General features: G+C 72.2%; 47 protein-coding genes and 1 pseudogene (2 of these 48 only partly in view). 21 read left to right on the plus strand and 27 right to left on the minus strand.

Features of this window, described 5'->3' with window-relative positions:
* Both WMF17_RS24720 and WMF17_RS24725 read left to right on the plus strand, forming a co-directional pair.
* A protein-coding gene (locus WMF17_RS24720) for an RNA polymerase sigma factor (RefSeq protein WP_437643570.1) crosses the window boundary here: on the plus strand, window positions 1-535 show its 3' portion. It extends 53 nt beyond the left edge of the window; the window shows 535 of its 588 coding nt (coding positions 54-588); its start codon lies beyond the left edge, outside the window; it ends in the stop codon at window positions 533-535.
* A complete protein-coding gene (locus tag WMF17_RS24725; RefSeq protein WP_437643572.1) occupies window positions 532-1,140 on the plus strand; it encodes a hypothetical protein in 609 nt (202 codons plus the stop codon). Before WMF17_RS24720 ends, WMF17_RS24725 begins: the two co-directional genes overlap by 4 nt.
* 67 nt (window positions 1,141-1,207) lie before the next feature.
* Here the strand turns inward: WMF17_RS24725 and mazG are convergent, their stop codons facing one another.
* Window positions 1,208-2,062: a nucleoside triphosphate pyrophosphohydrolase gene (gene mazG, locus WMF17_RS24730; RefSeq protein WP_437595588.1), complete on the minus strand. Its 855-nt coding sequence runs from the start codon at window positions 2,060-2,062 to the stop codon at window positions 1,208-1,210.
* 137 nt (window positions 2,063-2,199) lie between these two features.
* On the opposite strand from mazG, the gene WMF17_RS24735 reads away from it, so the two are divergent.
* Window positions 2,200-3,474: a hypothetical protein gene (locus tag WMF17_RS24735; protein WP_437643574.1), complete on the plus strand. Its 1,275-nt coding sequence runs from the start codon at window positions 2,200-2,202 to the stop codon at window positions 3,472-3,474.
* Between the two features lie 471 nt (window positions 3,475-3,945).
* Here the strand turns inward: WMF17_RS24735 and WMF17_RS24740 are convergent, their stop codons facing one another.
* Together WMF17_RS24740 and WMF17_RS24745 are read right to left on the minus strand one after the other, a co-directional pair.
* Window positions 3,946-4,866 carry a transposase gene (locus WMF17_RS24740; RefSeq protein WP_437595590.1) on the minus strand — a complete coding sequence of 307 codons (921 nt, stop codon included), beginning with the start codon at window positions 4,864-4,866 and terminating at the stop codon, window positions 3,946-3,948.
* Window positions 4,867-5,152: 286 nt separating this feature from the next.
* Window positions 5,153-6,331: a cytochrome P450 gene (locus WMF17_RS24745; RefSeq protein WP_437595591.1), complete on the minus strand. Its 1,179-nt coding sequence runs from the start codon at window positions 6,329-6,331 to the stop codon at window positions 5,153-5,155.
* Between the two features lie 450 nt (window positions 6,332-6,781).
* Between WMF17_RS24745 and WMF17_RS24750 the strand changes: the two genes are divergently transcribed.
* Window positions 6,782-8,341 carry a ferritin-like domain-containing protein gene (locus tag WMF17_RS24750; RefSeq protein ID WP_437643576.1) on the plus strand — a complete coding sequence of 520 codons (1,560 nt, stop codon included), beginning with the start codon at window positions 6,782-6,784 and terminating at the stop codon, window positions 8,339-8,341.
* Here the strand turns inward: WMF17_RS24750 and WMF17_RS24755 are convergent.
* On the minus strand, window positions 8,302-9,777 hold the full coding sequence (locus WMF17_RS24755) for a hypothetical protein (protein WP_437643578.1): 1,476 nt from the start codon (window positions 9,775-9,777) through the stop codon (window positions 8,302-8,304). The two genes, WMF17_RS24750 and WMF17_RS24755, sit on opposite strands and share 40 nt — an antisense overlap.
* Window positions 9,777-10,844 (minus strand): hypothetical protein, encoded by a 1,068-nt coding sequence (locus tag WMF17_RS24760; protein WP_437643580.1) that lies wholly within the window; start codon window positions 10,842-10,844, stop codon window positions 9,777-9,779. The genes WMF17_RS24755 and WMF17_RS24760 overlap by 1 nt, the downstream gene beginning before the upstream one ends.
* 351 nt (window positions 10,845-11,195) lie before the next feature.
* Here WMF17_RS24760 and WMF17_RS24765 point away from each other — a divergent pair, with 351 nt between their 5' ends.
* Window positions 11,196-12,236, plus strand: coding sequence for a hypothetical protein (locus tag WMF17_RS24765; protein WP_437595595.1), 1,041 nt, complete (start codon window positions 11,196-11,198; stop codon window positions 12,234-12,236).
* 87 nt (window positions 12,237-12,323) lie between these two features.
* Here the strand turns inward: WMF17_RS24765 and WMF17_RS24770 are convergent, their stop codons facing one another.
* Window positions 12,324-12,860, minus strand: coding sequence for an FHA domain-containing protein (locus WMF17_RS24770; protein WP_437595596.1), 537 nt, complete (start codon window positions 12,858-12,860; stop codon window positions 12,324-12,326).
* A 367-nt stretch (window positions 12,861-13,227) separates the two neighbouring features.
* On the opposite strand from WMF17_RS24770, the gene WMF17_RS24775 reads away from it, so the two are divergent.
* Both WMF17_RS24775 and WMF17_RS24780 read left to right on the plus strand, forming a co-directional pair.
* The gene (locus tag WMF17_RS24775; RefSeq protein WP_437643582.1) at window positions 13,228-15,351 is read left to right on the plus strand and encodes a glycoside hydrolase family 52 protein; all 2,124 of its coding nucleotides are present in this window, start codon (window positions 13,228-13,230) and stop codon (window positions 15,349-15,351) included.
* Window positions 15,352-15,467: 116 nt separating this feature from the next.
* Entirely contained in the window at window positions 15,468-16,505 is a 1,038-nt protein-coding gene (locus WMF17_RS24780; protein ID WP_437595598.1) for an NAD-dependent epimerase/dehydratase family protein, read from the plus strand.
* A gap of 137 nt (window positions 16,506-16,642) precedes the next feature.
* Here WMF17_RS24780 and WMF17_RS24785 read toward each other — a convergent pair whose 3' ends face one another.
* The 3 genes from WMF17_RS24785 to WMF17_RS24795 all read right to left on the minus strand — a co-directional run bounded on the left by WMF17_RS24785 (window position 16,643) and on the right by WMF17_RS24795 (window position 19,791).
* Entirely contained in the window at window positions 16,643-17,905 is a 1,263-nt protein-coding gene (locus WMF17_RS24785) for a pectate lyase family protein (RefSeq protein WP_437643583.1), read from the minus strand.
* Window positions 17,906-18,256: 351 nt separating this feature from the next.
* The gene (locus WMF17_RS24790; RefSeq protein WP_437643585.1) at window positions 18,257-18,982 is read right to left on the minus strand and encodes a hypothetical protein; all 726 of its coding nucleotides are present in this window, start codon (window positions 18,980-18,982) and stop codon (window positions 18,257-18,259) included.
* 101 nt (window positions 18,983-19,083) lie between these two features.
* Window positions 19,084-19,791 carry an SDR family NAD(P)-dependent oxidoreductase gene (locus tag WMF17_RS24795; protein WP_437475935.1) on the minus strand — a complete coding sequence of 236 codons (708 nt, stop codon included), beginning with the start codon at window positions 19,789-19,791 and terminating at the stop codon, window positions 19,084-19,086.
* A gap of 412 nt (window positions 19,792-20,203) precedes the next feature.
* Between WMF17_RS24795 and WMF17_RS24800 the strand changes: the two genes are divergently transcribed.
* The 3 genes from WMF17_RS24800 to WMF17_RS24810 are packed head-to-tail and all read left to right on the plus strand — an operon-like array spanning window position 20,204 to window position 22,879.
* Window positions 20,204-21,244, plus strand: coding sequence for a sulfonate ABC transporter substrate-binding protein (locus WMF17_RS24800; RefSeq protein ID WP_437643587.1), 1,041 nt, complete (start codon window positions 20,204-20,206; stop codon window positions 21,242-21,244).
* Window positions 21,241-22,050: an ABC transporter permease subunit gene (locus WMF17_RS24805; RefSeq protein ID WP_437573324.1), complete on the plus strand. Its 810-nt coding sequence runs from the start codon at window positions 21,241-21,243 to the stop codon at window positions 22,048-22,050. Before WMF17_RS24800 ends, WMF17_RS24805 begins: the two co-directional genes overlap by 4 nt.
* A gap of 4 nt (window positions 22,051-22,054) precedes the next feature.
* A complete protein-coding gene (locus tag WMF17_RS24810; RefSeq protein ID WP_437573325.1) occupies window positions 22,055-22,879 on the plus strand; it encodes an ABC transporter ATP-binding protein in 825 nt (274 codons plus the stop codon).
* A gap of 38 nt (window positions 22,880-22,917) precedes the next feature.
* On the opposite strand, the gene WMF17_RS24815 is transcribed toward WMF17_RS24810, so the two are convergent.
* From WMF17_RS24815 to WMF17_RS24855, 9 genes and pseudogenes are all read right to left on the minus strand, one after another.
* Window positions 22,918-23,967 carry an iron-containing alcohol dehydrogenase family protein gene (locus WMF17_RS24815; protein ID WP_437595605.1) on the minus strand — a complete coding sequence of 350 codons (1,050 nt, stop codon included), beginning with the start codon at window positions 23,965-23,967 and terminating at the stop codon, window positions 22,918-22,920.
* A 185-nt stretch (window positions 23,968-24,152) separates the two neighbouring features.
* Window positions 24,153-24,590: pseudogene (locus tag WMF17_RS24820) on the minus strand (hypothetical protein); the annotation flags it as partial.
* Window positions 24,587-24,733 carry a hypothetical protein gene (locus WMF17_RS24825; protein ID WP_437643588.1) on the minus strand — a complete coding sequence of 49 codons (147 nt, stop codon included), beginning with the start codon at window positions 24,731-24,733 and terminating at the stop codon, window positions 24,587-24,589. The gene WMF17_RS24825 and the pseudogene WMF17_RS24820, both read right to left, overlap by 4 nt.
* 536 nt (window positions 24,734-25,269) lie before the next feature.
* Window positions 25,270-25,980: a zf-TFIIB domain-containing protein gene (locus WMF17_RS24830; RefSeq protein ID WP_437595607.1), complete on the minus strand. Its 711-nt coding sequence runs from the start codon at window positions 25,978-25,980 to the stop codon at window positions 25,270-25,272.
* Window positions 25,981-26,107: 127 nt separating this feature from the next.
* Window positions 26,108-26,590: a hypothetical protein gene (locus WMF17_RS24835; protein WP_437595608.1), complete on the minus strand. Its 483-nt coding sequence runs from the start codon at window positions 26,588-26,590 to the stop codon at window positions 26,108-26,110.
* A 242-nt stretch (window positions 26,591-26,832) separates the two neighbouring features.
* Window positions 26,833-28,044, minus strand: a complete 1,212-nt coding sequence (locus tag WMF17_RS24840; protein ID WP_437643590.1) for an ABC transporter permease — start codon at window positions 28,042-28,044, stop codon at window positions 26,833-26,835.
* Window positions 28,038-28,769 carry an ABC transporter ATP-binding protein gene (locus WMF17_RS24845; RefSeq protein WP_437643592.1) on the minus strand — a complete coding sequence of 244 codons (732 nt, stop codon included), beginning with the start codon at window positions 28,767-28,769 and terminating at the stop codon, window positions 28,038-28,040. Before WMF17_RS24845 ends, WMF17_RS24840 begins: the two co-directional genes overlap by 7 nt.
* A gap of 1 nt (window position 28,770) precedes the next feature.
* Window positions 28,771-30,015: an efflux RND transporter periplasmic adaptor subunit gene (locus tag WMF17_RS24850; RefSeq protein ID WP_437643594.1), complete on the minus strand. Its 1,245-nt coding sequence runs from the start codon at window positions 30,013-30,015 to the stop codon at window positions 28,771-28,773.
* The gene (locus tag WMF17_RS24855; protein WP_437595612.1) at window positions 30,012-31,499 is read right to left on the minus strand and encodes a TolC family protein; all 1,488 of its coding nucleotides are present in this window, start codon (window positions 31,497-31,499) and stop codon (window positions 30,012-30,014) included. Before WMF17_RS24855 ends, WMF17_RS24850 begins: the two co-directional genes overlap by 4 nt.
* Window positions 31,500-31,615: 116 nt before the next feature.
* On the opposite strand from WMF17_RS24855, the gene WMF17_RS24860 reads away from it, so the two are divergent.
* Together WMF17_RS24860 and WMF17_RS24865 are read left to right on the plus strand one after the other, a co-directional pair.
* A complete protein-coding gene (locus WMF17_RS24860; RefSeq protein ID WP_437643596.1) occupies window positions 31,616-32,341 on the plus strand; it encodes a response regulator transcription factor in 726 nt (241 codons plus the stop codon).
* Window positions 32,342-32,420: 79 nt separating this feature from the next.
* Window positions 32,421-33,773, plus strand: coding sequence for a sensor histidine kinase (locus tag WMF17_RS24865; protein WP_437595614.1), 1,353 nt, complete (start codon window positions 32,421-32,423; stop codon window positions 33,771-33,773).
* An 84-nt stretch (window positions 33,774-33,857) separates the two neighbouring features.
* Here WMF17_RS24865 and WMF17_RS24870 read toward each other — a convergent pair whose 3' ends face one another.
* The 3 genes from WMF17_RS24870 to WMF17_RS24880 are packed head-to-tail and all read right to left on the minus strand — an operon-like array spanning window position 33,858 to window position 34,851.
* Window positions 33,858-34,091 (minus strand): hypothetical protein, encoded by a 234-nt coding sequence (locus WMF17_RS24870; RefSeq protein WP_437643597.1) that lies wholly within the window; start codon window positions 34,089-34,091, stop codon window positions 33,858-33,860.
* Window positions 34,088-34,468, minus strand: coding sequence for an SRPBCC family protein (locus WMF17_RS24875; protein ID WP_437595618.1), 381 nt, complete (start codon window positions 34,466-34,468; stop codon window positions 34,088-34,090). The genes WMF17_RS24870 and WMF17_RS24875 overlap by 4 nt, the downstream gene beginning before the upstream one ends.
* 56 nt (window positions 34,469-34,524) lie before the next feature.
* Window positions 34,525-34,851 carry an ArsR/SmtB family transcription factor gene (locus WMF17_RS24880; RefSeq protein ID WP_437643599.1) on the minus strand — a complete coding sequence of 109 codons (327 nt, stop codon included), beginning with the start codon at window positions 34,849-34,851 and terminating at the stop codon, window positions 34,525-34,527.
* Between the two features lie 219 nt (window positions 34,852-35,070).
* On the opposite strand from WMF17_RS24880, the gene WMF17_RS24885 reads away from it, so the two are divergent.
* On the plus strand, window positions 35,071-35,352 hold the full coding sequence (locus WMF17_RS24885) for a pyrimidine/purine nucleoside phosphorylase (RefSeq protein WP_437595621.1): 282 nt from the start codon (window positions 35,071-35,073) through the stop codon (window positions 35,350-35,352).
* A gap of 17 nt (window positions 35,353-35,369) precedes the next feature.
* Here the strand turns inward: WMF17_RS24885 and WMF17_RS24890 are convergent, their stop codons facing one another.
* Window positions 35,370-39,233 carry a serine/threonine-protein kinase gene (locus WMF17_RS24890; protein WP_437595622.1) on the minus strand — a complete coding sequence of 1,288 codons (3,864 nt, stop codon included), beginning with the start codon at window positions 39,231-39,233 and terminating at the stop codon, window positions 35,370-35,372.
* 654 nt (window positions 39,234-39,887) lie between these two features.
* On the opposite strand from WMF17_RS24890, the gene WMF17_RS24895 reads away from it, so the two are divergent.
* From WMF17_RS24895 to WMF17_RS24915, 5 genes are all read left to right on the plus strand, one after another.
* Window positions 39,888-40,778 (plus strand): serine/threonine-protein kinase, encoded by an 891-nt coding sequence (locus tag WMF17_RS24895; protein WP_437604303.1) that lies wholly within the window; start codon window positions 39,888-39,890, stop codon window positions 40,776-40,778.
* A gap of 739 nt (window positions 40,779-41,517) precedes the next feature.
* Complete coding sequence (locus WMF17_RS24900) at window positions 41,518-42,669, plus strand: CgeB family protein (protein ID WP_437595623.1); 1,152 nt, start codon at window positions 41,518-41,520, stop codon at window positions 42,667-42,669.
* A gap of 73 nt (window positions 42,670-42,742) precedes the next feature.
* Window positions 42,743-43,906, plus strand: a complete 1,164-nt coding sequence (rlmN, locus tag WMF17_RS24905; protein ID WP_437595625.1) for a 23S rRNA (adenine(2503)-C(2))-methyltransferase RlmN — start codon at window positions 42,743-42,745, stop codon at window positions 43,904-43,906.
* Window positions 43,907-44,063: 157 nt separating this feature from the next.
* Window positions 44,064-45,464 (plus strand): acetyl-CoA carboxylase biotin carboxylase subunit, encoded by a 1,401-nt coding sequence (locus WMF17_RS24910; protein ID WP_437595626.1) that lies wholly within the window; start codon window positions 44,064-44,066, stop codon window positions 45,462-45,464.
* Between the two features lie 104 nt (window positions 45,465-45,568).
* Window positions 45,569-47,347: a phospho-sugar mutase gene (locus WMF17_RS24915; RefSeq protein WP_437643601.1), complete on the plus strand. Its 1,779-nt coding sequence runs from the start codon at window positions 45,569-45,571 to the stop codon at window positions 47,345-47,347.
* A 9-nt stretch (window positions 47,348-47,356) separates the two neighbouring features.
* Here WMF17_RS24915 and WMF17_RS24920 read toward each other — a convergent pair whose 3' ends face one another.
* Window positions 47,357-48,133 carry a chlorite dismutase family protein gene (locus WMF17_RS24920; protein ID WP_437595628.1) on the minus strand — a complete coding sequence of 259 codons (777 nt, stop codon included), beginning with the start codon at window positions 48,131-48,133 and terminating at the stop codon, window positions 47,357-47,359.
* A gap of 505 nt (window positions 48,134-48,638) precedes the next feature.
* Here WMF17_RS24920 and WMF17_RS24925 point away from each other — a divergent pair.
* The 3 genes from WMF17_RS24925 to WMF17_RS24935 all read left to right on the plus strand — a co-directional run bounded on the left by WMF17_RS24925 (window position 48,639) and on the right by WMF17_RS24935 (window position 52,179).
* Entirely contained in the window at window positions 48,639-49,244 is a 606-nt protein-coding gene (locus tag WMF17_RS24925; protein WP_437595629.1) for a hypothetical protein, read from the plus strand.
* A gap of 299 nt (window positions 49,245-49,543) precedes the next feature.
* Entirely contained in the window at window positions 49,544-50,290 is a 747-nt protein-coding gene (locus WMF17_RS24930) for a TenA family transcriptional regulator (protein ID WP_437595630.1), read from the plus strand.
* A 503-nt stretch (window positions 50,291-50,793) separates the two neighbouring features.
* Window positions 50,794-52,179 (plus strand): IS4 family transposase, encoded by a 1,386-nt coding sequence (locus WMF17_RS24935; protein ID WP_437643603.1) that lies wholly within the window; start codon window positions 50,794-50,796, stop codon window positions 52,177-52,179.
* A gap of 76 nt (window positions 52,180-52,255) precedes the next feature.
* Here WMF17_RS24935 and WMF17_RS24940 read toward each other — a convergent pair whose 3' ends face one another.
* The 4 genes from WMF17_RS24940 to murI form a co-directional block, all read right to left on the minus strand.
* Entirely contained in the window at window positions 52,256-52,609 is a 354-nt protein-coding gene (locus WMF17_RS24940) for a response regulator transcription factor (RefSeq protein WP_437595633.1), read from the minus strand.
* A gap of 444 nt (window positions 52,610-53,053) precedes the next feature.
* Window positions 53,054-54,664, minus strand: coding sequence for a 3-dehydroquinate synthase (gene aroB, locus WMF17_RS24945; protein WP_437595634.1), 1,611 nt, complete (start codon window positions 54,662-54,664; stop codon window positions 53,054-53,056).
* Between the two features lie 5 nt (window positions 54,665-54,669).
* Window positions 54,670-55,854 (minus strand): chorismate synthase, encoded by a 1,185-nt coding sequence (gene aroC / locus WMF17_RS24950; RefSeq protein ID WP_437595635.1) that lies wholly within the window; start codon window positions 55,852-55,854, stop codon window positions 54,670-54,672.
* 52 nt (window positions 55,855-55,906) lie between these two features.
* On the minus strand, window positions 55,907-56,586 hold the 3' portion of the coding sequence (gene murI / locus WMF17_RS24955; protein WP_437595636.1) for a glutamate racemase. 250 nt of this gene lie beyond the right edge of the window; the window shows 680 of its 930 coding nt (coding positions 251-930); its start codon lies off the right edge, out of view; the stop codon is at window positions 55,907-55,909.

Here is a 56,586-nt window from a genome sequence, read left to right on the forward strand (position 1 = left end):
GATACGCCCGATGCTCCCGCGCCTCTATCGGTTCTGCATTTCCCTCTGCGGTGCTCGGGATCAGGCGGACGATCTGTTCCAGAACGCGCTGCTCAAGGCGTACCTGCACGCGGCGTCCTTCGAGGGGCGCTCGGACCTCGGGGTCTGGCTCTGCGGGATCGCTCGGCACGAGTACCTGGAGGCGTACCGGACCGAGGCGCGGCGCCGCGGCCTGCTCGATCGGCTCGTCGACGTGTGCACCGAGGCGCTCGGCATCCTGCCTCGCGCCGATGTCCCGAGCCCGGAGGCGGCCGTGATCCTGAGCCAGGACACGGGGGTGCTCCTCGCGTGTCTCCAGGAGCTGCCGGAGGAGTTTCGCACCGTGGTGGTGCTATGCGACATCGAGGAGCTCGGTTACGATAGCGTGGTCGAGCTCCTCGGCATCCCCAAGGGGACGGTGAAGAGCCGCCACGCCCGCGGGCGCGCGCGGCTGCGCGATGCATACGAGCGTGTGGCGGCGCAACTCGTCGTCGCGGCGCGAGAGGGATCGACGTGAGCGGGCAGGACCACGATGTGCCTCCGATTCCGCAGGATCTCGCGGCGAGCGTGCGGGCGCTGCGCGCGAGGAGCCCCTCCGAAGCGCTCGTCGAGCGCGCGCTGAGCAAGCTCCCGGAGCGGCCCGAGCGGCCTGCGGTGCAGGGCGGCAAGAGGTCGCAGCGGGCGCGCAGCCCCTGGAGGTGGAGGGCGATCATCGCGGCGCCGGCGGTCGCCGCGCTGGCGCTCGCCGTCTTCCTGGCGGGCGGCGGGGGCGCGCGCTCTCCCGCGATCGAGCGCTCCGAGGAGCGCGCCGTCGCGTTGCCTGGCGACGGACACGCGTGGACGCAGCTCGATCTGTGGACCCACCGCCACGCCGACGAGCCGGCGGTGGTTCACCTCGACGTCCCCGAGCACGTGCGCGTGCGGCTCCCCGACGGCGAAGGCGGGGCGCTGGAGGAGCACTGCCAGCGGGAGCGCTGCTCGCATCGGCTGACGCGCTACCACGGCGAGGCGCCGCTCAGCGTGGCCGTCACCCAGCCGGGCCGCTACGAGATCCACGTCCGTCACGAGTCGAACGAGGCGCGCGTGCGGGAGCGCTTCGTGCTGACCGCGGAACGTGACTGAGCCCGCGCGCGCCAGGGAGCCCGTTCGCACAGCGTGCGCGCGTGCGGCGTCGAGCTCGCCGCCGCGGTCAGGTCCGCGGCTCGCCGCGCTTGGCCTCGTCCCAGTAGCCGTCGAGCTCTTCGAGCGTGAGGGTGTCGTCCGACGCCCTTGCGGGCCAGCCGCCGTGCCGCTCGATGACCCGGCGCTCGACGTGCTCGAAGCGCCGGGTGAACTTGTCGATCGTCCGGCGCAGCGCCCCCTCCGCGTCCACGCCGGCGTGGCGCGCCAGGTTCCCGAGCGCGAAGAGCACGTCGCCGAGCTCCTCCTCGATCGCGGTGGGATCGCCGCTCTCGAAGGCCCGATCGAGCTCTCCGAGCTCCTCCTCGACCTTCGCGCGCGAGCCCCGCGCGTCCGGCCAGTCGAAGCCCACGCGCGCGACCTTCTCGCCGACGCGCTGCGCCCGGGTCAGCGCCGGCAGGCTGCGGGGAACGCCGCCGAGCACCCCGCGGTCCTTGCCCTGCCGGGCCCGCTCCGCCGCCTTGATGCGCTCCCAGTTCTGGAGCACCTCGTCGGCGTTCTCGGCGCTCTCGTCCGCGAACACGTGGGGGTGGCGCCGCACGAGCTTCTCGCAGATCGCGGCGACCACGTCGTCCGGGCCGAACGCCCCCTCGGCCCGGGCGAGCTCGGCCTGGAACACGACCTGGAGCAGGAGGTCCCCGAGCTCGGTGCACAGCTCCTTGCGGTCGCCGCCGTCGATGGCGTCGATGACCTCGCAGGCCTCCTCGAGCACGTAGCGCCGCAGCGTCGCGAAGTTCTGCTCGCGATCCCACGGGCATCCATCGGGCGCAAGGAGCCGCTGCATCAGCTCGACCAGACGCGGGAACGTGCGACCGGCCTGCTCCGGGAGCGGCGGCGCCTCCACGGGTTCGAAGGGGCGAGGCATGCAGTGCTACTAGCGCAAACCGCCCCCGCTACGGAAGAGAAGGCGACGTCTTACAACGCAACGCGTCATCCTGGATTCGCGGACTGTGGCGTGAGAAAAGTGAAGATGTCGTCGAGGTTGCGGCGGCGAGGACGACCATGAAGAGCGCAGGCTATGTGGTGTTGTTCACGATCGCCGGGTGCTCGCAGGGGGTGTGTCGGAGCGTCGGGAGCGCGCTGGGCACGGCGCCGAGCCCGGCGGGTTCCGCGGTGCTGACCGTCGCGGTGCCGACCGGGGTTGCGACCGCGGAGCCGACCGGGGTTGAGGCCCAGGCGGCCGACAGCGGCGAGCAGCAGGCGCTGGACGAGCAGATTGCCCCGCTGCGCAAGGGCGGACGCCACCTCATCGCGGAGCCGCCAGACGACGCGGAGGAGGAGGCGTACGTCGCGTGGGTCGCGGCGGCGGGCCTCGCCGCCCAGAACCGGCAGCCGCCGCCGGCTGCCCCACCCGGGTTCGCGCTGCGGGTGGTCCCCGGACGCGCTCTCTGGGTGCTGTCCGAGGACGGCTCGCGCCGTCAGGGTGCGGCCGCGGTCGTGCTGCGCGCAGGGGCGGCAGTGCCGCTCATCGTGGAAGCGCCGCACACGTTCTTCGACCGGGGGACGCTGCCCGTCGCGCTGGCCGTCTTCGAGGCGCAGCGGGCGCGGGCGTTGGTCGTCAACACGTCGCACCGGTACGGCGGGGGCCCCAAGCCGAGCGACGCCGCCGGGGACGACGAAGGCGCCGAAGGAGCGGGTGGAAAGGGCGGCGCCGACGCGGACGGCGGGGCTGCAAAGGCGGAGGCCACGGGGGGCGGCGCTCGGGCGATAGGCGGCGAGCGCGCGGGGGCCGAGGGCGCCACAGGCGCTGGCGGCAACCACGGTGCGCGTGGCGGCGCCCGGGACGCAGGCGGCGGCGCTCGGGGAGACATCCGTGCCGCCCGCGAGCGGTTGGCTGCATCCCTCGCCTTCGCGGACGTGGCGCACGCGGAGCGCTCGTTCTTCCTGTCGGCCCACCGGGCGCTGCTCCAGAGTTTTCCCGGCATACCGGCGGTGCAGCTGCACGGTTTTCAGGACAGCTCGGCGCCGGACGCCGCCGCCATCGCCAGCGCCGTGGGGCACGACGCCGACCTGGAGCGGCTGCTCGCCCCGCTGCGGTCGGTCGTCAGCGACGGGAAGGTCCTCGCCTACCCCGCCGAGATCAACAAGCTCGGCGGCGCCACCAACGTGCAGGCGCGCTGGTCGCGCCAGATGGGCGCACCGTTCTACCACCTCGAGCTGTCGCGAGCGCTGCGCGACAAACTGATGGAGGATGAGGATTTCCGGCGCCGCTTCGCGGCAGCGTTCGCGGGGCTCGTGGCCGGAAAAGGCCAGACCCGACCCGGGTTGACGCCCTAGACTTCCCCCCCCACCCGACCCAGGTTGCCCCCGTAGCTCGGGTTCGCAGATAGGTGCGGGCGAACGTAGACCGGGGCTGGGTCATGGCCGACTCCGGTCGGAAGAGCGGATGGACGCCACGGGGCGTGGACCTGACCCGGGTTGCCCTATAGACAGTTCATGGATCGGGACGGACGAGCGCAGCTCAAGAGCTGGTTCATGGCCAAATCTGCGCGGAAGCGTGGATGATGGCACAGGACACGACAAGGACTGAGCTGGAATTGCCAATCTGAATCGCGCCCCCGCCCAACCTGGGTCGGGTCGAGCAGCAGGGCGCCGCTTCGTGCGCGCTCGGTGCGGCACAACCTATGCACATCCATTCGCGCAGCGCCGTGTCAACGATCCGCCGCCCGCTCCGTCTTCTCCACACGGACGTTCCTCGCGATGCGACGTTGGAACCGTCGTCCGCCTCGCCCTGCACGGTCGTAATAGTCATATAGCGGCTACGGCGTCCGTCACGCTGGCGCCGTGAAACGTACGCATCCACCACGTCCCCGCCGGGAACACGACACTGCGCACACCGGTGCGCCACCGCTCCAGCGCGGCGCGGTATAACGCGCGAAACGCCCGCACAGCGGCGCCGGCAATTCGCCATGCGTCACCCTGGTCACGGCCGACCGCAAACGTAGGATTGCATTCGCGCAGCGCCTCGAAGCTCGTCGCGCGCGCGTAGGGGGAGATCTTGCTGGCTCGCTCGGCGCCCAAGAAGTGACGCCCATGCTGGTGCATTTCCGCATGAATTTGCGCTTCTTGTCGCTCGAGCTCGGCGGCGACCTCTTGACGAAAGCCCTCAGCGCTGTCCAGCGCTATAGCCGGCGGTAGTGAGAGCGAGAGCGTCATTTCCTCGGGCCACTGAGGATTTTCCGGGTCGAGATACGCAGACGGACGCGCCGCACGCAGCACGCCGCGACCGAGCTCACCCACATTCACCTTGGCGCCCGGCCATTCATGCGCATGTCGGACGAGGCCAGCAGCCACGGGATTCGCGAGGACGTAGGCGATCTTCTCCACCACCGCCGCGCGCGTCAGCAGGCGCACGACGCTCGGGGCCTCGTGATCCCACACCGGTCCTTCCCATGTGCGGAGCACCTTGGTGCCCAGCGCGACGATGCGATGGAAAAACTGCAGGAAGCGCGGCAGGACGCCCGTCACGTCCGTTACAATCAGGTGCAGATGCGTTGACATCGCGCAGAGGGCATGAACCTGGAGACCGTAGCGACGCGCGGAGACCGCGAGGGCGTAAATCAGGAGCTGGGTGATGGCTGCGTCGGGGCGGAGGAGCAGGTGCCGACGCAGGACGCGCCGGGTAATCATGTACGTGGCGCCGGGAGCGATCTCGCGGGGCTGGCTCATGACCGGCACACACCAACAAACACCGTGCCAGTATTGTGGTGAATCATTTCGAGGAGTTTCCCCCCTCGCTGGGGCGGCGGCCGCGTTCCATGGGTGGCGACCGCCAGGACACCCGCCCGGCGGTCACCCCGGTCACCCCAACCTGGGTCACCCCAACCTGGGTCGGGTCACCCCCTGCCCGGGTCAGTCACCCCAACCTGGGTCGGGTCACCCCCCGGGTTGCCAACCTGGGTCCGAACCTCAACCTGGGTCGGGTCGCGGGTTGAACCGGGTCGGGCGGGGGGCGTCAAACGAGCAGCGCCGGGATCCGATCGGGCCCGAAGGCGGCTGCGCCGCGCGGCGCCGTCGAGAACATCGGCCGCTGGGTCGGATCGCGCCGCAACGCCGGGAAGCGCTCGAGCAGGAGCGACACCCCGATCCGCGCCTCCATCCGCGCGAGCGGCGCCCCGACGCAGTAGTGCGGACCCACGCCGAAGCTCAGGAGCCCTGTGGGCCGCCGCTGGATGTCGAAGACCTCCGGGCGCGGGTAGGCCTCCTCGTCGTAGTGGAGCGCGGTGAGCGACACGTAGAGGAGCGTCCCCGCGGGCACCGTCTCGCCGCCGATCGTCGCCTCGCGCTCCACGAACCGCACGATCCCCGCCGCGCTGCTGCACCAGCGCATCGCCTCGTCGATGGCCTGCGGCAGGAGCGAAGGCTGCTGGCGCAGCTGGCCCATCGCGTCAGGGTGCGCGAGCAGCGCCACGAGCAGATTGGCGAGCATCCAGCTGGTCGTCTCGTAGCTGCCCAGGATCAAGCTGAGCACGACCCCCTCGCACGCCTCCACGCCGCCCAGCCCCTCCGCGGCGAGCGTCCGCGCGATCTCGCCGAGCAGCGTGTCGCCCGGGCTCGCCACCTCGCGCTCCGCGATCTCCCGCAGCTGCGCGCCCATCGCGGCGTGGGCCCGCCGCCCCTCGGCCACCAGGACGGGATCCTGCGGCGCCATGGCGCTGCGGATCATCTTGCGAATCAGCACGTCATTCTCGGCGATCCGCTCCTCCTGCATCCCGAACAGGGCGCTCGTCACGCCCATGGGCATCGAGATCGCGAAATCGTCGACCAGGTCCGCCTGCTGCTTCCGCGCGAGCCTGTCCATGATCCTGCGCGCCACAGGGGTCACGATCGTCTCCTCGTAGCGGTTGACCACGCGCGGAGAGAGGACCGCGTTGAAGACCCTCCGCATGCGCGTGTGCGACGCGCCGTCGAGCGCCACGAGCGCCCCCTTCATGATCCCGATGTCGTAAGCGCGATTACTGAACGTCTCGCTGTCGCGCAGCACGGCGGTCACCTCGGCGCCGCGGAGCACGACGGTCACGCCGAGCCCCTCATCGAAGTAGATGGGGTGCTCCTTCGCCGCCGCGGCGAGATAGACCCCGAACGCGGAAGGATCCTCCGTGGTGAAGGAGAAAAGGCTCGTGCGAGGTAGCATAGTTAAATTTTGGTATTCGATTTCGAAGTATCAATCAAGCCGCATTACCGCTCGCCTCGACGCAAGCTCGCTGCGACGAGCGCGTCGTGTGCCGGGCTGTCCGACGTCCGTCCGGCGTGCGCATACCTGTGGGTGGCGCCCCTGCCCTGCCACAGCCACACCGCGCGTGTGGTTATCGACTCCGCTCTCGACGAGCTATCGAGGAGCACCCCGCGGCGAAGTGAGGCAGCACGTCCTCCAGGCGACCTTGCCGATTCCAGCGCCCAGCCGCGCCCGTCGCCCCCTCGTGCAGGCGCGCCTCCGCAACCCCGGTGGGATCGCGACCCGCCCGCGGCGCTCCCCGCCGCGGGCGATACGACGCGCCGGCAGCGGCGAGCTCGCTCGCAGCGTCCGCGACGTCCGCGACGTCCGCGACAAACGCGGTTAAGATCCTCGAACGAGGTTCAATTCATGAGATTGCTTGTCTCGATCGACTCTTGGGGTGCGCGGTTGCTCTCGGTGCTGGCGCTCGCGCCCGCCCTGGGGTGCGGCAGCGACGTCGTGATCGAGGAAGGCTCGGGCGGAGGCGGGGGCGCAGAATCGCACGGGAGCACGGCGGAAGGCCCGGCCGCGAGCTCGGGCGAAGGCCCCTCCGGGACGACGGGGACCGCGCCACCGGAAGGCTTCCCGTTCGCGTGCGACGATCCCGAGCCCATCGTCGTCGCCGGCCAGAACACCGGGTACGTGCGCTGCGCCGGCGGCTGGCTGCACCGCGCGGAGATCGTCACCTGCCCGAGCCCGCTCCCGCGCGCCGAGGCGTGCCCGGAGCCGAGCGACGACCCCGGCGCCTGCTCTTCCGACGCCGACTGCACCGAGCAGTCCCACGGCTACTGCGACACCCCGTCCGACGGCAACGCGCCCCCAGGGTGCTTCTGCCGCTACGGATGCACGATCGATGCCGACTGCACCGAGGGACAGATCTGCCTGTGCGGCAATCCGGTCGGGCGCTGCGTGCCAGCGCTGTGCACCAGCGACCAGGACTGCGGCAGGCTGCTCTGCTCGAGCTACGTCCTCAACCCGGGTTGCGGCGGGACCGGCTTCGCATGCCAGACGCCCACCGACGAGTGCGCCGGCGACGACGATTGCTCAGAGGGGCAGGAGTGCTCCCTCGCGGCGCTGCGCCACGCCTGCACGCCGTCGACCTGCGCGATCGGCCGGCCGTTCCTGGTGGACGGGGTCGAGCGCACCGCCGAGCCCGCCGCGCGCGACGACTGGCGGGCCGCCGCGCCAGACGCGCCGCCCCGCCGCGACGGGCTCTCGGCCGAGCAGCAGACGGCGCTCGCCGAACACTGGACCCGCGCCGCCCTCCTCGAGCACGCGTCGATCGCCGCGTTCGCCCGCTTCGCGCTCCAGCTCCTGTCGCTCGGCGCGCCGCCGGAGCTCGTCGGCGCGGCGCAAGCGGCCATGGGCGACGAGGCCGAGCACGCGCGCATCTGCTTCGAGCTGGCCAGCGCGTTCGCCGGCCGCGGCATCGGCCCGGGGCCCCTCGCCATCGACGGCGCCCTCGGCGGCGAAGGCGCCCGCGCGATCCTCGTGACGACCCTCCGCGAAGGGTGCATCGGCGAGACCGTCGCCGCGATCGAGGCGGCAGAAGCCGCCCTCCACGCGACCGATCCCGCGATCCGGCGCGCCCTCGAGCAGATCGCCGAGGACGAGACGCGGCACGCCGAGCTCGCCTTCCGGTTCGCCGCCTGGGCCATCGAGCGCGACCCCTCCCTGGCGAGCGCCGTCGTCGACGAGCTCGCCGCCGCCTCGGAGCCCGCCGCCCCGGGCGAGGCCGACCTCGGCCGCCTGCTCGGCTTCGGCGTGCTCTCGCCGCAGCACCGGCGGGAGATCCGGGAGCGCGCGCTCGCGCAGGTCATCGCGCCCTGCGCGCGGGCGCTGCTCGCGCGCGGCGGCGAGCGCAGCGGCCCGCGCCCCGCGGCCGGCCCTCAGCGCGAGGCGACCGAGAGCTTGGCGACGAACAGCTGACCGCCCGCGGCGTCGACCTGACAGTTCAGGAGCGCGAAGTCGGCGCCCGACGTCCCCGCCAGGAAGACGTCCGTCCCGGAGATCGCCAGCGCCTGGATCTGCTGGAGCTCCGGGCCGCCGAGCGCGTCGAGCCACTCGACCTCGCCGCCCGAGGCCCTGAGCCGCGCGAGGAAGATGTCCCCCTGGTCGGCCTCGCCGCTCACCTCGGCGTCGTCGATCGTCATCTGCCGCTGAAAATGCCCGGCCACGATGATCCGCCCGAGCGCGTCGACCCCGACGGCCTGCGCCGACTGAGCCCCGCTGCCCCCGAGGTGCTTGGCCCACGTGGCGACACCGCGCCGGTCGAGGTGCGCCGCAAAGCCGTCCTCCTCCGTGGCGACGAGCTCGCCCGCGAGATCGATCTGCCCCTCGAACGAGCCGGCCAGGACGACGCCGGCCTCGTGCACCGCGACGGCGCTGGCGCGCTGATCGCCGCGGAGGGGGGAGTAGTGTCGATACCAGAGGCCCGCGCCATCGGCGCTCGATCCGTCGCAGATCCAGGACGCCGGGAACGAGGCGAGGAGGAAATCGGTCCCCTCCGCGGCCGCGTCGCCGGGCGGAAGCCCGCGCTCGAAGCCGGGGAATCCGACGTTCACGCGGCCCTCGAAATCGGCGACGACGAAGGCCTCTCCGGAGGAGACGCGGAGCGCGCGGGGCCGGTAGCGCGCCCCCTCGCGGCCCGAGAAGACACGGCTGCAGGGCGTCAAGAGGGTCTGTCCATCGTAGCTGGAGAACCCCATGTCCGCCCCGCCCTGGAGCGACGTCAGGACGAAGACGCGGTCGCCCTCCGCGGCCACCGCCTTCGCCTCGTCGAGACCGGGCGACCCGTGCGTCACGCACGCCGCGACCCCGCCCGGATCGTTCTTGTCGAGCCGCGCCACGAACGAGTCGCCGGCCCCGGCGCCCTCGGGCGACCCGCAGTCCGCGCCGAACGACAGGCTGCCCGTGAAGTCGCCCGCGACATAGACGCTGCTCTCGCCCAACGCGATCGACGTCGCCTGATGGGTGCGCGTCGCGGTGTCGTTCTCCGCGTTCCCGAAGCGCTCGCTCCACACGTGGTTCCCGTCGCGCGCGAGGTGCACAACGAAGACGTCCTCGCCAGCGCCTCCCGCCGTGAGCGGCGCGCCGCCGGCGACGGTGAGGTCCCCCTTGAAGCCGCCTGCCAGCCACAAGGTACCGTCGCCGTCGGCCGCGATCCCGCCGAGCGTTGTGTCGGCGTCGCCGAACGACATCGCCCACTGGCACGTATAGCCGGGCTCGCTGACCGTCCCGCCCCCGACGCCCAGCTCGTCGACCGGCTGGATGCCGGCGATCTCGGCGCAACTTGCGCCGCCCGCCGCGACGAGGGCGGTCGCCAGCCAGAGCCGAGCACGCCGATCGAGCCTCATCGTCATCATCAGAACACCCCGACGACAGAACCGCCGAGGACGCCCGGCGCGATCTGCACGCGGGCGCTCGCGCGCGGGCCGTCCGGGGGCAGCGTCAGCCAGAGGACGGCCGTGCCGGCGAGCGCCGCGCCCGCGGCAATGAAGGAGAAATCGGAGACAGTCGCGTACGACATCGCCCTTCTGGCCAGATCGGGCACCGGCTGCGCACAGTCCAGGTAACGCCCCGGTTCCCTGCACGTCGTCCTGGCTTTGTCCTCGACCTTGTCCCACGTGGAGATCGCCAGGCCCCCGAACGTGCTCCCGAGCGCGATGCCCGCCAGCGTGAGCCCGCCGGTCACCCACATCAGGTCCCGGTGGATCGAATCCGGCCTCTGGCCGTACGGCATCGGTCCGCGGCGCTCCAGGTCGCCGGCAGGAGGCGCCGGCGCCGCCGCGTGGGGCTGGAGCACCCTCACGTGGACCTCGACGAGCTCTCCCGGCTGCCTCGCCTCGACCTCGCGCGAGAACGCCTGCCTGCCGGGCGCGCTCGCGGTGACCCGGTGCTTCCCCGGCTCGACAGGGCGCGCCGCCCCGAGCTCCCGCTCCGCCACCCCGTCGAGCGTCACCGCGAGCCCCGGCAGCGCCTTCACCTCGTCGGACACGACGATCGCGAGCGTCGGGAGCTCCTGCGCGATCGCCGCCGCGCGCTCGCGCGCCTCGGCGCCCCGCTTCGCGTCGCCGCCCGCCGCCTCCGTCGAGTCGATCTCGGTGTAGAGCGCCCACGCGCTCGCGAGGCGCCCGGCGCGCTCGTGGCACCTGGCGAGCTCGAGCTTCGTCTCCGTCGACGGGCGCAGCCGCTCGCTCTCCTCGAGCTTCGGACAGGCCACGTCCGGCCGATCGCTCGCCAGGAGCGCCTGCGCTTCCCGGCGCGGCGCGTCGGCCCGCGCGCGCTCCGCGATGGTCGGCTCGGCCCAGGCTGGGGTCGCCGGCGCCGAGGCGGCCAGCGCCAGGAGGAGCCCGAGCGGAGCGCGGCCGAGGGCGCCCCGCGCCGCGCGCCCCGCGGAGCGGCGGGGTCCTCTGCAGATCTCTTCAGGCATCGAGTCCCCTGGGCGGCCGGCGCGCAGCGCCTGCGTCAGGTCCGTGCGCTGGACCGCGACGACCGATAACAGGGCACCGCGAGGAGCGCCAGGCCGAAAGGCCCCGTGGGCTGACCCCGCGCCGGTGCACGAGGAGGGCGCGCGGCGCGGCGCAGACGGGCGCGCAGCGTGGCGTGGAAGGGCCCGCGCCCGCCTGAGAGGCGCCCCCCGCGCGGCGCGACCGCACGCCCCGCGTTCCGCTTCGACCCCTGCGGCCTTTGCGCTAGCTTTCCGCCCTCGATTCCGGTCTCGTCCCTGGCTCCCGCGTCATCGAGCGTGCCGGCTGGAGCGCTCCCGCGAACAGGTGTCCTGATGTCCTCCGTGCCCGCCCCCAAGAAGAAGCGGTCCAAGAAGAGCGCGCCCTCCCTGCCTCGCCGGGACGAAGAGTGGATCGGCGGCTTCTTCTCCCTGCGCGCGTTCGTGCACGAGGGCGACGAGGCGTACCGTCCCGAGGCGGTCGTCTGGATGACCGAGCGCGGCTTCGTGCTGAGCTGCGCCGCGCTGCGCCCCGGCGACGTCGTCGCGGGCGCGGTCGACAGCTTCGAGGCCGCCGCCAGGGGCCCCCTGGAGGGGCAGCCGCGCCTGCCCGAGCGCGTGCGCGTGGCCTCGCCCGCGCTCGCCGACGCGCTGAGGGCGCGGCTCGGCCCGGCGATCGAGGTCCGCGTCGCGCCGACGCCGGAGATCGACGTCGTGGCCGAGGACCTCGAGGCGCACCTCGGCGCGCGCGACGGCCGCCTGACGCCGAGCTTCCTCGGCGGCGGCATCGAGGCGCCGGCGATGGCGTCCTTCTTCCGCGCGGCGGCCGCGCTCTACCGCACGACGCCCTGGAAGACCGTGCCCAGCGACGCGGACATCATGGCGCTGTCGATCCCGTCGCTCGGCGCGCGCGACCTCGCGCTGTGCGTCGTCGGGCAGGCCGGCCAGAGCCACGGCGTGCTCCTGTTCGAGAGCGCGCGCGGGTTCGAGCTCTACCTCGCGGAGACCGCGAAGCTCCCGGACGCGCCGCCCGCGTCGCTGCCGGCGAGCTTCTTCTCGCTGAGCTTCGACCGCGCGAGCGACCTGCACCCCGCGCTGCGCGCCGAGGTCGCCGAGCAGCGCTGGGAGCTGGCCGGGCCGGACGCCTACCCCACGCTCGCGATGGTCGACGAGGACCTGATCGGCCGCAAGCCGACGCCGAAGGAGCTCACCGCCTCCGAGGCGCTCGCGCTCGGCCTGGTCGAGCTGATGAACCGGCGCAAGGAGATCACGAAGGCGTTCCGCGGCGGCGACCCGGTGGAGGCGAGCTACGTGGTGGAGACGCACGGGGGCCCGGTGGAGGTGCTGTTCCGCGCGCCCCACCCGGAGCGGAGCTGATCCCGGCGGTCGGACGGCAACGCGCGCGGACGAGCGCGGCGGCGCACGCGGGCGAGCGCGCGATCTGGCCGCGGCGGGGCGCAGGCCTCAGCGGGCGACGAGCCGGTAGAGATCGGCGTTCACGATGAACTCACAGATGACGTTGCCGAACTGGAGGATGTCGCCGCTGCGGAGGGGCGCGCCGTCCCCGGCCGGCGTGAGGAGCCGGTCGTTCAGGAACGTGCCGTTGGTGCTCTTCCTCGCGTGGAGCATCGGGGTGTCCGCGATCAGGACCGAGATGTGAGCCTGGACCTTGGAGACGGACGGATCGCGGAGCACGATATCGCTGTTCAGGGCGCGCCCGATGAGGATGCGATCCTGCCAGGGGCTCTCCGGGCGCTTCGCCACCGGCAGGAGCTCGCAGCCGTGGGACGCGACGGTCATCCCCGACGAGATCCGGTGACGGCACACGGCCGGTTGATGGCTCGATCCGAGCGAGGTGCCGGCAAAGACGGTCTTGAACGACGGAGGGGGCTGGTCCTCGGGGCCGAGCTCCCGGAGCAGCCACGCGTGAGGGTACCTCCGGTCGAAGGCCATCCGTGAGAGCGCCCGGCTCTGGGCACAAAGCGTCGCGAAGGTCAACATGAGAAGGTCTTCCCCGGGTTCCGTGCTGTTCGAGCGGGTGGCGCCCAGCCAACCAGCGCACCGCCCGCTCGCCAGGGCCCGATAGGCATTTATACATCAGTCCACGACGGGATCACCGGGGGCCACGACACGCCCTGGGTGGAACGCTGAAACCTTCGGCGCCTTGCGGACTACATAGTCGGCGCTCGCCATACCCGGCTCACGCGCCCTCGCAGCCGCCGGATCGCGGCCCGACCGTCGGACGCGGACCGCCCCGCGGGGGGTACAGGCCCGCCTCTGGGATGGCGCCCCGCGCCGTCCCGCAGGCTCGCTCCGCGGCATCGCTTCGCGAGGTCGCATCGCGAGGCGGTTACGCTATGTTGCCGCCGTGATCTCCTCCTACAATGTCCAGCACGCGCCGGTCGGCGCCTTTGCCTCCTTCACGCTCGGAAGCTTCAACCGCCGGGGCGGCTTCGCCTCCCAGGTGGGCCGCCCGGGAGAATCGAACCTCTACATCGGCTACCGCGAGGGAGACGGGGACTTCTTCTGCCTCCCCTATTTCGAGAGCCACAGCGGCCCGGACGTCCCGTTCGGCGTCACCTTGACCCATGACACGCAGATGCGCCGCGTCTTCGGCGAGCAGGACATCCGCCGCGAGCTCGGGTGGGCGAGCGACACGATCCGCGCTGGGCGGCTGACGCTCGCCATCTACTCGCCGTTCGGCCCGATCCCCGATCCGCGCACGGCGGCGCCCTCCGAGGTCGCCGAGCGGTCCTGCCCGGCGCTCATCGCGCGCCTCGAGCTCGACAACACCGGCAGCGACAAGCCGATGACGGGCGTCTTCTCGCTCGAAGCGTCGAGCCTGCGCGACCTCGAGACGACGAGCGACGGCCGCCTGGTCGGCGTCGCGCACGGCCGGCGCTGGGGGTTCGCCGTCCGCCCGGAGCCGGGCATCCGCGCCTTCCAGGCCTTCGCGCCCGAGAACGCGCTCGACGGCAGCGCCGATCGGCTGTTCCGCCTCGGCAAGACCGGCGGCCTGCTCATCGACGTCCCCCCGGGGGAAAAGCGCGAGGTCTGGATCGCGCTCGGGTTCTACGACGCCGGCACCATCACGACCGGGATCGAGGCGCGCTACGCCTACACCCGCTACTTCCGCAGGCTCGAGGACGTCCTCTCCTTCGCGCTCGACCGCCGCGAGGCGCTCGTCAAGGAGGCGATCCAGCGCGATGAGGAGCTCGCGCAGTCGGCGCTCAGCCCCTCCCAGAAGTGGCTGCTCGCCCAGGCGACGCACGGCTATTTCGGGTCCACCGAGTGGCTGGACACCGCGCTCGACGACGCCTCGCCGCCCGCGCCGCTGTGGGTCGTGAACGAGGGCGAGTACGAGATGATGAACACCTTCGATCTCACGATCGATCACCTGTTCTTCGAGCTGCGTTACGCGTCCTGGGCCGTGCGCGACGTCCTCGACCTCTTCGTCGATCGCTACAGCTACCGCGACAAGGTGAAGCGCCCCGGCGCGAACGGCGAGCTCCTGCCGGGCGGCGTGTCGTTCACGCACGACATGGGCGTCAGCAACCACTTCTCGCCGGCCGGGAACTCCAGCTACGAGCGCCCGAACCTCGACGCCGCCTGCTTCAGCTACATGACGCTCGAGCAGCTCACGAACTGGATCTGCTGCGCCGGCGTGTACGTCGCGCGCACCGGCGACAAGGGCTTCCTCGAGCGCCACCGGGGCCTCTTCGCCGAGCTGCTCACGAGCCTCCTCCACCGCGACGCGCCCGAGCCCGGCGCGCGCACCGGCGTGATGGCGCTCGACAGCAGCCGCTGCGGGACCGGCGCCGAGATCACGACCTACGACTCGCTGGATCACTCGCTCGGGCGCGCGCGCGGCAACCTCTACCTGGCCGGCAAGACGTGGGCGTCGTACGTGGTGCTCGCCGAGCTCCTCCAGCGCTGCGGGGACGCCCCCCTCGCCGCGGAGTCCAGGGCGGCGAGCCAGAAGACGGCGCGCGCCATCGTGTCGGCCTTCCACGAGCCGTCGGGCTACATCCCCGCCCTGCTCGACGGGAGCTCGACGAGCGCGATCATCCCCGCGATCGAGGGGCTCCTGTACCCGCACGCCATGGGCTTGCTCGACGGCAACCCCGCGGAGGGCGAGCACGGCGAGCTCGTCCGGGTGCTCCGCCGTCACTTCCAGGCCATCGTCAAGCCCGGTGTGTGCCTGTTCCCCGAGGGCGGCTGGAAGCTCTCGAGCAGCAGCGACAACTCCTGGGCGAGCAAGATCGCGCTCTGCCAGCACATCGCGCGCGTGATCCTGAGGGCCGACCTGCCCGACGCCGAGCGCCACGAGCAGGCCCACGTCCGCTGGCAGATCGAGGGCTCCGGCTACTGGGCCTACTCCGACCAGATGCAGCGCGGCGTGCCCGTCGGCAGCCGCTACTACCCGCGCGGCGTGACGGCCATCCTCTGGCTGGACGAGGCCCCGGCGGGGGCGAGGTCGCCGAGCCGGTAGCCGGCGGCGCTCCGGCCGGAGCGGTGGGCGGGCGCTCGCCAGAGACGCCCGCCGCGGCGGCTCGCCCCTGCGGGGGCAGCCGCCCCGGGAGCAGGGCAATCGACCCAGGTGCTTTCATGAGAGTTCTCATCATTGGCGGGACCGGGCTCATCTCGACGGCCATCGTGCAGCAGCTCCTCGAGCGGGGCGATCGCGTCACGCTCTTCAACCGGGGCGTGACGGCGCGGCGGTTCGAGGGGGATGTCGAGGTCATCGTCGGTGATCGCTGGAAGCACGCCGAGCTCGAGCGCGAGATGCAGCGGCGCACGTTCGACGCCGTGATCGACATGGTCGCCTACGCCCCCGAGAACGCCGACTCGCTGCTCAGGGCGTTCTCGGGCCGCGCGGGGCACCTTGTCGTCTGCTCGACGGTGTGCGCCTACGGCGAGCCCCTCACGCGCTCTCCGGCGACCGACGACGAGCCGCACCGCCCCGTGACGAAGTATGGCCAGAACAAGTCGCGCATCGAATCGACGCTGCTCGCGGCGAACGGCCAGAACGGGCTCAAGACCACGATCTTGCGGCCGTCGTTCACGACCGGCGAGGGGCACACCGCGCTCGGCGCGCTCTATTTCGATGACTCGATGGCCGACCGCGTCCGGCGCGGCCTCCCGCTCATCGTCCACGACGACGGCGCGGCGCCGTGGGCCATCGCGCACGTCTCCGATGTGGCCCGAGGGTTCGTGAACGCCCTCGGCAACGACAGGGCCTATGGGCAGGCCTACCACCTCACGAGCGACGAGCACACCACGTGGGGCGGCGTCTTCGCCGCGCTGCAGGAGGCCGCCGGCGGCAAGTCCCCCGTGGTCTCGATCCCGACCGGCTGGCTCTACGAGGTCGCCCCTCGCCGCATGGTGGGCGTCAAGTTCATCTATCAATACGGGTCGATCTTCGACAACAGCAAGGCCGCGCGCGACCTCGGCTTCCGGACCACCGTGCCGCTGGTCGAGACCTTCCGCCGCCAGATCGCCTGGTCGGAGCGCGCGGGGACGTACCGGCGCGCCGAGGAAGAGCCGCTCCAGGACGTCCTGCTCGACGCGTTCAACCAGGGCAGGAAGCCGGCCCCGGCGCAGGTGCACGACTTCAATCCATGGGGGAACGAGCCCGAGTCCTGATCCCAGCTGCCGCCTCATCCGACAGGTGGCCTCGCCACCTCACGGAGCATTCCACGAGAATTTTCCGCCGGGAGCGCTCCGGCATTTTCCTTGAGCCGTGCCGGAGCGGACCTCGACGATCCCCTTCGCCAGCCGCGTCAGGGCAGGTTCTCGAGGGGATCCGTCTTGCCGACGCCCGCGTGCTCCAGGACGATGGCCTTGACGTCGGCCGCGCGGTCGAGCGGATACGCGTACGGAGCGGTCCAGGAGCAGTCTGCGCCGGACGTCTGCGTCCCGGTCGTCTCCTCGAACACGTTGTCGATGCGATGCGTGCCGCCGGCCGCGCTGTCCAGCGTGGTGATGGGGTTCTTGACCTTGTAGAAGTGGTTGCCTTCGACGCGCAGACAGGCGCCGACGCGCGAGTTCACCCCGGACGTGGGGACGTTCTCGAAGTAGTTGTTGAAGATGTGGCCGTTGCCGCCGCGGTAGCTCGGGAGGCGGGAGTTCACGTTGCTGAAGCGGTTGTGATGGAGGGTGATGCGGCGATCGCTGTCGTCTTTGTCCGACGAGCCGACCAGCATGCCCTTCCAGTGGTCGTGCAGGTAGCTCCACGAGATCGTGATATTCGAGGACTCGTGGGTGGCGTCGATCAGGCCGTCGTACTTGTCCTTGTCCGAGTTCACGGCGGTAGAGTCGGCCCAGAGCTCGCAGTGGTCGATCCAGACGTTGTGGCTCTCGTCCATGTGGATGCCGTCGCCGTTGCCGCTGCTGGCCAGCACGTGGTGGATCTTCAGGTTGCGGAGGATGATGTTGGAGGCTCTCCTCAGGTTGATCCCGATCCCCTGCAGCTCTCCGCTCGACCCGACCCCCACGATGGTCTTGTCGGATGCGACGCGCACGTCGTCGCCGCTGCCGCTGATCTTGCCGGTGATCTGGATGATCCGCGCGCCGTCCCTGGCCGCCTCGGTCCTCAGGGCGTCGAGCGAGCTCACGGAGACGACCTCTCCGCCCTTGCCGCCGGTGGTGCCGTCGCCGGTCGTGGCGTAGCCGTAGAGCCTGAAGTCGACGCCGCCGGGGCTGCTGCCACCCGTGCCGCTGCTGGAGCCGCCTTCTCCGCTGCTGGAGCCGCCCTCTCCGCTGCTGGAGCCGCCTTCTCCGCTGCTGGAACCGCCCTCACCGCTGCTAGAGCCGCCTTCTCCGCTGCTGGAGCCGCCCTCACCGCTGCTGGAGCCGCCCTCACCGCTGCCGGCACCGGTCCCGCCGGTGCTGGCGCTCGTGGTGGAGCCGCCGCTCCCGCTGCTCGTCGGCTGGCCCTCATTCTCTTCCGGATCCGACGTTTCCGAGCCGCACCCGACCACCGAGATGCCGGCGATGCCGAGCGCGATCAGCGCAGCCCAAGCGACTCGAGATTCGCACTTCATGAGCAAGTACCCTTTCCGTGATGAGCCAAGCAGCTCGCGCGATGCGGGTGGAGAAGCCGGACAGCGCACGGGCCGTTCCCGGGAGCTCCACAGCAACGCATGTGCCACCAGCGCATGACGGTCCGAAGCCGCCCGGCTCCCGGCCTTCCATGGCGATCTCCGCGGGGACAGCCGCAGCGCGCTTCCCCTCCCCCGACGGGCAACCGCGGCGCCGCAACCGGGGGGTGTCAACCGCAGATTGACACTGTGGACACGTGAAGCACCGCGTCGTCGACCTCGGCGCGGTGGGCCGCCTGCGCGAGCTCGAGCGACTCGGCGTCGCCGGGCTCGCCGCCGCGGCCCGTGGTGGGCTCAGGGGCCGATTCGAACGAGCTCGACCCAGTCGAGCCTGGACCCGTCCTCGCGGCACGCGAACGAGACGAGGTGACTCCCAGGCTCGAGCGCGAAGGTGAGCATCGTTCCTTTTTCGGCGTCCGAGTCGTTGACGTAATCGAGGTGAAAATCGGTGCCGATGAAGTTGTACTGGTACCCCGGCGGCGGCGCCTGGTCCACGCGGACCAGGAACGAGTTGTCCGTGCTCTCGTTCGGCCCCGCGGCGACCCTGACCTTGATCTGATAGGTGCCGGCCTCGCTGATCTTGAACGAGCAGCTGACCCGGTCGTCGTCGCATCCCGCCACCTCGGGGACGACCACGTAATACCCGCCGTCCGCCAGCTCGTCTTCCACCTTGATGAAGCTGCCAGTGAGCTCACAGGCCTCGGCCTCGAGCTTGAGCACGTCGCCCGTCGCTCCCCCGCCGCCCGTCGCTTCCCCGCCGCCCGTCGCTTCCCCGCCGCCCGTCGCGCCGCCCCCGCCGCTGGACACGCCCGACCCTCCCGCGGAGGCCGACGACGTGTCCCACGCCGCGGACAACCCCTCCAGCGAGCACGCGCAGGCCAGCACCGGCAAGAACGCATACAAGGGTCGCCACCGCGATGGCCGCGTGTTGACCACCGTCGTGCACGCCGGCGAAGCGCTCTCTGCATCGCCTACCGCGCGACGTCTCGTCTCCGCCTGGGGGTCCGAGATCGCTTTCACTCCAACTACTTTAGCAACACACGCATCACGAGCGCGAACCAATCGCTCCTGCTGGCGCGGCCCCGAGACGGAACACTGGGTCGAGAGACGCTCGAGGCGCCTCAGCGCGCGGCGGGGCGCGCGTAGTCCTGGGCGCGGAAGAACACCCCGTGGACCTCGCCGTCGACAAGCGCCGGGACGAGCGCGCCGGGCAGGACGGACTCGACGTCGTTCGGCGCCCTGGGCCCGCCGAGATCGGTCCGCAGCCAGCCCGGGTCGAGGAGGTTCATCAGCACGCCTGTGCCGCGCAGCGAAGGGACCGTGTCGCGCACGAACTTGTCGAGCGCGGCCTTCGACGCGGCATAGGCCATGAGCTCCGGCTGGTCCTGGATCCCGGAGGTCACCTGGATGATTCGCCCCCAGCGGCGCTCCAGCATCGTCGGCAGCAGCCGGTAGGTGATCCGGATCGGGCTGATGACGTTCACCTCGAAGCTGAGCCGGTAATCCTCCGCCGGCGTCTCCAGGGTCGAGGTGCGGAAAGGTGTCATGATGGCAGCGTTGTTGAACAGGATGTCGATCCCGCCCGACGCGGCGATCGCGCCGTCCAGCATCCGGTCGACCGCCGCCTGATCCGACAGCTCGCCTGAGACGGCGCTCACCCGGATCCCCTTGCCGGCGAGCTCGCCCTCGAGCTCCCGCGTGTGCGCCGCGTCGCGGCTGTGCAGGACCAGGTTGCAGCCGAGCCCCGCGAGGCCGCGCGCGATCTGCTTTCCGATACCCCGGCTCGCGCCGGTCACCAGCGCCCACTTTCCTTGGATTTCCACCGTCATGGCGGTGCCTTATGGCAGGGCCCGTCCCCTCTCGCACCTCAAAAGCGAGGCGCCCCACCGGCGCCCGGCGCGCGCGAGCGCCGCCGGTAGAGCCACGAGGTCCCGGCGTGATCCTGCGGAACACGGTCCCCGCGCACGCCGCCGTCGCGGCACACGAGGCCGTGCATCCGACGTATCGCTGCGGTTCCAGCAGCACCGACTGCTGATCGCGTGCTGCTGTTGCAGCAGCCCCCGCCGGTCACCGCCGGGGAGCGGCCTCTGTAACCGCGCGAAACCACAGGGATCCTGCGTGGCACGGCGGCTGCCAGGAGCCTGCGGTTGCCTGCTGGCGCGATCCGCTCGCCAGTTCCTGTGTACCTGGAACCAACCAGCGCTGTCCCTGGCGAGCCGCAGGGCGTCCGGAGAACCCTCCATGATCAGCCACACCCCCTTCACGAGGATCCGCTCCGGGCTGCTTGGATGCGCTGTACTGGCGTGCGTCCTGTCCGGCTGCGACCGCGGCGGCGGTGAGCCGGGTGCCACGATCGCAAGCGATCCCGCCTCTCCGGCGCCGGCGCAGGACAGGCGCGAGGCGGGGGTCGTCCGCCTCGGGTACCAGAAGATCGGCACCCCCTATCTCCTCAAGGGCCGCGCCGACCGCCTGAAGAAGGCGCTCGAGGCGAAGAACGCCCGCGCCGAGTGGGTCGAGTTCCACGCCGGGCCTCCGCTGCTCGAGGCCATGCGCGCCGGCGCCGTGGACATCGGCCATGTCGGCGAGACGCCGCCCGTCTTCGCGCAGGCGGGCGGCGTGCCCTTCGTGTACGTCGCCACCGACCCTCCGGCCCCGAAGGCCGAGGCGATCGTCGTGCCGAAGGGCTCTCCGATCACCAGCGTCGCCGGCCTGAAGGGCAAGCGCGTCGCGGTCAACCGCGGCTCCAACGTGCATTACCTGCTGATCCGGGCCGTCGAGGGCGCCGGACTGACGCTCGACGACCTCCAGATCTCGTTCCTCGCGCCGGCGGACGCGCGGAGCGCCTTCGAGAGCGGCCAGATCGACGCCTGGGTGATCTGGGACCCGTTCCTGGCGGCGGCGGAGACCGCCGGCGCGCGCATCCTCCAGAGCGGCGAGGGGCTCGTCGACAACCACCTCTTTTACGTCGCCCGGCGCGAGTTCGCCGAGAAGCACCCGGAGCTCCTGCAGACCGTGCTCGACGAGTACCGCGTCCTGAGCGACTGGGAGCGCGACCACACGGAGGAGGCCGCGCAGATCCTCGCGACGTCGTCGGGCGTCGACTACGGGGCGTTCCTCACCGCCGAGCGCCGGCGCTCGTTCGGCATCCTGCCGATCACGCCCGAGATCCTGAAGAAGCAGCAGGACATCGCCGACACGCTCCACAAGCTCGCGATCATCCCGCGCGACGTCCGCGTGGGGGACGCGTTCCTGTCGGCGCCCGCCCGCGGAGCCGTCCGATGACGGCCGCCGCCTCGACGGGCCGCCGCGCGCCGCGCGCGCTCGGCCGCGCCCTCGCCCCCTGGATCGCCCCGCTCGCGCTGGTGATCGTCTGGGAGGCCCTCTGCCGGCTGCAGGTCATCCCGAAGAGCCTGCTGCCGTCGCCCTCGGAGGTGGTGCTGGCCGCGGTCCACGCCACGAGGAGCGGCGACCTGCCGACGCACCTCGGTGTCAGCGCGCTGCGCGCGCTCGGCGGGCTCGTGATCGGCGCCGGCGTCGGGCTGGTGCTGGGCCTTTGCACCGGGCTCTCGCGCGCGCTCCAGCTCGTGGTCGACGGGCCCCTCCAGATGCTCCGCGCCATCCCCGCGCTGGCGCTCGTGCCGCTCGTCATCCTGTGGTTCGGCCTGGGCGAGACGGCCAAGCTCTTCATGGTCGCGGTGACGGTCCTCTTCCCCGTCTACCTGAACACCTTCCACGGCGTGCGCAGCGTCGACCCGCACATCATCGAGATGGCGCGCGTCTACGACGTCCGGGGGCTCGCGCTCTACCGCGAGGTCATCCTCCCCGGCGCGCTCCCCTCGATCCTGGTGGGCCTCCGCTTCGCGCTCGGGCTCTCGTGGCTCGTGCTGATCGTCGCCGAGACGATCGGCGCGAACAGGGGCCTCGGGTACGTCGCGATGAACGCGCGGGAGTTCATGCAGATGGACCTGCTCGTGCTCACGATCGTGCTCTGGGCGCTCCTCGGCAAGCTGGCCGACTCCCTCGCGCGCTGGGCCGAGCGCCAGCTGCTGCCCTGGCAGCCTCGATTGCAACGCATGGACGCGGGGTGACACCATGAGCGTGCGCGTACCGGACGATCGCGCGAAGGGCGCGCGGGTCGTCCTCGAGCGGCTCGAGAAGCGGTTCGACGACAGGCCTGTCCTCTCGGGCCTCGATCTCGACGTCCGCCCTGGCGAGCTCCTGACCATCGTCGGGCGGAGCGGGTCGGGCAAGAGCACCCTGCTCCGCCTCCTGTGCGGCCTGGAGCAGCCCACGGACGGCGCGGCGCGCATCGAGGCGGCGGAAGGAGGCGCCGGCGGCGCGGCCGTGCGCGTCGTCTTCCAGGAGCCCCGGCTGATGCCGTGGCGCACCGTCCTCCAGAACGTCTGCATCGGCCTGCCGGCGGCGCGCCGCGCCCGCGCGCGCGACGTCCTCGCCCAGGTCGGCCTCCTCGAGCGGCAGGACGACTACCCCGGCGTGCTCTCGGGCGGCCAGCGGCAGCGGGTCGCCCTCGCGCGCGCGCTCGTGCACGAGCCCAGGGTCCTGCTCCTCGACGAGCCGTTCGGGGCGCTCGACGCCCTCACGCGGATCGGGGCGCAGCGCCTCGTCGAGTCGCTGTGGGCCCAGCACGGCTTCACGGCCATCCTGGTGACCCACGACGTCCAGGAGGCGGTCCTGCTGGGCGACCGCGTGCTCGTGTTCGACGAGGGCCGCATCGTGGAGAGCGTCACGGTCGACCTGCCGCGGCCGCGCCCGCGAGAGCTCCCGGAGGTCGGTCGCCTCACCGGCGCGCTGCTCCAGACGATCCTCGCGTCGGGCGAGGGCCCGAAGGCGCGCCCCCCCTCACGCGCGAGCCTTCCTCCGAAGCTGGCGGAGCCCCTCCTGGCCGGCGCGGAGTGAGGGCCGACGCCTCATCGTCCGTCCCTCGTGCCGCTGCTTCATTCGAAGCACCCCTTCAGGCGCGGATCGGTCCGGAGGATCGCCTCGACCTCCGGCGCGCAGTCGCGGGCGGAGAGGATCGTGTAGTAGCCGGGCTTGATCTCCGGCGCGACGCGGACCGCCTCGCGCCACTCGTCGAGCGAGAACGGGTCGGCCCGGATCGCGCCCCAGAAGCCGGTCGCGTCGAGGACGGCGGCGATGTGGTCCGTGTCTCGCCCCTGGAGCTGGCTCACGACGTAGGCGGCCGTGCCGACCTGCAGGCCGTGGAGCCGCGGCCGGCTGGAGGTCTGGTCCAGCGCGTGCGAGATGAGGTGCTCGCTGCCGCTCGCCGGCCGGGACGACCCCGCGATCTCCATGGCGATGCCGTTCAGCATGAGCGCCGTCGCGAGCAGGCGCATGCCCTCGAGGTCGCGCCGGGGGCGCGCCATGAACTGGAACACGGTCGCGTCCGAGAGCAGGGCGGCGAAGTCGTTGACCGGCTCGCCGCGCGCGTGGAACGCGAGCTTCCAGTCGCGCACCGCCGTCACCTTGGCCACGAGGTCGCCCACGCCGGAGAGCCAGAGGATCTCCGGCGCGCGCAGGCAGACGTCGGTGTCGACCACCACGCCGAACGGGACGGCGCAGGGGAGCGAGCGGCGCCTGCCGCCGATCGTGAGGCTGGCCGAGGGGCTGCAGAAGCCGTCGTTCGAGAGCGACGTGGGCACGGCGAGGAACGGCAGCCTGGCGAGGAACGCGAGGTACTTGGCCGTGTCGAGGGCGCGGCCGCCGCCGAGCCCGACGATCGCGTCGCAGCGCGCCGGGAGCGCGGGCAGGAGCGCCGAGGCCTCCTCGAAGCTGGCCGAGCTGACCTCGCGCTGCGCCACGACCTCGATCGCCTGCTCGTTCAGCCCCTCGCGCATCGCCGCCTCGATGGCGGGGGGCGTCCCCACGCTCGACAGCAGCAGGACGTGGCGGCGCGCCGCGCGGGAGAGGTAGAGCCCGCTGCGCGGAAGCGCCCCGGGCTTGATGCGCACCAGCGTGGGGATGCCGATCTGGGTGGCGTTGGGCATGCGCCGTCTTCTAGACCCGCCGCCTCGCCGCGGCACGCCTGCGGAGGATGACCCCGCCGCCTCCCCGCGGCGCGCCTGCGGCTGACCTCCAGGCCGCGGCCGAGGCTGCGCAGGACGAGCAGGTCCTCGCCGAGGTCGACGTCGACAAGCGCGCGGGCGACCTCCGGGCGGACGCCGCTGAGGATCGGCCTGGAGCCGAGCAGCTGGATCGCGCGCGCCAGCTGCTCCAGGGCGGCGGCGCCGTCCGGATCGAGCGCGTCCGCGCCGGTGACGTCGAGGACCACGTGGGACGCCCGCTGCGCGACGCGGGCGTCCCGCGCGGATAGAGCGTCCAGTCCTCCACGACGGTGCCGCCCTCCGCGAGGACGCGGAGGTAGCCGTCGAGCCGCGCGCGGACGGCGGGTGACAGGTCCGAGAGATCGCGGGAGTACAGCTCGGCATGATCCAGCGCGCGCCAGAACTGGAGGGCCTTCGCGTTGGCCCAGGGGAAGCGGTACCGGTCGTGGTCGTAGACCCACGCCGGCAGGATGGACAGCTCGAGGGCCGACAGGCGCTGGTCGAAGGACGTCATGTCGTGGCGACACGTCATACGACGCCCTCGGCCGTCCTGCACGTAGCTTCACTCGTGCGGCTGGTTCACGTACGCGTCGCGCCCCGCCTCGCGGAACAGGTCGACGACGCGCCGGTACGCGGCGACGTAATCGGCGTCCGGACCATCTGCGCTGTGCATGTCGGTGTTGTCCATCTCGTGCTCGAAGGCGATCATGAGCTTTGCCGGGCGCGTTCTTGACGCGCTCCGCGGCCGCCCGGATGACGGCGTCCTGCGAGCCGTTCGCGATCTCGGTCCACGTGACGTTCTGGCCCGCCGAGTAGCGGCGCGTCTCCCACGACAGGTGGACGAGATATCCTTCCCTCATCTGCGCCGTCTCGAACCTGTCCGGGAACACGCCGTTATCGGTGGTGCCCCAGTCGTGGTAGCGGTACACGATGTCGAGCTTGCGGCCGGCCTTCTGCTCGAAGTCCTTGATCGCGAGGCCCCAGTCCCAGCCATGGTTCCTCGCCGAGTTGTACCCGCCCCACCAGGAGCCGTTCCTCGGTACGAGCTTGTCCGACACGATCGCGCGAGTCTCCGAGGGTTCCGCGCAGCGCTGCACGCGACACGCACGCTGGACTGTTAATTGGTGTTATGCCCCGGAGAAGAGTTGTAGCGCGGCACCGGCGGCGCTCCGGGCGTGTGCGGCCGTATCGTCCGTTGTCCGCTCTTCGCCGCCTGCTGCCCGTTGCGGGCGCCCTGGCGCCCGCTCAGCGGGTGATCTGCCATAGCAGCTCGAGCAGCTCTTCCACCGCGAGCCGCCGGGCTCGCCGGCCTTCCCAGGTCGAGGCGGTCACGACGGCGCTCGCCCGTTTCGCCGTGTCCCTGGCGATCTCCGCCTGCCGGCGCGAGCGCTCCTCGTCCTCGAGCTGCTGCTGCCGCGCCCTCGCGGTGCCGCCCGACGCGGCGAAGGCGAGGAGCAGCGGGAGCTCACCCCGGTCGAACCAGGTGCCGTGCTCCCTGCAAATGTCGACGATGATGCCGCTCTTGCCGGCGAAGTTCTTGCGGTTCATCGGCTGGCGGCACGCCGGGCAGCGGATGTAGCGCACGCGGACGTCGACCGGCTCCGGGCGCCGCGGCGGCCTCGGCGCGCTCGTGCCGTAGCTCTCCCGGCTCTCCAGGAGGTCTCGCAGGAGCGCGTGGTCGACGAGCTGGCCGCCGCATCGACGGCAGTCGCGCAGCAGGCCTGTCGCGGCGCGGAACGCCGAGAAGGGCTCGTCGCAATCGGAGCAGCGGAGCGCGTCCGGCTCCGCGATCGGCTCCAGGCCGAGCTCGTGCTCGCAGCCGTCGCAGCGCTCCGCGTCGGGCCGGTTCAGCTGGTAGCAGCCGCCGCAGCGCACGGTGGCGAGCGGGCCTGTGCACCCGGGAGAACAGCGCCCCTCTGCGTCGATCAGGAGGCCGCAGCGCGAGCACGTGCGCATCCCCCGATGCTAGGCGAAGGGCGCGCTCACGAGAAGCGGCGACGCGGGCGCCCTCGACCGGGAGCCCGAGTGGCCGTCGGGTCATCGGGGGTGCGCGGGATCAGCGCACCCTGGCGGGCTGCGCGGCTCAGCGCACCCTGGCGGGGCGCGCCGACGGTCGGGAGCTCCGGGATCGGCCGCCCGGCGGCGCGCTGGAGCGGCGCACCAGCTTCCCGAGCTCCTGGAGGAGATATCCCATCGCGTCGTCGTCGTCGTGAAACACGACGACGTTGTCGTTATTCTCCTCACGCAGGAGCCGGGTCACCTGCAAGGCGCCGACCGCCGTCCGCACCACGACGGCGACGGCGGCGAACTCCTGGCAGATCATGCTGCGGGTGCGCATCGTCGCGGCCTCGAACGCCGGATCGTTGTTCATGGCGGGCCGGCGGATATCCACGAGGTGGCCGAGGCTCGCGCGCTCGAGCGACTCGTAGACCTGCAGCGCCTCGGTGTGGACCCGGATGAACTCGTCGGGGGAGGCATACGGGACCTCGGAACGGGTGCTACGGACGACCGAGCGCTCCTGATCGAGCGTGACCGTCAGGTACTCGTTCTGCAGCAGGGCCGACATGCCCCGGACAGGATAGCGGGCCGACGGCGGGCGGGTACCTGAAAAGCGCTGGCGGGATCAGGGCCACGCTGCCTCTCGGCGCTACGGGGGCTGGCTGCCACACCGTGTCAAACGGAAGCGCCTCGAAATCCACCGCGACCATCACGTGAGCTCGGCGAGCTCATCTGTGGTTCACGGCGAGACAACCACCTTCAGGACCAACCCTCGTCTCCATGCGAGACAGTCCCGCCCGCAGCCCGGGCTCACTCGAACCGCAGCGCCTCCACCGGATCGAGCCGCGCCGCGCGCCGGGCCGGCCCCACGCCGAACGTGATCCCGATCAGGATCGACACCCCGAGCGCCAGACCGACGGCATACGGCGGCACGATGGTCGCCCATTCCCCGAACCGCGACAGCAGCACCGCCGCCGCATACCCGAGGCCCACGCCGGCCACGCCGCCCGCGAGCGACACAACGACGGCCTCGACGAGGAACTGCCGCAGGATGTCCCGCCGCCGCGCCCCGACCGCCATGCGCACGCCGATCTCGCGGGTGCGCTCCCGGACCGACACCAGCATGATGTTCATGATCCCGATGCCGCCCACGATCAGCGACACCGCCGCCACGCTGCCGAGCAGCGTCGTGAAGGTGCCCGTGATCTGCCCCATCGTCGCCAGCATCTCGGCCTGCGACCGCACCTCGAAATCGCTCGCCTGATCCGCGCGCAGCCGGTGGCGCAGCCGGAGGAGCTGATCGAGCTGCGCGATCACCACATCGGACCGATCCTCGCTCGCGAGCTGGAGCGAGATCGTCGACAGGTGGTCCTGCCCGAACAAGACCGACCGGTGCGTCGACATCGGCACGAACACCCCGTCGTCCGGCGAGCCCATCCCGGAGCCCTTCTCGGCGAGCACCCCGACCACCCGGAACGCGTTCCCGTTGATCTGGAGGCGCGTGCCGAGCGGCGAGCCGCTCGCGTTGCCCCCGTACAGCTGCCGCGCCACGTTCGCGCCGAGGACCACAACGCGCGCGCGCTGCTGCTCGTCGAGATCGGAGAACGCGACGCCGCTCGCCACCGCGAGCGAGCGGACCTCGAGGTACGCCGGCGTGATCCCGGTCACGGACGCGTTCAGGTTGCTCGCCATGTACCGGAGCTGCGCGCTGCCGCTCCGCTCCGGCGCGACCGCCGCCACGCCGTCGAGCCCCTTCAGCGCCTCGGCGTCGCCCTCCGTCAGCGTCTTGACCGTCCCGGAGCGCACCCCGCTCGCGGACGCCGACCCGGGGCGCACCATCAGCAGGTTCGCGCCGAGCGACCGGATCCGCCCCTCCACGCTGCTGCGCGCGCCCTCGCCGATGCCGAGCACCGCCACGACCGCGGCGGTCCCGATGATCATGCCGAGCATCGTCAGCAGCGTGCGCATGCGGTTCGACGCGAGCGACCGCCACGCGCTCTTCGCGGTCTCCTTGATCAGCATGCCGACTCCATCTCGCTCGCGTGGAACGCCGACACCACCGTGCCCGACGGGCCGTCGGCCACGATCCGGCCGTCCTTCATGTGGATGGCGCGCGCGAGCGACCGCGCCACGCCGAGATCGTGGGTCACCATGAGGAGCGTCGTCCCGTCCGCGTTCAGCGACATCAAGAGCTCCAGCACGTCCCGCCCCGTCCGGCTGTCGAGCGCGCCCGTCGGCTCGTCGCACAGGAGGATCGACGGCCGCGTCACGATCGCCCGGGCGATCGCGACGCGCTGCCGCTGCCCGCCCGAGAGCTCCGACGGCAGGTGCCGCGCGCGCGCGGCGAGCCCGACGCGCGCGAGCGCGCTCTCCGCGAGCGCCCAGCTGTCCTTGACCGCCCCGTAGAGGAGCGGCAGCTCGACGTTCTCCGCCGCCGTCATCCGCGGCAGCAGGTTGAAGCTCTGGAACACGAACCCGATGTGCCGGTTCCTGAGCGCCGCGAGCTCGTCGTCGTCGAGCTCCGCCACGTCGCGCCCCCCGAGCCGGTACGTGCCCTCCGTCGGCCGGTCGAGGCACCCGAGGATGTTCAGCAGGCTCGACTTCCCGCACCCGGACGGCCCGATGATCGCGACCGACTCGCCGCGGCGCACCTCGAAGCCGATTTGGTCGACCGCCCGCACCGCGAGGTCCTCGCGATCGGCGTGGTACACCTTGGAGAGACCGCTCACGAAGACCGGGACGTCCATCTCAGCGGCCTCCTCGCGAGCCCATGCCCATGCCCATCCCGCGCATCGGGTTCTGCCCGCCCCGCTGCCCCTGCCCTTGCTGCGGCCCCGGCGCGCCCGTGACGGGCGCGCTCGCGAGGACGTCGTCGCCCTCGCTCAGCCCCTCGATCACGACCATGTGCGTCCCGTCGGTCGCCCCGGTCTTGATCGGCCGCTCCTCGCCGCTCGTGAGCCGCACGAACCGCCGCTTGCCCGCCGACTGCACGGCCAGGAGCGGCACGAGCAGCACGTCCTTCTGCTCCGCCGTCACGATCTCCACGTCGGCGCTCATCCCCGACCGGAGCAGCGACGCCTTCTTGTCGTTGACGACGATCTCGACGTCGAAGGTCACGACGCTCGACACCTCCTTGCCGAGCGGGCTCACGCGATCGACGACGCCCTGGAACACCCGGTCCCCGTAGGCGTCGACGCGGATATCGACCCGCTGGCCGGGGGCCACGCGGCCGATCTGCGCCTCGTCGATGGCGCCGACGATGCGCAGGTCCGACAGGTCGGCGAGCGTCATCACGGCGCTCCCGCCGCTCACGTTGGTGAGCGCCGACGAGACGAGCGTGCCCTTCTCCACCGCCACGTCGAGCACCGTGCCGGCGATCGGCGCGTAGATCTGCATCTCCTTCACCCGCGTCTCGGCGTCCTGCACCGCGAGCTCGGCCTGCTTGAGCTGCGCCTGAGCCGCGGTCACCTGCGCGCGCCGCAGCGTCATGTTGGCGCCCGCGACCTTGGTCGAGTGCGCCGCCGAGCGGGCGGTGTCGGTCGAGCCCAGGCCGAGCTCGGCGCTCCTCTCGGCGATCTGCTGGCTCACCTCGTTGTTCTTGCGCTCGAGATCGGCGGCCGCGAGCGACGCCTGCGCCGCGCCGAGGTCGGCCTTCACGCGGTCGCGCGCCACGCGCGTCTCGGCGAGCTTGCGCTCCGCGTCCATCGGATCGAGGCGGACCAGGAGCTGCCCGGCCTCGACGTGGTCGCCCTCCTTCACGAGCAGCTCGATGACCTGGCCCGCGGCGCGCGACTTCACCTCGACCTGCATGTCGGGCTCGATCTTCCCGGACGCCGCGGCGGTCTCGGTCAGGCTCCCGCGGCGGATCTCGACCGTGGGGCCGGCGGGCGCCTTCGAGGGCGTCTGATACCAGGCGTAACCGCCGATCGCGAACGTCGCGATGACCGCCGCGGCCACGCCGGACATCAGGTAGCGTTTCTTGTTCCTGTTCATGACGACCTCCTGGGGAGCACCGAAGCGAAGCGATCGAGGAGCGCGCCCGTGGTGTGATCGAGCTGGAAGCGCGAGGTGAGCGCCGTGACCACGGCCCGCAGCTTGCGGAGCTCCGCCTCCCGCAGCGTCTGCTCCGCCTTCACCACGTCGGCCGACGTCGACGTCCCGAGCAGGAGCCGCTGCCGCTCCGCCTCGGCCAGCTCGCCGGCCAGCCGGGCCGTCTCCGTGGCGAGCGCGACCTGATCGGCGGCGGCCTCGAGGGTCACCCGCAGCGAGGTGATCTCGGCCGCGATCGCCTCGGCGCGCGCCTGGTACCGCGCCTCCGCGATCGCGAGCTGCGTGCGCGCGCGCGCCGCGTCGGCGGGCGCCCGGCCCCCGCCGAACGGCAGCTCGAGGTCGAGCCCGCCCAGCACGCTGAACGCCGGCCGCCCGCCCGGGAGCGAGAGCCCCGGCAGGCGGTCATCGACCCACAGCGTGCCCACGGAGGCGGTCGTGAACACGTCGAGCTTTACCTGGTCGGCGTCCTCCGCGGAGCTCACCCGCGCGCGCTGCGCCTCGAGGTCGGCGCGCAGGGCGGCGAGCTCCTGGGACCGCTCGCGCGCGGCGCGGGTCAACGCGTCGGTCGCGGGGAGGGCCCCGAGGGAGGGCGGCGCGCCGGCCGGCGAGAGCGACGCGGCCCTCCCCGGGTCCATGCCGAGCGCGCGGCCGAGCGCGATGGCCCGCGCCGAGCGCGTCGCGCGGGCCTGCGACAGCGCGTCCGCGATCGACCCGGCCGAGGTCGAGAACTGGAGGACGTCCACCCGCGTGCCGGTGCCGAGCGTCTCGGCGCGGGTCTTCGCGTCGTTCAGCTGCCGCTGCGCGGCGGCGAGCGCCTGCTCCTGCACGCCGATCGCGTGCTCCGCGTACCAGAGCTCCCAGTACGCATCGAGCACGTCGAGCGCTGTCTGGCTGGCCGCGAGGTCGCGCTCCCGCTCCGCGGCGATCGCCGACGCCTCCGCCTGCACGATCGGCGCGAGGACCGCGTCGGTCCCGGCGCCCCGGAGGAGCGGCTGCCGCGCGGAGACGTACGCCTCCGCGGTGTACGCCGGGCTCCGGGCCCCCGAGCCCCACGCCGTGTCCGCCGACGCGCCCGCCTCGAGGCCCGTCCCGATGTCGGTCGTGTACCGGAGGGCCACGTTCGACGCGACGGTGGTGCTGCCCGAGCGCGTGACCCCGGCGTCCCCGTTGCGTAAGGCCTCGGTGTACTGTCCGGTCACGGAGGCGGAGAGCGTGGGCTTGCGGGCGCCTTGCTCGGCGGCGACGGCCTGCCGCGCGGCGGTGGCCTCGAGCAGGGCCGCGCGCAGCGACGGGTTCTGCGAGGCCGCGCGGCCGACCGCCTGCTCGGCGGTGAGCGTCTCGGCGCGCGCCGCGCTGCTCAGCGAGCACGTGGCGATCACGGCGAGGGACGCCAGCCACGGCAAGGGAACGGAGCGAGTGAGCGTCATGGAGCCCAGGCTAGGGTGCAGTGTCTCAAGAGGTGTCCGGTTCGTGTAAAGATTCGTCAAGAGCCTTTTGACCAGGCCTTACACGGCGCCGCGGCGGCCGCGCTACAGTCCCCGACATGGCGGATCCGCCTCATATCCTGGTCATCGATGACGACGCCGAGCTCTGCGAGCTCCTGGCCGAGCTCCTCGGTCAGGAGGGCTACGCGGTGGAGAGCGCGCGCGACGCGATCTCCGGCCTCGCGCGCGCGCAGGAGGGGCCGTTCACCCTCGTGGTGCTCGACGTGATGCTGCCCGGACTCAACGGGTTCGAGGTGCTCACGCGGCTCCGTCGGAGCTCGCGGGTCCCTGTCCTGATGCTCACCGCGCGGGGCGAGGACGTCGACCGCATCGTCGGCCTGGAGATGGGCGCCGACGACTACCTGCCGAAGCCGTTCAACCCGCGCGAGCTCGTCGCCCGCGTGCGCGCGCTCCACCGGCGCGCATCCCACGCGGGCCACGCGGTCGCGCCGGGGCCGGGCGCTGCGGAGGCGCAGAGCGTCCTCACGGTCGACGATCTCGAGGTGTTCCCTGCCGCGCGGCGCGTCCGGGTTCGCGGCGAGGAGGTCCGGCTCACGACGGCCGAGTACGACCTGATCGAGGTCCTGGTCCGGCAGGCGGGGGCGGTGGTCTCGCGCGAGGACCTCGCGCGGCGCGTCCTCGGCCGCCGCCTCGCGGCATACGACCGCGGCATCGACATGCATGTCTCGAACCTCCGCCGCAAGCTCGGTCCCGGTCCGAGCGGCGGCGAGCGCATCAAGACGGTCCGCAACGCGGGCTACATCCTGGCCCGGGAGGGCGCGTGAGGCGCCTGCCTCGGAGGGCGTTCGTGAGGCGCGTTGGCCACGGAGGGCGCGTGAGGCGCCTTGGCCACGGAGGCCGCTCGTGAAGAGCCTGTTCCTGCGACTCCTTGTCTCGCTGTGGATCGCGATGGCGCTCCTCGTCGGCCTGTTCGCGGGGATCCACGGCTGGGCGTTCTCCGCCGAGTCGAGCTCGCTGCGCCGCCGCCTGAGCACGCGCAGCGTCGAGCTCCGCGCGGAGAGCGCGCTCTCCTGCGCGCGGGACGGGCTCTCCGGCTGCGAGCAGCGCCTCGCGCCGATCGAGCCGCGGGATCTGCGCGTCGCGGTCTACCGGTCTGGCGCGCTCGTGAGCGGCGAGCCCATCGAGGGAGCGCGAGGCGTCGAGGAGCAGGCGAGGCGCTCGGCCGACGGCATCGCGGTCGAGGTGAGCGAGCGGGAGCTCGTCGCGGTCGTCCTGCGCCGCGACCCTTCCTTTGCCGCGGTCGCGACGGGTCCGGTCCGGTCGCCGTGGATGTTCTTCATCGTGCCGGAGACCTTGCCGCTCCGGCTCCTCGCGATCGTGGTCGTGACCGGGCTCGTCGCGGTGCTCCTCGCGCGCTACCTGTCACGTCCGATCCACATCCTGCGCGGCGCCACGCAGCAGATGGCCGCGGGCGATCTCTCGGTCCGCGTCGCGCAGCAGCTCGCGGGCGCCGACGGCGAGACGCTGGCGCTCGGGCGCGACATGGACCGCATGGCCGAGCGCATCGAGGAGCTCCTGGAGACGCAGCGCCGGCTGCTCCGTGACGTCTCGCACGAGCTCAGGTCGCCGCTCGCGCGGCTCAACATCGCGCTGGAGCTCGTCCGCCGCCGCTCCCCGCCGGACGTGGAGCCGGCGTTCGATCGGATCGAGCGGGAAACGGAGCGGCTCAACGGGATGATCGGCGAGCTGCTCACGCTGAGCCGGCTGGAGTCGGGCCGGGGCATGGAGCGCACCGAGCGGGTGGATCTGACCGCGCTGGTGGAGCAGCTTGTCGACGACGCCGCGTTCGAGGCGGAGCAGCAGGGGTGCTCGGTCGAGCTCGGGGCGCGCGACGCGTGCTCCCTGGACGGGAGCGAGGAGCTGCTCCGGCGCGCCATCGAGAACGTCGTGCGCAACGCGGTGCGCTTCACCGGGGCGGGCACCACGGTCCGCATCGACCTATCGTGCGCCCGCGGCCTCGCCGAGCTGCGCGTCCGCGATCGCGGACCGGGCGTCCCCGAGGAGGCGCTCGAGGACCTCTTCAAGCCGTTCTACCGGGTCGACGATCACCGGGCGCGCGGCGCGGGCGGCACCGGGATCGGGCTGGCGATCACCCAGCGGGCGGTGCTGCTGCACGGCGGCGAGGTCGAGGCGAGGAACGCCGAGGGCGGCGGGCTCGAGGTCGCGCTGCGGTTGCCGGTCGGCGCGGGGGGCTGAGCGGGCTTATCCCTGCTCGTCGCCGCGCGCCGCGATGGCGCATTCATCCGCCAGGAAGCCTCCCACGGCCATGTCGACACCAGGTCAATGGGACCTCCTCTGAAGACGAGCCCGAAGCGGATCGGGCACACCTACGTGACCGCCTTCGGCGAGAGCGCCCTGCTCGCCGAGCGTGACGGAGTGCAGCGGGTAGCCGAGGCGCACGAAGCCGTCGTCGCTCGCTCGCACGTGGAGGACGTGGGCCACGCCGGCGGAGAGCATGGACGACGCGACCAGGCCGGTGGTCACCCAGCAGGCCACGAGCCTCGATCGGCTCATGGGATCCTCGCGAGCAGGTCGACGAGCTTCCCACCCATCATCTTCCAGCCGTAGCGCGCGCCACCAAAGTTCTGCTTCTGGCCCGGTTTGAAGCCCGACTGCAAGAGGGACAGGCGGGTGCCCGACGCCGCGGGCGTGAGCGTGAAGGTCACGACGGTGTCCATGTCGCCGACGACCCATGCATAGCTGAGCTTCCTATGCGCCTCGATCTCGAGGACCCGGCAGTTCACGGTGCCGTCCCACCCGGGGTACGGCTGCGTCTTGAACGTGAACGCGGCCCCCGGCTCGAGCTTGAGCTCGACGACGGGCAGGAGCCACTCGGTGAGCAGCACGGGGTCGGTGAGCGCGCGCCACACCTTCTCCGGCGAATGATGCAAATCGAATTCGAATGAAATGGACTCGGTTTGCGATGGAGCGGTCTTGTCGATGGGGTTCATCCGTCCATTTTCTCCAGCAGTTCTTCAAGGCGATCGATGTGGTCCGTCCAGAAGGCGCGGTAGTGCGCGATCCAGTCGATGAGCGGCTTCATCCCGCGCGGCTCCACCCGGTAGTAGACACAGCGCCCTTCGCGCCGGCCGTTCACCAGGCCGGCGTCTTTCAACGTGGCGAGGTGCTGCGAGACCGCCGGCTGCGAGATGTCGAAGCGCGCCGTGAGGTCCTTCACCGCCGCTTCGCCACGCGTGAGCGACGCGAAGATCGCCCGGCGACTGAGGTCCGCCAGCGCATGGAAGATCTTGTCTTCGGCCACGGCCGCGCTCATGCACGATTCATAAGCCTACGCTTATCTATTGTCAAGCACGCGGATCGGGCCACTCTCCTCTCTCCGCCGCCTCCCGAGGACGAGCCCGATATCTACGAGCCCGCGCCGTCATGAGCCCTCCCGAACAGCAGCTTGGAGCGCCGGAGCGGTCGTGATGCTCGGGCGCCCTCGGGCTCAGCGTCCTGGCCTCTCCGGGTGGGACGCGGTAGGGAGGGCGCCATGCTCAAGCACAACAGCTACTTCAACGGCAATGTCCAGAGCGTCGCCTTCGAGCGCCACGGGCGCCGGCAGACGATGGGCGTCATCGACACCGGCGAGTTTCACTTCTCGACCGAGGCGCCGGAGCGCATGACCGTCGTCGCGGGCGAGCTCGCCGTCCGCCTCGACGGCTCGCAGGAGTGGCGCGTGTACCCGGCGGGGACGTCGTTCGAGGTGGCCGGCAAGAGCGGCTTCGACGTCAAGGCCTCGCAGCCCGCCGGGTACTTCTGCGAGTTCCTCTGAGCGCAGGCGACCGCCGACTACGCCCCCAGCCACCTCCGCTCCAGCTCCAGCGTCGCCGCGTTGTCCGGCACATTGCCGAGGAACTTCGCGCGCCACACCGGATCGCCGATCTTCCTCGCCCGCTCGATCAGGCGCTCGCGCGCCGAGGCGACCGCCATCATCGCCTCCCGCCGGTGGCCGCACGCCGAGAGCGCCTCGGCGTGCGCGAGGCGCACAAGCGACTCGCCCATCTCGGCGCCCACCGACTCGAGCAGGCAGAACGCCTCGGTCGTCGCCGCCAGCGCGTCCACCGCCTGCTCCGCGTCGAGCAGCGCTCGCCCGAGGACCGCATACGCGAACGCGCGCAGCGGAGGCGCGCCGTACAGGATCGCCACCGCCGCGCGCGCCTCGCGCTCCGCCCCTCCGAGATCGCCCGACTGGAGCAGGACCCTCGCGAGGCAGGTCCGCGCGGCGCCCTCCCGGCGCGCGTCGCCGAGGCCCTGGGACGTCGCGATCGCCTCCTCCGCCGTCCGCTGCGCCTCCTCGACGAGGCCGAGCCGCGCGAGCACAGGGCCCAGGCCAAGGAGCGCCCCGAGCCGCGCGTCCGACAGCCCCATCCGCTCCGCGTCCGCGAGCGACGCGCGCAGCGCCGCCTCGGCGCCCTCGAAATCGCCGAGCTCCGCGTAGCACGAGCCCAGGTTGTTCCTCGCCCAGCAGGCGTTGCGCCGATCGCCGGCGTGCTCGAACGCCGCGAGCGCCGCCTCGAAGCCCGCGAGGCAAGCGCCGGGATCTCCGCCCGCCATCGCCCGGTACGCGCGCGCCTCGTGGAGACGCGCCAGCACCTCGACCTCCTGCTCGGTCTCCTCGGCGTCCTGCTCGATCGCGTCGAGCACCTCGTCCGCGAGCAGGTACCGCCCGCCGAAGACGAGGCGCCCGGCGCCCGCGCACAGGCACACGCTGCGCGCAGGGCGCCCCGACCTCCGCGCCTCCGTGCTCTGCGCGACCCGCAGCAGGCGCTCGACCTGGTCGTGATTCCCGCGCTTCGAGGCCGCGAGGATCATCTGCGTGAGCGCCGAGAACCACGGCGCCGATCCGGGCGAGAGCCGCTCCAGCGCCTCCATCCCCCGCCGCTCCGCCAGCGCGAACTCGCCGCGCCAGAGGTGCGCCTCGGCCTGGCAGAGCCGCAGCGCCCCCGCCGTCGCCTTCGAGGCGCCGCGCGCGATGCCGCGCTCCACCCGCTCGATCGCCGCGCCGAGATCGCTCCCGAGCAGCGCCTGCTCCGCCGCGCGCAGGGTCGCCGTCGCCGCCCGCGCCGGCTCGCCGCCCCGCTCGAAGTGCTCGGCCAGCGCCATCGGGTCCGCCGCCCCCGCCCGCTCCAGCCACTCGCCGGCGAGCCGGTGGCCGAGGCGGCGATCGTGATCGGTCAGCATCCCGTACGCCGCCTCGCGCACGAGCGCGTGCCGGAACCGGTACTCGACCGCCTCCGGCGCGCCCTCGACCGAGCGCCGGACGATGAGCTCCCGCCCCTCCAGCTCGGCGAGCAGCGGGTCGACCTCCGCCCGGCCCACCAGCGCGGCGACCCCGCTCCGCGAGAACGTCTCGCCGAAGACCGCCCCGGCGCGCAGCACCCGCCGCGCCGCGCCGTCGAGCGCGTCGAGCTCCGCCTGCACCATCGCCAGCACCGTCTCCGGCAGGTCCGCGCCCTTGCCCGCCGCCGCGGCGCGGATCTGCTCTTCCAGGTAGAACGCGTTGCCATCCGCGCGCTCCACCAGCGTCGCCACGAGCGTCTGGCTCTCGCCCTCGCCGAGCGCCTGCCGCACGAGCCGCTCGCTCGACCGGCGCGAGATCCCCGCGAGGCGGAGCTTGTGCCCGCGCCGCTCGTCCCACAGCTTCGGGAAGAGCTCGTGCACCTCGGGGCGGCCGAGCGCCATCACCATGAACGGCCGGTCCTTCAGGTTCCGGAGCGCGGCGTCGACCATCGAGAGCGTGGGCAGGTCGCCCCAGTGCAGGTCCTCGAGCACGAGCAGGACCGGGTGCACCGCGCACTCGGCGCGCAGGAAATCCTCCCAGGCGAGGCGCAGCTGGTCGCCCATGAGCATCGGGTTCCGCCGCGCCGCCCGGAGCTGGACGTCGTCGTCCGGGAACGGCGCGCCGACGAGCTCGCCGAGGAACGGCGCGACCCGCGCGGCGTCGAGCGCCGCGTGCCGCTCGACCCGCGCCCGCACCTTGCGCCGCCGCTCCTCGATGGAATCGCCCTCCGAGAGGCCGATCACCCGCCGGAGCGCGTGCGCGAGCAGGCCGAAGGTCGTGCCGGCGCTCATCGGGTCCACCTGCCCGAGCCACACCTCGACCGGCTCGCCGTCCCCCCGGATCGCGCGGACGAGCTCGTGGCGGAGCCGCGATTTGCCGATGCCCGCCGGCCCGGTCACGAGCACGACGCTCGGGGTCGACTCCTCGACGCACCGGGCGAGCTCGTCCCGGATGAGCGACAGCTCGCGCTCACGCCCGACGCACGACGTCGCCTTGCCGAGCAGGTGGGGCACCTCGTCCGGCTCCTCGCGCGCGCCGTGGAGCCACGGGCCGGACTCGCCGGAGGTGATCTCGAACCGCGCCCCGAGCAGCCCCGCCGTCACCTCGTCGATGCGGATCGCCGCCGCGCGGGACGGGGCGCGGCTCCCGGGGAGCAGCTGGACCACGCGGTCGATGAGATCGCCGATCGGCATGCGGGAGGCGATCTCGGCCCGGCCCGTGACGACCGCGACCGGCGCGCCGCCGAGCAGCGCCTGGACGGCGAGCGCGCAGCGCGCCGCCCGCGCCGCGAGGTCGGTCGTCGCGCCGGCGCCGGAGAGCACGACGAGCGGCAGCCGCGCCTCGACGAGCTCGAGCTGGCCCCTGTAGCGCGCCGCCGTGGCGGAGAGCGCCTGCGCGCGCGCCTGCTCGTCGACCTCGGGGAGCGCCGGCTCGGAGGCGGCGGGGGCGAGGCCGTCGCGCGCGAGCACGAGGCACATCACCTTGCGCTCGCCGGTCGTGAGCTCCGGCGGGCGGATGGAGCTCGACGGCGGGCGGACCGAGAGCGTCGCGGGATCCATGAGCGAGGCGAGCTCGGCCGCGACCGCATTGCCGTCGCTCGGCCGACCATCGGGCGACTTCGACAGCATCCGCGTGACCAGGTCGTCGAGCGCCTCGGACACGTCGTCGCGGAGCCACCGGAGCGACGGCGGCTCCTCGATGAGCACCTTGACGAGCACGGCGAGCCCGCGCGCGCCGCGGAACGGGGCGCGCCCCGAGACGCACTTGTAGAGCACGCAGCCGAGCGCGAAGACGTCGGCGCGCGCGTCGACCTGCGCCTCGCCGCGGGCCTGCTCCGGCGCCATGTAGCCGGGGGTGCCGAGGATGGCGCCAGGCATGGTGAGCTGCTGGTCGAGGCCGGACATCCGGACCACGCCGAAGTCGATGAGCGTGATGCGGTCGATCGCGCCGCCGACGAGGAGCAGGTTGCTCGGCTTGAGGTCGCGGTGGACGACGCCGAGCCGGTGCACGGACCCGAGGGTGGTCGCGATGCGCCGGGTGAGCTTGAGGCTCTCGTCCAGGGTGAACGCTTGCCGGGCGAGGCGCTGGGAGAGGGTCTCGCCGGTGAGCCACTCCATGGCGAGGTACGGGTGGCCGAGGTCGGTGAGGCCGTGCGCGATGTACCGCACCACGCCCGGCACCCGCAGCGTGGCGAGCGCCTGCGCCTCGCGCGCGAGGCGGCTCGAGTCCTGGGAGGCGGCGTTCTGGAGGACCTTGAGGGCGACGGTCTCGCCGGTGCTGAGGTCGCGCGCGCGAAAGACGTGGCCCATGCCGCCGGCGCCAGCGAGCTCCGCGATCTCGAACCGGCCGTCGATGACGTTTCCCGCTCGCATTGCCCCTACCGCCGCTCCCGCGGATCGTCCGTCCTGTGTGGGAGCTACGCGAAGTTTACGAGAATGACCAGCGGTTCGGGGGTGCTGGCGTGTCACCGGAGCCGGGCGCCCCGAGGCTCCGCCTCCCCCATGCAATTCCCACCGATTGCCGCGCTTCGGTCGGCATCGTCACCAGAGAGCGCGGCCAGGGGCAACTCTACAGCGTCGAGGCGCCCGGCGCGCCCCCGCCCGCGCGTCCGGCCGCGAGGACACGCCGGTATTCCTCCGCCGCCCTCCGGGCGCGCCGAGCGGCCTTTCCAGCGGCTCACGAGGCCGGCAATGCGGGGACATCGGAGCGACCGCGGCGCCCCTCGCCGGTCGTCCCCGTCGCGGCGACGCCCCGCGCCGCCGCGGCGCGCCTGGCGGGTGGCGCTCACCTCACCTCGCCCGCCTCGCCCGCGCCACGGGACTTTTTCGTCCAGGCGACCTCGAGCGCAACGGCCGGGCGATGCGAAGTGGCAGGTGTAGGCGTGGCCTCCTTTTCACGTCGCCCAGCGCGCGATGCTTCCTCTGTCGCGCCCGCGTGATAAATGAGCTTGTCTGGGGACTGGGGGGAGGCGACCAGAATGCGCTCGACCCCTTTTTGTCAAGCGAAGGAGGCCGCTCTTGTCAATCGTGCCCGGAACCGTACTGGTCCAGCGCTACCGCGTGGTGCGCCATCTCCGCCGCGAAGGCCTCGGTGAAGTGTTCAGCGCCGAGGACGCGAGCGCTGGCCGCCACGTCGGGGTGAAGGTGCTCGGCGAGCCTCCGATGCGCCTCGACCCGGGGGGCGTGCTCAGCACGCCGGAGCGCATGCCCCTGGAAGAGGCCCAGGCGCGCTTTCAGCGCGAGGCGGCGGCGTGTCAGCGGCTGCGGGGCCCGCACACGCTGCCGTCGATCGATGGAGGCAAGGACCCGGAGCACGGACCGCTCCTCGTGTTCGAGCTGCGCGAGGGGGAGCTGCTCAGCGACCGCCTCGCCCGGCTGGGGCCGATCCCGTTCGGCGCCCTGCACCCGCTGTTCGAGCAGCTCTGGCTGGCGATCGCCGAGCTGCACGAGATTGGCATCATCCACCGCGACATCAGCTCCACGAACGTGCTCCTCGATCGGGGTCCGCACGGCGAGCGGCTGACGCTGCTGGATCTCGGCTCGTGCAAGCTCCCGCCCGCGCAGTCCGACGAGGCGGTGAGCCCGCCGAGCCGGTGTCTCGGCGATTTCAGGTTCGCGTCGCCGGAGCAGCTCGTGAAGGGGAAGACGGTGGATCACCGGGCCGACCTCTATGCGGCCATGACGGTGGTCTTTCAGGCGCTCACCGGCGAGCTCCCCTACGCCGCGCGCAATCTGATGATGCTCGCCGACATGAAGACGAGGACGCCGCCGCGCCGCATCGGCAACCTCATGCCTCCGCCGGTCGACAAGCATGTCGAGGTGTTCGTGAACCGGGGTCTGGCCCACAGCCCGGACCGCCGCTTCGCGAACATCGCCGAGGTGATCGACGGCTGGCGGACGCTGCGCCCCGCCACCTGAACGTCGCGACGGCATTCGCGCGGCGCCCCACCGCTCCAGGCTGGACACCCCCATCAGCGCTCGCTCCGCGGCGCGCCCTCCCGTGAGCCGGAAGGCGGCCAGGGGGCGTCGTGCGCTCCTGCCTTCCTGCTCCCCTGCCGATTTCTCCGCGAGACCAGCGCTCGCCTGCGCGGCTGAGACCGTCGATCCAGCGGCGCGTCTGACGCTCCGCTCGACCGGCAGCCACGACTGACCCCTTACGGCAACGCTCCCATTTTTCTCATCATCGCTTCGGATCGGCCCTGTGCCGCACAGGCCGGTTGCCTTGCTGCGCGACGGCGCGCGCCGACGGGTGCTTTGCGCGATCGAGCCGCTTTATCCCGTAGCAACTTACGATCGTGCGCCGTTCCTTGTCTCGAAATCAGTCCGGGCCTTATCGCCTAGGGTCTTGACGGGAATACGCATCTTGGGACGAGAAACCGCATCTCACAGGATTGCAGAGCGTGAGCACGCATGTTAATCCGGGGTCCACACGCTCGTCGTCGCGCCCTCTTGCGCGGCGCCAGAGCAACCGGATCGACGTGCTGCTCTCTCTGCCGGGTTACCAGGCCAGGACTGGCCTGGGCTGCCTGGCGTGGCCTGGTCGCGCGACGCGAGGCCCGTTCCGGCCTCTCGGGCGCCGCCGCGGTGTGTCTCGGGACCGGGCCATTCGGGGCCGGCACGTCTTCTGGGATCTCTCAACCTTTGCCGCCACCACGTTATGACGACACCTACCTACCGCTATGTCTTCCTGGGTCTCTCCATCACGTCTTCGTGGGGCAATGGCCACGCCACGACGTACAGAGCGCTCCTCCGGGCGCTCGCCTCGCGCGGCCACCACGTGCTCTTTCTGGAGCGGAGCCTCTCCATCTACGATCAGCACCGCGACCTGCCCCACCCGCCTTACGGCACGACCGAGCAGTACTCGAGCATTACCGAGCTCCGCGATCGATTCTCACGCGCGATGCGCGAAGCCGATCTCGTGGTCGTCGGCTCCTTCGTTCCGGAGGGGGCGACCGTCGGAGCGTGGCTCACGGAGGAGGCCCGCGGCAAGGCCGCGTTTTACGATCTCGACACGCCCGTGACGCTGGGCCGGCTCGCTCACGGGGATCACGCGTACCTCACGCCGGCGCTGATCCCGCGGTACGACCTCTACCTGTCGGCGACGGGGGGACCGACGCTGGAACGGCTGGAGCGCAGCCACGGCGCGGTGCGCGCGCGGGCGCTCTATTGCGCGGCCGACACCGACGTGTACTACCCGCAGCCGACGCCGATGCGCTGGGATCTCGGCTACCTCGGCACGTACAGCGATGACCGGCAGGCAGCGGTCGAGCGACTCCTGCTCGAGCCGGCGCGGCGCATGCGCCGCGGGCGCTTCGCGGTGGCGGGCGCGCAGTACCCGTCGTCGCTCGCGTGGCCCGAGAACCTCACCCGGACGGAGCACCTCCCGCCGGACGAGCACCGCATCTTCTACAACGCCCAGCGCTTCACGTTGAACCTGACCCGCCGGGCGATGGCCGAGTCCGGGTGGTCGCCCAGCGCGCGCCTGTTCGAGGCGGCCGCGTGCGGGACCCCGGTCCTGAGCGACACCTGGCCGGGGATCGAGACGTTCTTCCAGCCCGGCGAGGAGATCCTCCTCGTCCGCTCGCCGGAGGACGTGCTCCGGAAGCTGAGGGAGATGAAGGAGGACAAGCGCCTCACCGTGGGCCAGCGGGCGCGGCAGCGCGTCTTCGCCGAGCACACGGCGATGCACCGGGCCGAGGCGTTCGAGCGCTACACCCGCGAGGTGCTCGAGGCCACGAGCCGGACGCGGGCGCGCCGCGAGCGCGACGGGCAGCTCACGGCGGCGCACATCGAGAGCCAGAGCGGCTGACACCTCGGTCGGGCGCGGGCGCCCGCGCTCGTGCTCCCTTGCCGCTCGGGGCGGCGCGCATTACGCCACGGAGGTGCGCTCCACCCCGCTTCACCCTGTCGCCCGCCTGCCTGAAGACTGGTCGGCCTCGCTGGCTGCCCGCGGAGAGCGGTCGTTCGCGGCGAAGCAGGTATTCCACTGGATCCATCGCCGCGGCATCCTGGATCCGGCGGCGATGACGAACCTCCCGGCGCGGCTGCGCGAGCACCTCGCCGCGGAGGGGCTCGGCGAGGTGCTGACGCCCGAGCGGGTCCACCGCTCCGAGGACGGCACGCGCAAGCTGCTCCTGCGCCTCCACGACGGCGCGACCATCGAGACGGTCCTCCTCCCGTCGGTGTCGGGCCCCGGCTCGCAGGCGCAGCTCGACGCCGACGCGGCGGCGGCCGACGACGAGGACGACGACGCGGACGCGGAGGCCGGCGCGACGCCGCGCGTCCGCGTCACCCAGTGCATCTCGACGCAGGTCGGCTGCGCGATGGGGTGCGGGTTCTGCGCGAGCGGCGTGGCGGGGCTCAAGCGCCACCTCGGGGCCGAGGAGATCGCGGGCCAGGTGCTCCTCGGACGGGCGATGCTCGAGGAGGGCGAGGCCCTCCGCAACGTCGTTTACATGGGCATGGGCGAGCCGCTCCACAACTACGAGGCCACCGCGCGCTCGCTGCGCCTGCTCACGCACCCGGAGGGGATCAACCTCTCGACGCGGCGGGTCACGGTGTCCACGTCGGGCCTCGTCCCGGAGATCGCGCGGCTCGGCGCGGATTTCGGCGGGCAGATCGCGCTGGCGATCTCGCTGCACGCCGCGGACGACGAGACGCGCTCGGCGCTGATGCCCATCAACCGCAAGTACCCGCTCGACGCGCTGCTCGCGGCGCTGCGCGCCTACCCGCTGCCCCGGCGCCGGCGCATCACCGTCGAGTACACGCTCGTCGCCGGGCAGAACGACGATCCGGCCGAGGCGCGCCGGCTGGCGAGGCTCCTGCGCGGGCTGCCGGTGAAGATCAACCTCATCCCGATGAACCCGATCGAGGCCTCCTCGCTGGGTCCGCCGGGCCAGGAGCGCGTGGCGGCGTTCCAGGAGGTGCTCACCCAGGCGGGATACTCGTGCTTCGTGCGCCGGCGGCGGGGCGACGACGTCTCGGCGGCGTGCGGCCAGCTCGTGCTGCTCGGCGCCAAGCCGAAGGTGCGGCGCGCGCTGGGCTGATCGCGCGGGCGCTCGGCCCGGCCCGTGCGTCCGGCCAGCGAGCCGGGGCGGCCGTGGGTCAGGCACGGCCGTCCGCGCCCGTCCGACAGCGCAAGAAGGGCCGCGGCCTGCCGCGAGCGCCTTGACGCCCCCCCGCGCGGGAGCGTAGCTGTCGGCCGTGTTGAAGAAGATCCTTGTCGCCAACCGTGGAGAGATCGCCTGCCGCGTCCTCCGGACCTGCAAACGGCTCGGGATCGCGACGGTCGCCGTGTACTCCGACGCGGACGCGGGCGCGCCGCACGTCGCGATGGCCGACGAGGCGGTGCGCATCGGGCCGCCGCCGGTCCGGGACAGCTACCTGGTCGTCCATGCGATCGTCGAGGCGGCGCGCGCGACGGGCGCCGACGGCATCCACCCCGGGTACGGGCTGCTCAGCGAGAACGAGGCGTTCGCCGAGGCGGTCCTCGCCGCCGGCATCACGTTCATCGGCCCGCCGCCCGCGGTGCTCCGCGCCTTCGGCGACAAGATCCTCGCGCGCGATCACGCGCGCGGCGCCAACGTCTTCCCGCCGCCCGGCACGGGCGGCCCGATCGACCTCATCGACGCCGAGGCCGCCCAGCGCGCCGCCCAGAGCATCGGCTTCCCGCTGCTCGTCAAGGCCGCGGGCGGCGGCGGCGGCATCGGCATGCAGGTCGTCACCGAGCCGGGCAAGCTCTCCCGCGCCATCACCACGTGCTCGGATCGCAGCCGCTCCGCGTTCGGGGACGCGCGCGTGTACATGGAGCGGTACATCGAGCGCCCGCGGCACATCGAGGTGCAGGTGCTCTGCGACGGACAGGGCGGCGCGGTCGCGCTCGGCGAGCGCGAGTGCAGCGCGCAGCGCCGGCACCAGAAGATCATCGAGGAGACCCCGTCGCCCGCCGCGTTCTTCGAGGGAGACGTGGGCGAGACCCGCCGGAAGAGGCTCCTCGACAGCGCCCTCCGGGTCGTGACCAGCGCCGGCTACGTCGGCGCCGGCACCGTCGAGTTCGTCGCGGCCGAGAGCGGCGAGCTCTTCTTCCTCGAGGTCAACGCGCGGCTCCAGGTCGAGCACTGCGTCACCGAGATGTGCACCGGGCTCGACCTCGTCGAGCACCAGATCCGCATCGCGTCGGGCGAGCCGCTCGCGCCGGAGGTCCTGGGCCACACGATCCGCGGCCACGCGATCGAGGCGCGTCTCTGCGCGGAGGATCCGGCGAAGAAGTTCGCCCCCCAGCCCGGCCGCATCACCGCGCTCCGCTGGCCGGCCGCGGGCGACGACCTGCGGATCGAGACAGGCGTCGCCGAGGGGCTCGAGGTGACGCCGTTCTACGATCCGCTGCTCGCCAAGATCATCGCCCACGGGCCGACGCGCGACGACGCGATCGCCCGCCTCGACCGGGCGCTCGCCGAGACGGCGATCGAGCTCACCGGCCCGACGGGGCCCGCCGCGACAAACCTCGCATTCCTCCGCCGGATCCTGGCGGACGGCGACTTTCGCAGCGGGCAGTACGACACGCACTTCGCCGAGGCGCTCGCCGCCGGCAAGAAGGCCGGATAGCGCCGGCCCGGGCGGACCAGGGCAGCGCGTCGCGCTCGCCGCCCGCGCCGGATCGCGCGTGCGCCTGGTGCAAACCGCGGCCGGCTTGAATTAAAGATGATGTCGTGAGCCACGACTTCGTCCTCGAGCCCGCCGAGCGCTGGCTTGCCCACGACCCCGATCCGGAGACCCAGAGCGAGCTGCGCCGGCTCATCGACGCGGCCAGGGCGGGCGAGGAAGGCGTCCGCGCCGAGCTCGCCGAGCGCTTCGCCGGTCCCCTGGAGTTCGGCACCGCCGGCATCCGGGGCGTCCTCGGCGCCGGCGAGAGCCGGATGAACCGCGCCGTCATCCTCCGGACGACCGCCGGGCTCGCCCGTCATCTCCTCGCCACGCTCGGCGACAAGGCGCGGAGCGCCGGCGTCGTCGTCGGCTACGACGCCCGCCGGATGAGCCGCGAATTCGCGGAGGACACCGCCTGCGTCCTCGCCGCCGCCGGCATCCCGAGCCACCTCTCGCCCGTCCCCTGCCCCACCCCGATCGCCGCGTTCGCGGTCGGCCACCTCGGCGCGGCCGCGGGCGTGATGGTGACGGCGAGCCACAACCCGCCCGAGTACAACGGCTACAAGGTCTACTGGGACAACGCCGCACAGATCATCCCGCCGCACGACACCGGCATCGCGACGGCGATCGACGCCTCGCCGCCGGCGGACCAGGTCCCCCGCATGCCCTTCGACGAGGCGAGGCAGAGGGGCCTCGTGCGCGACTTCCCCGAGGAGCTCGAGCCGAGCTACCTCCGCGCGATCCGCGGCCTCGCGGTGCGGAGCGACGGCGATCGCAGCCTGCGCATCGTCTACACGCCGCTGCATGGGGTGGGCGACCGCCTCGTCCGCAAGGCGCTCGAGGAGGCTGGCTTCACGCGCGTGACGAGCGTGCCCGAGCAGGCCGAGCCGGACGGCGCGTTCCCCACGGTCGCGTTCCCGAACCCCGAGGAGAAGGGCGCGATGGACCTGGCGTTCGCCCTCGCGAGGAAGGAGGGCGCCGATCTCGTCCTCGCCAACGATCCGGACGTCGACCGGCTCGCCGTGGCGGTGCGGCGCCCTGACGGCGACTACGTGCAGCTCACGGGCAACCAGGTCGGCGTGCTCCTCGGCCATTACCTGCTCACCGAGGGGCGCGCCGGGAACGCCGCGAACGAGCGCCGCCTCGTGCTGGCCTCCTGCGTCTCGACCCCGCTGCTCGGCGTGATCGCCGCGGCGCTCGGGGTGCATTACGAGGAGACGCTGACCGGGTTCAAGTGGATCGCCAACCGGGCGATGGACATCGAGCGCTCGACCGGCGCCCGCTTCGTGTTCGGGTTCGAGGAGGCGCTCGGCTACACGATCGGCCCGCTCGTGCGCGACAAGGACGGCATCAGCGCCGCGGCGGTGCTCGCCGAGCTCGCGGCGGTGCGCAAGGCCGAGGGCAAGACGCTGCTCGACGAGCTCGAGGCGATCCACCGCAAGCATGGCCTCTATGTGAGCGGGCAGCGCTCCTACACGCTGCGCGGCGTCGACGGGGTCGAAAAGATCGCCGCGATCATGGACGCGCTGCGGAAGAGCCCGCCGGCCGACATCGGCGGCGTCCCCGTGACGGCGTGGCGCGATTTCGAGGCGCACACGCGCACCTTGAGCGACGGCCGGACCGAGCCGCTCGTCCTGCCCCCGAGCAACGTGCTCGTGTACGAGCTCGACGGCGGCAGCCGGATCATCGCGCGCCCGAGCGGCACCGAGCCGAAGATCAAGTTCTACGTCGACGTGCGCGAGGCGGTCGCCGCGGGCGAGCCGCTGGGCGACGTCGAGGCCCGCGCGGCGGCGCGGCTCGACGCGCTGGCGAGGGCGTTCTCGGCCCTCGCCGGCATCGGCTGACGGGCCCCTTCAGCCGCCGGGGCTGCGGAAGGCGGCGCGGCCAACGAAGAACGGGCCCATCTGGCTGATGAACTCCGCGGTCTGCCGGGTCTTTCGCATCGCCTGCACGATGTGCGAGAGCGGGTGGAGCTCCTTGCCGACGAGCCCGATCACGAACTCGTTGTCGCGGGCGTCGAGGCCGTAGCACGCGAGGCGGACGTCGTGAGCGAGGTCCTGTGCGCCGTAGGCGCGGCCAATGGTGCCGTGCTCGCGCAGGATGCTCCCCTGCTCGCGCCCTTCGAGCTTGGCAAAGCCGCCGCTGCGGCGCAGCGGGTACCACACCGCCCAGGGCCAGGCGGGGTTGAGGACGGTCTCGAACGGGCGCCGGAGCAGCCAGTAGTCGAGGTCCTGCTCGTAGCCGGTCGAGTACGTGCGCCCCAGCATCGTGAAATCGGGGCGAAGCTCCAGGGCGCGGAGCTCGCCGCGGTTGAGCGCCGGCCGGACCGTCTGAACGAAGACGGCCGGGTCCTCCGCCCACGTGAGCACCGCGATCCCGCGCGGATCGCTGATATCCTCGTAGACGACCGCGCCGATGCGCTGGGATGAAAGCGCCTGGCCGACCGCGGCGGTCAGCTCCGCCGGATCGGCGGCGCCGGGGCAGCGGAACACGAGCAGCTGCATGAACAGCCGGCGGTCGATGACCTGCGGCCGCCCGTCGCGCGGCGCCCCCCGCTCGGTTACGTCGATATGCGGCAGCTCCGGCTCCGCGTGCCCGGCGCCGGGCCGGCCCGTCGTGGATTCGCTCATGGGCATAGGGGTACCGAGGTTCGCGGAGGACGGCAACTGCGAGGCGCAGCACCCCCGCCGCTCGTCCCGGGTTGCGGTCCGCTCGTCCTCCCTCCCGGGTTGCGGTCCGCTCCCCTCCCGGGTTGCGGTCCGCTCGTCCCTCCCGGGTTGCGGCTCGCTCGTCCGGTCGAGCCCGCCGTGCGAAGGCGCGTGATGCGCATTACACATTTACCCACCCCCGACGCCGATGGTGCCTCCCTGAGGTATGGCCTCTCGGGTCGAAAGGAGAGCTGGACAACGGTGTGAGCTTGCCCAGGGCCGCGGCGGCTCGTGTCGCGCGCCTGCTCCTGCCAATCATCTCTTGCCATCGAGCCCGACTCACGCTCCCCTGCAAGGTACAACCACGACTCCTGGAGTTGCCCCGACGATGTGCTCCCGGGAAGAGCTTCCCGCCCGAGGTTGCACGCGCCTCCGCCCGCGATCGGGCTCGGCTTCGCCGGGGCTTCCCCGCCGTAGGTTCGCCGCGATGAAGACGCACGATACGAAGAGCAAGTCCTCGATCCCCCCCGGCAAGTGCAAAGGAACGTTGCTGGTCAACCTCCGGTCGTTCGTCAATACGAACCGCGACGCCGGAGCCTGGGAGCGGCTGGTGACCTCGCTGCCCAAGTCAGACCGGGACGTACTTTATCAGCCGCTGCTGGCGAGCAGCTGGTACCCGATCGGCGTCTGGAACCGGGCCCTGCGAACGCACGTGCGGACAGCGAACGACCAGGCCGCCGAGATCAAGCGGTTTGCTCGCTACGTCGCGGACCGCGACCTCAATACGGTGTTGAAGTTCGCGCTCTCGATCGCCATGCCCGACACGATCGTCGCCCGCACTGGAATGTTCTGGTCGCGCTATTTCGACGCCGGCAAGGTCTTCCCGCGCATGGTGAAGCCGCGGGAGTGGATGCTGACCATCACGGGCCCGACGGGGGACGACGAGGGGCCCTCGGCGATGAACTGCGGAGACGGCGTCTGCGGCTGGGTCGAGCAGGCGCTGCTCCTGTGCGGCGCGTCCACCCCCAAGGTGACGCACCAGCGGTGCCGGTTCCGCGGCGCCACCGAGTGCCTCTCCGAGGTGGTATGGTGAACGACCTGAGGGAGCTCGGTCTTCCCGTCGTCTTGCCGGCGCCCTCGTTTGCCTATTGACTTGTTCCTTCGCCCTGATCCAAACTGGATGCAGGCGGGACACATATGTACACGAAGCCTCTCATGGTGAGGTCGTCGTGCTGGCTCCTTCGTCCCCCGAGCGTGGGGGTCAGCATCGTGCCCGCGCCGCGACTCGTCTCCTGACGGCCGCTGGCCGGTCAGCCTGAGGGGATGTGGTGGGGGTGGAGACCGGCGGGCAGGTACGAGGGAGATTGACCCTGTAACCCTCCAGGTATTTTCATGCTGTCACCTCGCTCGCAGCGGCACAAGGAAGTCAAGGACAGCCTCAAGGCGACGCCGCATCCGGTCTGGGTCGAGGACATGATCGAGTCCCTGGCCGATCAGTGGAAGGCGGCGGTCTACACGCCGCCGATTGCGCGAACGTTGACGGAGCCGATCGACCACGAGACCTGGGGCGTGCTCATCCGGGAGTTCTTCTGCGTGGTCGAGGCGTTCCCGAAGTACATGGGTCTCAGCCTGGCCAAGACGACCTACGGCCAGACGCCGCGCGATTTCCTGGTGCGCGACTGGCTCATCGGCAACATCCGGGTCGAGGCGCTGCATGTGCGCTGGTACCTCGACTGGGCGGCGGGGCACGGCATCAGCATGTCGGACATCACGAGCCACCGTCCGACGCCGGAGGTCGCGTCGCTCTTCGAGTGGCTCTGGTCGGTGTCCTACCGCGGCTCGCTCGCGGAGGCGGTTGGCGCCGTCAACTATGCGATCGAGGGGATCACGGGGGAGTGGTCGCGCGTGGTGCTGCCGGCCTTCACCAAGCTCTACGGTGAGGGGAGCAAGTCGCTGACGTGGCTCGCGGCGCATGCGAACTACGATGACGCGCACCCGCGCGAGGCGCTCGAGATCGTGAAGCTCGCGACCACCTCGGCCGAGGAGATCCGCCGGGTGAATTCGAGCGTCGCGCGCTCGCTCGAGCTGTTCGAGCGCGCCCTCAAGTCCTGCAGCGTCCCGCCCCGCGGCGGCAGCTGACCCGGGGCGCCCCCTCGGCGCTGGTCTCCCGGCGTACAACCGGCGCTCGACCTGCCGTGAAGGAGACAAGAGCTCTCCTGACAAGCCAACAGGAAACGGGGTGACAGCCGCGCAGTCCTGCCCGGACGCGGAAGCCGTCACGGTTCCTGGCGCGCGGCACTACGTGGCACGCCAGAGACCGATTGGCTCGAAACGAGAAACGTCCAAGACGCCAATAGGCCCAAGCGTTCTTCTTTACCCATCTTCTCGCATCTTCACATGAAGGCCATAGATCGGCGCCCGATCACCCGCCGCCATCGTGCCGACGCCTCGAGAAACCGCCCCGCCCCCCACGCATCCCGCTCCCCCTCGCGCCCCCGCACGCCCCCCCCAGATCCCAGAGCGGGGCTCGCCCGCACAGGAGACGGGCCCAGATCGGCGTTTTCGGCGCACAGGCGCACTCCAGTCTCAGGATCCTACACATCTCGCTTGATGTGTGCTGGGCGGCGTGATCAAAGCTGCGGATGGGTTCACCTGCAGCAGAGCACGCGGCGGCACTCGCCGAGGAGATGAGCGAAGCGCACTTCGGTGATGCGCGGCTTTCGAAGCGTCAGAGCAAGCTGGTGCAGAAGCTGGCGCAGGCGCCGGACAAGAGCTTCCCCTCGCTCTTGTCCGACAGCGAGCTGGAGGCGGCGTACCGCTTCTTCGGCAACGACGCCGTCTCGCCCGCGGCGATCCTGGCTCCCCACGTGCGCGCCACCCTGGCGCGCATGGAGGCCGAGCCGGTCGTGCTCGCCATCCATGACACCACGACCCTCTCGTTCCGCTCCGACGGCCAGCGGCAGGGGCTCGGCCGTCTGCGGTCCTCTGGGCAGACGTTCTTCGCCCACTTCACCTTGGCGGTCAGCGGCGATGGAACGCGCCGCCCGCTCGGCGTGCTCGATCTGAGCACGCACGTGCGCGACGACCGCACGACGGGCAACGAGCACGACCGCTGGGGAGAGCAGGTGGAGCGAGTCGCGGCCCTCGGCTGCGCTCCTCAGCCCTTGGTGCACGTCATGGATCGCGAAGGCGACGACTACGGCCTGTTCGCTCAGCTGCTGAGCGCAGGGCATCGGTTCGTGATCCGACTCGCCCACAATCGCCTCGTGCAGGCGACGGCCTCCGGAGAGGAGGCGAAGCTCGAGCAGGCGCTCGCACCCGTCCGAGCGGTAGCCGTGCGCGAGGTGGAGCTTTCCTTAAGGCCGGCAGGCAATCGCAGCCCTCAGCAGAAACGCCTGCATCCCTCGCGCGCCGGACGCTTGGCGAAGCTGGCCCTCGGAAGCACGCGCGTGACGCTACGGCGACCGAGATCCCAGCCGCGCGAGCTGCCTGCGACGCTCTCGCTCCAGGTCGTACGCGTCTGGGAGCTCGAGCCGCCACCGGGCGAGGCGCCCGTCGAGCGGGTGCTGCTGACGAGCGAGCCGGTCGAGTCCGATGAGCAGCTGGCCCAGTTGGTCGACTGGTACCGCGCGCGCTGGATGGTGGAGGAGTTCTTCAAGGCCCTGAAGACCGGATGCGCCTACGAAAAGCGCCAGATCGAAGACCTGCACGGCTTGCGCAACGTGCTGGCGCTCTTCGCTCTCATCGCCTGGCAGTTGCTGCTGCTGCGCAGCGAGGCCCGGCGCGCTCCAGAGCAGCCGGCGAGCGCCGTGCTCACGCCCACCCAACTCGACGTGCTGCGGGTCTTCGCCCGCAAGCCGCTCCCCGACAACGCCACGGCCCGCGATGCCTTCCTGGCGATCGCCGCGCTCGGCGGACACCTCCGGAGAAACGGCGAGCCCGGCTGGCAGACCTTGGGGCGTGGCTACGAGCAACTCCTCATCCTCGTCCAGGGCTGGAGCGCCGCGAAGAAGGAGGGGAAAATATGATCAATCCTGAGACGAGAGTACGCCGAGCACCGAAAACGCCGAGATGGGCCCGTATCCGAAGCGGGCGAGCCCCGCTCTAGCGGCCGTAGACGGCTTTGCGGACCTTTTTCTTGAGATCGTCGAGCACGAAGGGCTTCGTGATGTAGTGACGAGCACCGGCCTGGATGCCGGCGATGACGTCCATCGGATCCGACTTCGCGGTCAGGAAGATGATCGGCACGCGGCGCATCGGCTCGTTCTCGCGGAGCCGCTTCGTCATCGTCACCCCGTCGAGCTTCGGCATCATGATGTCCACGATCACCAGATCCGGCCGCGGCTCCTGCTGGGCCAGCGCCAGACCCTCGACCCCGTTCGTCGCGATCACGGTGTCGAACTCGTCGCTGAGGAACCGGGCGATCATCGCCGCCGTGTCCTCCTCGTCCTCCACCACCAAAACTCGCTTTTTTGTCGCGGTCACCATCTGCGCCGGGAAAGAGTAGCGCGAAGCGGACGACGGGGGCCGTGTCCCGGGATTTTTTTCCAGCACATCGGAAACCCATCAATTTTCTTCACCGTCAGTACAATCGCCGCGTGCGCCGGCAGCCCGCGCAACAAGGGTGCGCGGCGCCGCACGGGCGCCACCAGGAGCTGGGCAGTCCCGGGCACACCGCGTGACGCGTGTGAGAGTGAGAGCCGGCGGCGCCGATGTCAACACCGCTCTTGCCAGGCGCTCCGCTGAAAAGAAGGCCGACCTGCCCGCGCCCGCGCCGCCCGGAGCGCTCCCCGAGCGGCGCATCGCGCCCGGCAAGGTCCGAGAGCGCGTATCACGCCCGGTAAGGGAGCGCCCCGGGCGTGAGCGCAGCACCCGGCCGGAAACCGACGGGATCGCGGGGGTTCAGGCGGGGCCCGCCGCCGCGCGCTCGAGCAGCGACGCGAGGCGGTCGAGCGGCATCGGCTCCACGAACGTGCTGCCGATGTCGCGCATCAGCACCGCCCGGACCGACGAGCCGCGGCGCTTCTTGTCGAGCGACAGGAAGCGCAGCGCGGCGGAGACCGGCTCGTCCTCGATCCGGGTGGGCAACCCGAGCCGGTCGAGCAGGCGGATCACCCGGTCGGCCGCCGCGCGGTCGGTCACGCCGAGCGAGCAGCCGACGCGGAGCATGGCCACCATGCCGAGCGACACCGCCTCGCCGTGGGCCAGCCGGACGAACCCACCCTCCGCCTCGAGGGCGTGCCCGAGCGTGTGGCCGAGGTTGAGGAGGGCGCGGTCGCCCGACTCGCGCTCGTCCCGGGTGACGATGGCCGCCTTCACGGCGATCGAGCGGCGGATGATCTCGGCGAGCAGGCCGGGGTCGCGCGCGAGGACACGGTCGGCCTCGCGCTCGAGCAGCGCGTGCAGCTCCGGATCGCCGATGCAGGCCGACTTCACCACCTCGGCGAGCCCGCTCCGGTAGGCGCGGTCGGTCTCGGTCGCGAGCGCCGCCGGGCTCGCGACGACGGCTGACGGCTGGTGGAAGGTGCCGACGGCGTTCTTCGCGGGGCCGAGGTCGACCCCGGTCTTGCCGCCGACCGAGGCGTCGACCATCGAGAGGAGCGTGGTCGGCGCCGCGACCCAGCGAACACCGCGGAGGAGCGTGGACGCAGCGAAGCCGCCGATGTCGGTCACCACGCCCCCGCCCTGCGCGAGCACCACCGCGTCGCGATCGGCCCCCGCGTCGATCATCGCCGTGAGCGCCGCCTCGACGGCCGCGAGCCGCTTGTGCTCCTCGCCGGGCGTCAGCACCGTGACCGCCGCGGCCGGCTTCCCCCGCGCCGCGAGCGCGGCGAGCAGCGGCGCGCCCCAGAGGCGGCTCACGTTCTCGTCCGTGACGACGAAGACCGACGACGGCGCGAGCGCGGCGACGGCGTCGGCCGTGGACGCCGCCCCGTCGGAGGCGATGCGCACCGCGTAGCTCTTCTCGCCGAACGGCACGAAGAGCGGGCGATCCGCGTAGGCGCGGAGGACGCGCGCGGCGACGTCCTCCGGGGAGACGCCGTCCGTCACGACGCGCGCGTGGGCCTCGGCGTAGACGGGCGCGCGCGCCGTCAGGAGCTCGCGGATGCGCGCCTCCCGATCCGGCGCGCCGTCGAGCAGCGGGCGGGTGCCGCCCGGCGTGCGCGCGGCGATCGTGCGCGGGGACGCGCTGAGCGCGACGACGCAGCCGCGCTCGAGCGCCTCGAGGCGGAGCGCGGGATCGACCAGGGCGCCGCCGCCGAGGGCGATGACGCGCGGGCCCCGCGTCGCGAGGAGCCGGCGCAGGGTCGCCGCCTCGAGCGCGCGGAAGCTCGCCTCGCCGCGCGCGGCGAAGAGCGACGGCACGCTCTCGCCGGCCTCGGCCGCGATGGCGTCGTCCAGGTCGATGAACGGGAGGCCCGCGCGCGCGGCGGCGATGCGGCCCACGGTGGACTTGCCGGCCCCCATGAAGCCGGTGAGCAGGAGCGGAGGTGCGTCGGGGTGGAGTGCCATGGCCTTCAGTAAGAGCGGACCTGCTGGAGGTAGCTGTCGACGTTGCGCGAGAGCTCGGTGAGGCTGTCGCCGCCGAACTTCTCGAGCAGGGCGGCGGCGAGCGTGATCGCCACCATCGCCTCGCCGACGACCGAGGCGGCCGCGACGGCGCAGACGTCGCTCCGCTCGAAGGCGGCGTCGAACTGCTCCTTGGTGCGCACGTCGACCGAGGGGAGCGCGCGCTTGAGCGTGGCGATCGGCTTCATGGCGGCGCGGCAGATGAGCGGCATGCCGTTCGTGATGCCGCCCTCGAGGCCGCCGGCGCGGTTCGACGGGCGGGTGAAGGCGTGCGACCCCTGGTCGTACGCGATCGGGTCGTGCACCTCGGAGCCCGAGATGCGCGCGGCCTCGAAGCCGATGCCGATCTCGACGCCCTTGATCGCCTGGATGCTCATCAGCGCCTGCGCGAGCCGGCCGTCGAGCTTGCGGTCCCACTGCACGTGGCTCCCGAGCCCGGGCGGCAGGCCGGTGGCGATCACCTCGAAGACGCCGCCGAGCGTGTCGCCGCGGTGCGCGGCCTCGCGGATGGCGTCGCGCATCGCCTGCGCGGCCGCGGCGTCGACGCACGCGAGGTCGGAGGCGCGGGCGCGCTCGCGGAGCTCGGTGAGCGGGAGCTCGCCGGTCCCGGAGGCCGCGGAGGTCTGCGCCTGGACCGGGCCGATCGAGAGGACGTGGGCGAAGACCTCGACGCCGACCGACCGGAGGAGCTTGCGGCAGACGCCGCCCACCGCGACCCGCGCGGCGGTCTCGCGCGCGCTCGCCCGCTCGAGCACGTCGCGCAGGTCCCGCCGGGCGTACTTCAGGCCGCCCGCCAGATCCGCGTGCCCCGGGCGCGGGCGGGTCAGCGCCTCGGGCGGCTCGGGGAACGGCTCGGGGCCCATCCGCCCGGCCCAGCTCGCGTGATCGCGGTTCTCGATCACCATGGCGATGGGGCCGCCGAGCGTCTCGCCGCCGCGCACGCCGGCGACGAGGCGGACGCGATCGGTCTCGATCTTCATCCGCCCGCCGCGCCCGTAGCCGCGCTGGCGCCGCGCCAGATCCTCGTCGACGTCCTCCGCGAGGAGCGGCAGGCCCGCCGGAATACCCTCGACGGTCGCCACGAGCTCCGGCCCGTGCGACTCGCCGGCCGAAAGCCACCTGAGCTGCGTCATCGTGTGGAAAACCTCCTCTGCGCCCGGAGCTCCGGGCCAAGCTTGCTGCGTATTACAGGTCGATCTGCTCCACGTCGACGCCCTGGGTGGAGGAACGGCCCGCGCCGTCGTTTTCCGCTTCGATCGGGGTCAGAGACCGGCCCGCGCCGTCCGCGTCAACGTGGGTCGGGGATCGGCCGGCGCCTCCGACGATCGGCTCGCCCAGGAACCGGGTCGCCACCGCGGCGAAGCTCTTCGGCAGGTCGGTGACGAGCAGCGCGAGGCTGCCCGGCGCAGTCCGGGACGTGGCGAGCCCCCGCTCGGCGAGGAACGACGCCACGTCCTCCGCGGTCGCCGACGCGCTGTCCACGATGGGGAGAGGGCCGCCGGCCAGCGCCGCCGCCTCGGCCTCGATCGCGGAGCGGAGGAGCGGGAAGTGCGTGCACCCGAGCACGACAGAGCGGGCGCCCGCGCCGATGAGCGGCTCCAGGTAGCGCCGCGCGACGAGCCGCGGGACCTCGCCCTCGACCCAGCCCTCCTCCGCCAGCGAGACGAGCAGCGGGGCCGCCTGGCCGGCGACCTCGGTGCGGGTGCTGAGCGACGCCACGGCGCGGGGATAGGCGCCCGACGCGATGGTCCCGGCCGTCCCGAGCACGCCGATCGTGGCGCCGCGCGACGCGGCGACGGCGGCGCGCGCGCCGGGCAGGATGACCCCGAGGACGGGCAGATCGAGCTCGACCCGCAGCATGTCGA

Origin of the sequence: Sorangium sp. So ce362 (assembly GCF_051519845.1) — a bacterium.
GTDB lineage: Bacteria > Myxococcota_A > Polyangia > Polyangiales > Polyangiaceae > Sorangium.

What these genes read in the sequence shown, in the direction of transcription:
- WMF17_RS24845 (WP_437643592.1), bottom strand. Translation starts at nt 28,769, where the DNA reads ATGGACGTCCCGGTCTTCGTGAGCGGTCTCTCCAAGGTGTACCACGCC.
- WMF17_RS24900 (WP_437595623.1), top strand. Translation starts at nt 41,518, where the DNA reads ATGACGACACCTACCTACCGCTATGTCTTCCTGGGTCTCTCCATCACG.
- WMF17_RS24785 (WP_437643583.1), bottom strand. Translation starts at nt 17,905, where the DNA reads ATGAAGTGCGAATCTCGAGTCGCTTGGGCTGCGCTGATCGCGCTCGGC.
- WMF17_RS24810 (WP_437573325.1), top strand. Translation starts at nt 22,055, where the DNA reads ATGAGCGTGCGCGTACCGGACGATCGCGCGAAGGGCGCGCGGGTCGTC.
- WMF17_RS24770 (WP_437595596.1), bottom strand. Translation starts at nt 12,860, where the DNA reads ATGTTGACCTTCGCGACGCTTTGTGCCCAGAGCCGGGCGCTCTCACGG.
- WMF17_RS24760 (WP_437643580.1), bottom strand. Translation starts at nt 10,844, where the DNA reads ATGCCTGAAGAGATCTGCAGAGGACCCCGCCGCTCCGCGGGGCGCGCG.
- aroB (WP_437595634.1), bottom strand. Translation starts at nt 54,664, where the DNA reads ATGGCACTCCACCCCGACGCACCTCCGCTCCTGCTCACCGGCTTCATG.
- WMF17_RS24805 (WP_437573324.1), top strand. Translation starts at nt 21,241, where the DNA reads ATGACGGCCGCCGCCTCGACGGGCCGCCGCGCGCCGCGCGCGCTCGGC.
- WMF17_RS24835 (WP_437595608.1), bottom strand. Translation starts at nt 26,590, where the DNA reads ATGTCGGCCCTGCTGCAGAACGAGTACCTGACGGTCACGCTCGATCAG.
- WMF17_RS24870 (WP_437643597.1), bottom strand. Translation starts at nt 34,091, where the DNA reads ATGAGCCGATCGAGGCTCGTGGCCTGCTGGGTGACCACCGGCCTGGTC.
- WMF17_RS24920 (WP_437595628.1), bottom strand. Translation starts at nt 48,133, where the DNA reads ATGAGCGAATCCACGACGGGCCGGCCCGGCGCCGGGCACGCGGAGCCG.
- WMF17_RS24850 (WP_437643594.1), bottom strand. Translation starts at nt 30,015, where the DNA reads ATGAACAGGAACAAGAAACGCTACCTGATGTCCGGCGTGGCCGCGGCG.
- WMF17_RS24925 (WP_437595629.1), top strand. Translation starts at nt 48,639, where the DNA reads ATGAAGACGCACGATACGAAGAGCAAGTCCTCGATCCCCCCCGGCAAG.
- WMF17_RS24860 (WP_437643596.1), top strand. Translation starts at nt 31,616, where the DNA reads ATGGCGGATCCGCCTCATATCCTGGTCATCGATGACGACGCCGAGCTC.
- WMF17_RS24800 (WP_437643587.1), top strand. Translation starts at nt 20,204, where the DNA reads ATGATCAGCCACACCCCCTTCACGAGGATCCGCTCCGGGCTGCTTGGA.
- WMF17_RS24750 (WP_437643576.1), top strand. Translation starts at nt 6,782, where the DNA reads ATGAGATTGCTTGTCTCGATCGACTCTTGGGGTGCGCGGTTGCTCTCG.
- WMF17_RS24815 (WP_437595605.1), bottom strand. Translation starts at nt 23,967, where the DNA reads ATGCCCAACGCCACCCAGATCGGCATCCCCACGCTGGTGCGCATCAAG.
- WMF17_RS24935 (WP_437643603.1), top strand. Translation starts at nt 50,794, where the DNA reads ATGGGTTCACCTGCAGCAGAGCACGCGGCGGCACTCGCCGAGGAGATG.
- WMF17_RS24765 (WP_437595595.1), top strand. Translation starts at nt 11,196, where the DNA reads ATGTCCTCCGTGCCCGCCCCCAAGAAGAAGCGGTCCAAGAAGAGCGCG.
- WMF17_RS24735 (WP_437643574.1), top strand. Translation starts at nt 2,200, where the DNA reads ATGAAGAGCGCAGGCTATGTGGTGTTGTTCACGATCGCCGGGTGCTCG.
- WMF17_RS24830 (WP_437595607.1), bottom strand. Translation starts at nt 25,980, where the DNA reads ATGCGCACGTGCTCGCGCTGCGGCCTCCTGATCGACGCAGAGGGGCGC.
- WMF17_RS24840 (WP_437643590.1), bottom strand. Translation starts at nt 28,044, where the DNA reads ATGCTGATCAAGGAGACCGCGAAGAGCGCGTGGCGGTCGCTCGCGTCG.
- aroC (WP_437595635.1), bottom strand. Translation starts at nt 55,854, where the DNA reads ATGACGCAGCTCAGGTGGCTTTCGGCCGGCGAGTCGCACGGGCCGGAG.
- mazG (WP_437595588.1), bottom strand. Translation starts at nt 2,062, where the DNA reads ATGCCTCGCCCCTTCGAACCCGTGGAGGCGCCGCCGCTCCCGGAGCAG.
- WMF17_RS24825 (WP_437643588.1), bottom strand. Translation starts at nt 24,733, where the DNA reads ATGATCGCCTTCGAGCACGAGATGGACAACACCGACATGCACAGCGCA.
- WMF17_RS24880 (WP_437643599.1), bottom strand. Translation starts at nt 34,851, where the DNA reads ATGAGCGCGGCCGTGGCCGAAGACAAGATCTTCCATGCGCTGGCGGAC.
- WMF17_RS24780 (WP_437595598.1), top strand. Translation starts at nt 15,468, where the DNA reads ATGAGAGTTCTCATCATTGGCGGGACCGGGCTCATCTCGACGGCCATC.
- WMF17_RS24890 (WP_437595622.1), bottom strand. Translation starts at nt 39,233, where the DNA reads ATGCGAGCGGGAAACGTCATCGACGGCCGGTTCGAGATCGCGGAGCTC.
- WMF17_RS24930 (WP_437595630.1), top strand. Translation starts at nt 49,544, where the DNA reads ATGCTGTCACCTCGCTCGCAGCGGCACAAGGAAGTCAAGGACAGCCTC.
- WMF17_RS24885 (WP_437595621.1), top strand. Translation starts at nt 35,071, where the DNA reads ATGCTCAAGCACAACAGCTACTTCAACGGCAATGTCCAGAGCGTCGCC.
- WMF17_RS24755 (WP_437643578.1), bottom strand. Translation starts at nt 9,777, where the DNA reads ATGATGACGATGAGGCTCGATCGGCGTGCTCGGCTCTGGCTGGCGACC.
- WMF17_RS24795 (WP_437475935.1), bottom strand. Translation starts at nt 19,791, where the DNA reads ATGACGGTGGAAATCCAAGGAAAGTGGGCGCTGGTGACCGGCGCGAGC.
- WMF17_RS24745 (WP_437595591.1), bottom strand. Translation starts at nt 6,331, where the DNA reads ATGCTACCTCGCACGAGCCTTTTCTCCTTCACCACGGAGGATCCTTCC.
- WMF17_RS24740 (WP_437595590.1), bottom strand. Translation starts at nt 4,866, where the DNA reads ATGAGCCAGCCCCGCGAGATCGCTCCCGGCGCCACGTACATGATTACC.
- WMF17_RS24855 (WP_437595612.1), bottom strand. Translation starts at nt 31,499, where the DNA reads ATGACGCTCACTCGCTCCGTTCCCTTGCCGTGGCTGGCGTCCCTCGCC.